Source organism: candidate division KSB1 bacterium, assembly GCA_034506395.1.
Classification (GTDB): Bacteria; Zhuqueibacterota; Zhuqueibacteria; order Thermofontimicrobiales; family Thermofontimicrobiaceae; genus Thermofontimicrobium.
Map to the genome: position 1 here is coordinate 115,343 of JAPDPQ010000010.1, position 53,378 is coordinate 168,720.

General features: G+C 45.0%; 43 protein-coding genes (1 of these 43 cut by a window edge). 13 read left to right on the top strand and 30 right to left on the bottom strand.

The window, feature by feature from the left end; translation table 11 throughout:
* The 4 genes in view from ONB37_08670 to aroF are tightly spaced (at most 21 nt apart) and all read left to right on the top strand, a layout consistent with a single transcriptional unit that may run on beyond the window.
* Positions 1 to 304 carry the 3' portion of a phosphoribosylanthranilate isomerase gene (locus ONB37_08670; protein ID MDZ7400219.1) on the top strand. Its footprint begins 341 nt before the window's first position, so 304 of the gene's 645 nt are visible here — the last part of the coding sequence; its start codon lies beyond the left edge, outside the window; the stop codon is at positions 302 to 304.
* Positions 305 to 325: 21 nt separating this feature from the next.
* Complete coding sequence (gene trpB, locus ONB37_08675; GenBank protein ID MDZ7400220.1) at positions 326 to 1,573, top strand: tryptophan synthase subunit beta; 1,248 nt, start codon at positions 326 to 328, stop codon at positions 1,571 to 1,573.
* The gene (trpA, locus tag ONB37_08680; protein ID MDZ7400221.1) at positions 1,563 to 2,348 is read left to right on the top strand and encodes a tryptophan synthase subunit alpha; all 786 of its coding nucleotides are present in this window, start codon (positions 1,563 to 1,565) and stop codon (positions 2,346 to 2,348) included. The genes trpB and trpA overlap by 11 nt, the downstream gene beginning before the upstream one ends.
* Positions 2,342 to 3,346 (top strand): 3-deoxy-7-phosphoheptulonate synthase, encoded by a 1,005-nt coding sequence (aroF, locus tag ONB37_08685; GenBank protein MDZ7400222.1) that lies wholly within the window; start codon positions 2,342 to 2,344, stop codon positions 3,344 to 3,346. The genes trpA and aroF overlap by 7 nt, the downstream gene beginning before the upstream one ends.
* Positions 3,347 to 3,622: 276 nt before the next feature.
* On the opposite strand, the gene ONB37_08690 is transcribed toward aroF, so the two are convergent.
* The 4 genes from ONB37_08690 to ONB37_08705 form a co-directional block, all read right to left on the bottom strand.
* Positions 3,623 to 4,069 carry a protein kinase gene (locus tag ONB37_08690; protein MDZ7400223.1) on the bottom strand — a complete coding sequence of 149 codons (447 nt, stop codon included), beginning with the start codon at positions 4,067 to 4,069 and terminating at the stop codon, positions 3,623 to 3,625.
* A gap of 189 nt (positions 4,070 to 4,258) precedes the next feature.
* Positions 4,259 to 4,597, bottom strand: coding sequence for an STAS domain-containing protein (locus tag ONB37_08695; protein ID MDZ7400224.1), 339 nt, complete (start codon positions 4,595 to 4,597; stop codon positions 4,259 to 4,261).
* 416 nt (positions 4,598 to 5,013) lie between these two features.
* Complete coding sequence (locus tag ONB37_08700; protein ID MDZ7400225.1) at positions 5,014 to 5,439, bottom strand: serine/threonine-protein phosphatase; 426 nt, start codon at positions 5,437 to 5,439, stop codon at positions 5,014 to 5,016.
* A 176-nt stretch (positions 5,440 to 5,615) separates the two neighbouring features.
* Positions 5,616 to 6,182, bottom strand: a complete 567-nt coding sequence (locus tag ONB37_08705) for a DUF502 domain-containing protein (protein MDZ7400226.1) — start codon at positions 6,180 to 6,182, stop codon at positions 5,616 to 5,618.
* A gap of 470 nt (positions 6,183 to 6,652) precedes the next feature.
* On the opposite strand from ONB37_08705, the gene ONB37_08710 reads away from it, so the two are divergent.
* The 3 genes from ONB37_08710 (at position 6,653) to ONB37_08720 (ending at position 11,839) form a co-directional block, all read left to right on the top strand.
* Positions 6,653 to 8,443, top strand: coding sequence for an ATP-binding protein (locus tag ONB37_08710; protein ID MDZ7400227.1), 1,791 nt, complete (start codon positions 6,653 to 6,655; stop codon positions 8,441 to 8,443).
* 210 nt (positions 8,444 to 8,653) lie between these two features.
* Entirely contained in the window at positions 8,654 to 10,150 is a 1,497-nt protein-coding gene (locus ONB37_08715; protein MDZ7400228.1) for an arylsulfatase, read from the top strand.
* 99 nt (positions 10,151 to 10,249) lie between these two features.
* Positions 10,250 to 11,839, top strand: coding sequence for a sulfatase (locus ONB37_08720; GenBank protein MDZ7400229.1), 1,590 nt, complete (start codon positions 10,250 to 10,252; stop codon positions 11,837 to 11,839).
* A 293-nt stretch (positions 11,840 to 12,132) separates the two neighbouring features.
* On the opposite strand, the gene ONB37_08725 is transcribed toward ONB37_08720, so the two are convergent.
* The 11 genes from ONB37_08725 to ONB37_08775 form a co-directional block, all read right to left on the bottom strand.
* Positions 12,133 to 13,485, bottom strand: a complete 1,353-nt coding sequence (locus ONB37_08725) for an alkaline phosphatase (protein MDZ7400230.1) — start codon at positions 13,483 to 13,485, stop codon at positions 12,133 to 12,135.
* Positions 13,486 to 13,501: 16 nt separating this feature from the next.
* On the bottom strand, positions 13,502 to 13,900 hold the full coding sequence (locus ONB37_08730) for a hypothetical protein (GenBank protein ID MDZ7400231.1): 399 nt from the start codon (positions 13,898 to 13,900) through the stop codon (positions 13,502 to 13,504).
* A gap of 160 nt (positions 13,901 to 14,060) precedes the next feature.
* Positions 14,061 to 14,252, bottom strand: coding sequence for a hypothetical protein (locus ONB37_08735; protein MDZ7400232.1), 192 nt, complete (start codon positions 14,250 to 14,252; stop codon positions 14,061 to 14,063).
* A gap of 191 nt (positions 14,253 to 14,443) precedes the next feature.
* Positions 14,444 to 15,967, bottom strand: a complete 1,524-nt coding sequence (locus tag ONB37_08740) for a T9SS type A sorting domain-containing protein (protein ID MDZ7400233.1) — start codon at positions 15,965 to 15,967, stop codon at positions 14,444 to 14,446.
* 735 nt (positions 15,968 to 16,702) lie between these two features.
* The gene (locus ONB37_08745; protein ID MDZ7400234.1) at positions 16,703 to 17,968 is read right to left on the bottom strand and encodes a ScyD/ScyE family protein; all 1,266 of its coding nucleotides are present in this window, start codon (positions 17,966 to 17,968) and stop codon (positions 16,703 to 16,705) included.
* A 322-nt stretch (positions 17,969 to 18,290) separates the two neighbouring features.
* A complete protein-coding gene (locus ONB37_08750) occupies positions 18,291 to 19,115 on the bottom strand; it encodes an AraC family transcriptional regulator (protein ID MDZ7400235.1) in 825 nt (274 codons plus the stop codon).
* A 150-nt stretch (positions 19,116 to 19,265) separates the two neighbouring features.
* On the bottom strand, positions 19,266 to 19,790 hold the full coding sequence (locus ONB37_08755; protein ID MDZ7400236.1) for a flavodoxin domain-containing protein: 525 nt from the start codon (positions 19,788 to 19,790) through the stop codon (positions 19,266 to 19,268).
* 201 nt (positions 19,791 to 19,991) lie between these two features.
* Positions 19,992 to 20,912, bottom strand: coding sequence for a metallophosphoesterase (locus ONB37_08760; GenBank protein ID MDZ7400237.1), 921 nt, complete (start codon positions 20,910 to 20,912; stop codon positions 19,992 to 19,994).
* Between the two features lie 39 nt (positions 20,913 to 20,951).
* Positions 20,952 to 21,851 (bottom strand): N-acetylneuraminate synthase family protein, encoded by a 900-nt coding sequence (locus ONB37_08765; protein ID MDZ7400238.1) that lies wholly within the window; start codon positions 21,849 to 21,851, stop codon positions 20,952 to 20,954.
* 108 nt (positions 21,852 to 21,959) lie between these two features.
* The gene (locus tag ONB37_08770; GenBank protein ID MDZ7400239.1) at positions 21,960 to 22,481 is read right to left on the bottom strand and encodes an HAD-IIIA family hydrolase; all 522 of its coding nucleotides are present in this window, start codon (positions 22,479 to 22,481) and stop codon (positions 21,960 to 21,962) included.
* Complete coding sequence (locus tag ONB37_08775; GenBank protein MDZ7400240.1) at positions 22,475 to 23,278, bottom strand: SDR family oxidoreductase; 804 nt, start codon at positions 23,276 to 23,278, stop codon at positions 22,475 to 22,477. The genes ONB37_08770 and ONB37_08775 overlap by 7 nt, the downstream gene beginning before the upstream one ends.
* 819 nt (positions 23,279 to 24,097) lie before the next feature.
* On the opposite strand from ONB37_08775, the gene ONB37_08780 reads away from it, so the two are divergent.
* The gene (locus ONB37_08780) at positions 24,098 to 25,186 is read left to right on the top strand and encodes a flippase-like domain-containing protein (protein MDZ7400241.1); all 1,089 of its coding nucleotides are present in this window, start codon (positions 24,098 to 24,100) and stop codon (positions 25,184 to 25,186) included.
* A 333-nt stretch (positions 25,187 to 25,519) separates the two neighbouring features.
* On the opposite strand, the gene ONB37_08785 is transcribed toward ONB37_08780, so the two are convergent.
* The 12 genes from ONB37_08785 to ONB37_08840 form a co-directional block, all read right to left on the bottom strand.
* The gene (locus ONB37_08785; GenBank protein ID MDZ7400242.1) at positions 25,520 to 26,338 is read right to left on the bottom strand and encodes an acylneuraminate cytidylyltransferase family protein; all 819 of its coding nucleotides are present in this window, start codon (positions 26,336 to 26,338) and stop codon (positions 25,520 to 25,522) included.
* Positions 26,335 to 27,378, bottom strand: coding sequence for a Gfo/Idh/MocA family oxidoreductase (locus ONB37_08790; GenBank protein ID MDZ7400243.1), 1,044 nt, complete (start codon positions 27,376 to 27,378; stop codon positions 26,335 to 26,337). Before ONB37_08790 ends, ONB37_08785 begins: the two co-directional genes overlap by 4 nt.
* 527 nt (positions 27,379 to 27,905) lie before the next feature.
* Positions 27,906 to 28,859 carry a hypothetical protein gene (locus tag ONB37_08795; protein ID MDZ7400244.1) on the bottom strand — a complete coding sequence of 318 codons (954 nt, stop codon included), beginning with the start codon at positions 28,857 to 28,859 and terminating at the stop codon, positions 27,906 to 27,908.
* Between the two features lie 224 nt (positions 28,860 to 29,083).
* A complete protein-coding gene (locus ONB37_08800) occupies positions 29,084 to 31,156 on the bottom strand; it encodes a TonB-dependent receptor (protein ID MDZ7400245.1) in 2,073 nt (690 codons plus the stop codon).
* A gap of 210 nt (positions 31,157 to 31,366) precedes the next feature.
* A complete protein-coding gene (locus ONB37_08805) occupies positions 31,367 to 31,633 on the bottom strand; it encodes an iron-only hydrogenase system regulator (protein MDZ7400246.1) in 267 nt (88 codons plus the stop codon).
* Between the two features lie 121 nt (positions 31,634 to 31,754).
* Positions 31,755 to 32,876: a response regulator gene (locus ONB37_08810; protein MDZ7400247.1), complete on the bottom strand. Its 1,122-nt coding sequence runs from the start codon at positions 32,874 to 32,876 to the stop codon at positions 31,755 to 31,757.
* A gap of 157 nt (positions 32,877 to 33,033) precedes the next feature.
* The gene (locus tag ONB37_08815; GenBank protein ID MDZ7400248.1) at positions 33,034 to 33,435 is read right to left on the bottom strand and encodes a response regulator; all 402 of its coding nucleotides are present in this window, start codon (positions 33,433 to 33,435) and stop codon (positions 33,034 to 33,036) included.
* Between the two features lie 308 nt (positions 33,436 to 33,743).
* Positions 33,744 to 35,792, bottom strand: coding sequence for an ATP-binding protein (locus ONB37_08820; GenBank protein ID MDZ7400249.1), 2,049 nt, complete (start codon positions 35,790 to 35,792; stop codon positions 33,744 to 33,746).
* Between the two features lie 294 nt (positions 35,793 to 36,086).
* Positions 36,087 to 37,805 carry an NADH-dependent [FeFe] hydrogenase, group A6 gene (locus ONB37_08825; GenBank protein ID MDZ7400250.1) on the bottom strand — a complete coding sequence of 573 codons (1,719 nt, stop codon included), beginning with the start codon at positions 37,803 to 37,805 and terminating at the stop codon, positions 36,087 to 36,089.
* A gap of 376 nt (positions 37,806 to 38,181) precedes the next feature.
* The gene (locus ONB37_08830; GenBank protein MDZ7400251.1) at positions 38,182 to 40,179 is read right to left on the bottom strand and encodes an NADH-quinone oxidoreductase subunit NuoF; all 1,998 of its coding nucleotides are present in this window, start codon (positions 40,177 to 40,179) and stop codon (positions 38,182 to 38,184) included.
* Positions 40,163 to 40,645, bottom strand: a complete 483-nt coding sequence (nuoE, locus tag ONB37_08835; protein MDZ7400252.1) for an NADH-quinone oxidoreductase subunit NuoE — start codon at positions 40,643 to 40,645, stop codon at positions 40,163 to 40,165. Before nuoE ends, ONB37_08830 begins: the two co-directional genes overlap by 17 nt.
* Positions 40,629 to 41,288, bottom strand: coding sequence for a redox-sensing transcriptional repressor Rex (locus ONB37_08840; protein MDZ7400253.1), 660 nt, complete (start codon positions 41,286 to 41,288; stop codon positions 40,629 to 40,631). The genes nuoE and ONB37_08840 overlap by 17 nt, the downstream gene beginning before the upstream one ends.
* Before the next feature lie 424 nt (positions 41,289 to 41,712).
* Here ONB37_08840 and ONB37_08845 point away from each other — a divergent pair, with 424 nt between their 5' ends.
* Positions 41,713 to 42,225, top strand: a complete 513-nt coding sequence (locus tag ONB37_08845; protein ID MDZ7400254.1) for a phosphatase PAP2 family protein — start codon at positions 41,713 to 41,715, stop codon at positions 42,223 to 42,225.
* A 152-nt stretch (positions 42,226 to 42,377) separates the two neighbouring features.
* Here ONB37_08845 and ONB37_08850 read toward each other — a convergent pair whose 3' ends face one another.
* Together ONB37_08850 and ONB37_08855 are read right to left on the bottom strand one after the other, a co-directional pair.
* Positions 42,378 to 43,208: a phosphate ABC transporter substrate-binding protein gene (locus ONB37_08850; protein MDZ7400255.1), complete on the bottom strand. Its 831-nt coding sequence runs from the start codon at positions 43,206 to 43,208 to the stop codon at positions 42,378 to 42,380.
* Between the two features lie 211 nt (positions 43,209 to 43,419).
* Entirely contained in the window at positions 43,420 to 45,081 is a 1,662-nt protein-coding gene (locus tag ONB37_08855) for a M28 family peptidase (GenBank protein MDZ7400256.1), read from the bottom strand.
* A 662-nt stretch (positions 45,082 to 45,743) separates the two neighbouring features.
* Between ONB37_08855 and ONB37_08860 the strand changes: the two genes are divergently transcribed.
* The 4 genes from ONB37_08860 to ONB37_08875 all read left to right on the top strand — a co-directional run bounded on the left by ONB37_08860 (position 45,744) and on the right by ONB37_08875 (position 52,801).
* Positions 45,744 to 48,509: a TonB-dependent receptor gene (locus tag ONB37_08860; protein MDZ7400257.1), complete on the top strand. Its 2,766-nt coding sequence runs from the start codon at positions 45,744 to 45,746 to the stop codon at positions 48,507 to 48,509.
* Positions 48,510 to 48,662: 153 nt separating this feature from the next.
* Positions 48,663 to 50,258, top strand: a complete 1,596-nt coding sequence (locus tag ONB37_08865) for a T9SS type A sorting domain-containing protein (GenBank protein ID MDZ7400258.1) — start codon at positions 48,663 to 48,665, stop codon at positions 50,256 to 50,258.
* Positions 50,259 to 50,588: 330 nt separating this feature from the next.
* Positions 50,589 to 51,755 (top strand): hypothetical protein, encoded by a 1,167-nt coding sequence (locus ONB37_08870; protein ID MDZ7400259.1) that lies wholly within the window; start codon positions 50,589 to 50,591, stop codon positions 51,753 to 51,755.
* Between the two features lie 155 nt (positions 51,756 to 51,910).
* Positions 51,911 to 52,801: a phosphate ABC transporter substrate-binding protein gene (locus ONB37_08875; GenBank protein MDZ7400260.1), complete on the top strand. Its 891-nt coding sequence runs from the start codon at positions 51,911 to 51,913 to the stop codon at positions 52,799 to 52,801.
* Positions 52,802 to 52,922: 121 nt separating this feature from the next.
* Here the strand turns inward: ONB37_08875 and ONB37_08880 are convergent, their stop codons facing one another.
* Entirely contained in the window at positions 52,923 to 53,333 is a 411-nt protein-coding gene (locus ONB37_08880) for a DUF6516 family protein (protein ID MDZ7400261.1), read from the bottom strand.
* Positions 53,334 to 53,378 lie beyond the last annotated feature (45 nt).

Genomic DNA, 53,378 nt, shown 5'->3' on the forward strand with positions numbered 1-53,378 from the left:
CGAGGGCCAGTTCATGCACAATTTGGATCTTTCCGCATGGAAAATCTTATTGGACACGCATGTTCAAGGGATCCATGGTGGCAGCGGCAGGACATTCAATTGGGAAGCTTTGATCCAATTAAATCTGAGCAATATTATCATTGCTGGTGGGCTTGGGCCAGAGAACATCGAAGCGCTATTGGCCAAGGTTCAACCTTTTGGCGTGGATCTGTCCTCGAGTTTGGAGGCTTTCCCTGGGAAGAAAGATCCGATGAAATTGCAGCTCTTTTTTTATCGGTTAAAAAGAAACGATCTTTTGCGTTGATATATGGAGGATGCAAATAAAATGGACCTATTTAAATTTGAACACGGCCGAGAAGGCTATTACGGTGAATTCGGTGGTGCGTTCATACCCGAGATTTTGCGCTCCCCCATCATGGAATTGCGCCAGGCGTTGCAAGCTGCCAAAGATGATCCAACCTTTTGGTCTGAATTTGTGGCGCTGATGAAAACGTATTCTGGTCGGCCAACACCCATTACTTACCTGGAAAATCTGACAAAGTATCTGGGTGGGGGAAGGATCTATGTGAAACGGGAGGACCTTAATCACACGGGTGCGCATAAGGTGAATAATGTGATGGGGCAGGGATTAATTGCCAAGCGTCTTGGAAAAACCAGAATAATTGCTGAGACTGGCGCCGGACAACACGGTGTTGCAACAGCAACCATGGCTGCACGGTTCGGTTTTGAATGCGTGATTTATATGGGAGAAGAAGATGTCCGTCGTCAACGCCCGAATGTTTTCTGGATGGAACAACTTGGCGCTCAAGTGGTCCCGGTGCGGGATGGCTCGAAAACCCTGAAAGATGCAATCAACGAGGCGATGCGGGACTGGGTCACCAATTTCGATACGACCCATTATGTGCTTGGCACCGTTTGTGGACCTCATCCATTTCCAGAGATGGTGGCCTGGTTCCAATCGATCATTGGTCGCGAAGCGAGAGAGCAAATGATCCAAATAGCTGGGGAGCTGCCGTGTCGCGTATATGCCTGTGTCGGTGGCGGGTCGAACGCCATCGGCATTTTTCAGGGATTTTTGGACGACCCTGTTGAACTGGTTGCTGTGGAAGCTGGAGGAAAGGGATTACAGAGTTCCAAACATGCAGCTCGCCTGGCAAGCAACCATGGCTCAGTTGGGGTAGCACAAGGCTATAAGACCTATTTTCTGCAGAATGAAGATGGTCAGATGCTCGATACCTACTCCGTGGCAGCAGGGTTGGACTACATCGGTGTCAGTCCCATCTTCAGCTATTTGGCTCAGATCGGCCGAGTTCGCTTTGAGGCTGCAACGGATGAGGAAGTTGTCGCCGCCTTCCAACTAGTCATGAAAAAAGAGGGATTGATTCCAGCGTTAGAGAGCGCCCATGCCTTTGCATTAGCTTTGAAAGAAGTACCGAAAATGAAGCCAGAAGAAACGATTTTAATCAACCAATCAGGGCGTGGGGACAAAGATATTTTCACTGTGGCAGAGGCGTTGTCTGATAAAAATTGGAAAGAATTTATTAAGCAGAGAGCAAAGAATTATGAGAGTTGATGAATATCTTCGGGAGCGGCTAAAACGCAAAAGAATTTGCCTAATGACACATATCATTGTTGGTTATCCATCATTCGAGGCGAACTTGAAAGCGTTGGAAATCATGGCCGAGAACGATGTGGACGTTGTGGAGATTCAAATGCCGTTTTCTGAACCGATCGCAGACGGCCCGATCTTTGTTCGTGCCAATCAGATGTCACTTCAGCGTGGGACAACGGTAGATCAATATTTCCGATTTATGGAGAAAGCAACCGCCCGGTTCGACTTCCCTCTGCTGATGATGGGATACTATAACCCTGTTTTCAAAATGGGAGAGGCAAATTTTTTAGATCGCCTTCAATCATCAGGTGGGAGAGGGTTTATCATCCCAGATTTGCCAATTGAGGAGGGTCGCAATCTATTTGATAGAGCAAAGCAAAAGGGCCTGGCAGCGATCCCCCTCATGACGCCCAGCTCCACTGAGCAGCGGCTCAAGGAGCTCGGCAAAGCTGGAAGTGGATTTGTCTATGTAGTGGCGCGGAAAGGTGTGACAGGGGAACACACCAAATTTGAAGATGATTTTGCTGATTATGTTCAGAAATGTCGCCGCGCAACAGAGCTGCCATTAGCAGTCGGATTTGGAATTTCACAGAAGCAAGACCTGGATTTTCTCGTCAATCACGTCGAAATGGCCATTATTGGAACTCGCATCTTAGAAATATGGGAAAATAATGGTGAAGAAGGCCTTCAAGCTTTTCTTCAAGAAATAAAACAATACTTGGAGCGCTTATGTTAATCGTCATGCATGTCAATTCGACACAAGAGCAAATTGAAAAAGTCAAACAAAAAATATTAGATTTGAATTTGCAGCCCCATGTCATCCCGGGTCAGTCCCGTTGTGCAATTGGCATTACTGGGAACAAAGGACCCATTTCACCCGAGCATTTCAAGGGTCTGCCTGGCGTGGTACAATGTATTTCTGTGACTAAGCCCTACAAACTCGTCAGTCGTGAGATTCGGCAGGAAAATACAGTGATTGACCTGAAGGATGTCCAGATCGGCGGCGACAAAATCGCCATTATTGCAGGCCCTTGTTCGGTAGAGACCGAAGATCAAATTTTCACCATCGCCCATCAGCTTGCAAAGATGGGGATCAAAATCTTTCGAGGGGGAGCTTTCAAACCTCGAACTTCCCCATACTCATTCCAAGGATTGGGGAAAAAAGGATTGGAGCTTCTTGCGCAAGTGAGGCGAGAAACGGGAATGAAGATCATATCAGAATCTGTCGATGCTGAGACATTGGATCTGGTCACAGAATATGCAGACATTATCCAAATTGGCGCAAGAAATATGTATAATTACAGCTTGCTTAAACGGGTAGGGAAAATAGCCAAACCCGTCCTATTGAAACGGGGATTTTCAGCCACATTGGAAGAATTTTTAATGGCAGCAGAATACATTCTCGATGAAGGGAATTTTCAAGTCATTTTGTGTGAACGCGGCATAAGGACCTTCTCCGATTATTCACGCAATACGCTGGATATGAACCTGATTCCTGCGATCAAGCAATTAAGCCACCTGCCAATTATTATAGACCCCAGCCATGCCAGCGGCGATCGCAATTTCGTCCTGCCGTTAGCCCGTGGAGCAATCGCCGTGGGTGCCGATGGTATCATGATTGAAGTCCATCATGATCCAGAGAATGCACTGAGCGATGGTGCTCAATCGCTCTATCCAATGCAAGTGAAAATACTAATGGAGCAGATTCAAGAAATCGCTAAAATAATTCGATGAAAATGTGCTATGCTGTTGAATGGTCAAAAAAATGGTTGAAATCATTATTGCCCCAGTTCTGGGGCTATTTTTTATTACTTGACCTGTCGTGTAGTAAAAAAATAACCTGACACATGCCACACTTAATTTCATCAATCTTAGTGTTAGAGCTTTTTCGTTGTTACAGATTCATTTTAAAGCATTATCATGTGAAACCAGCTTTCATAAATCAAATAGGCTTGGAAAAGCTTATGCTCCGCGCTCCAAGCTGTATTCTCCCTGCACCATGCCCTCGTTTCACACCTTTCCACACCGTTCCCGCACAAAATCCTTCAGACTCGTCAGCGGCATGGGATATTGCTTGAGCGTCTCGGTCATGTCAAACGTCTGATCCGTCGTGTCATAATTAATCCCAGCCTTAGCCAGCTCCCTCCCAATTTGCGTGGCAAAATCGATGACGCTGTTAACCGACAACTGCTTGCTGATAACTTTCTTAGCAAGCCTCATTCCTCCATAATATGCCATGGCAATAAACAACCACCCCTCATTGATTTTGTAAATGGTGCGAATATTGGGATGATCCAGCGCTAAAGCACTCTGTGCTTCTTGAATGAAGCGATCTTTTGCCTCGCGACCGCGAGTCAATTTTGGGAGGAGAAATTTGAGAGCGACAATTCGTTTAAGTTCCAGCTCCTCGGCTTTGTAAACGACGCCCATCCTGCCTTCACCAAATTTCTCAACTATTCGATAATGAAATACGATCTGACCGATTGTGACATATTTCGCTCCCTAAAACGAAACAAGGCATAACCATCTTGCTGGCCATGCCTTGAAAGAATCTCTCCCCTCAAATTCCATGTGCTTCTGCTGTAAGGCCATTTTGATTTAAGGAGGCCACTGATTCCATCGCTTGGAGCGATGGAATCAGTATCGTTATTTGAACGTTGCCACTGCCCGATCCACGGTTTCGTAGGTATCGAAAACCGTAATCAATTTGGTGATCATCAACAGGCTATTGATTTTCTCAGTTGCACCAGCTATTTTCAATTGCCCTTCGGCGTTAGTCACGGATGTAAGGCAGGAGATCAACATGCCCAGGCCCGAGCTATTGAGCCATTTGACGTCGGAAACGTCGATAACGATTTTCTTGATCCCATCGCCTAACAAGCTTTTCACCTTTTCATGCACCTCTTTGGTCTCGTCGCCGCCCATCAATTTCCCGCTGACCTGAAGAACAGCCACATCGCCTTGGATCTTTTCTTTAACTGCCATTTTTCCTCCCAGAGTTTTTTCTTGATTTAATTAGAAAAAATATTGCTTTTTAATATATGAAACTAATCCTTCAATGTCAAATAGAAATTTTGCAATGCAAGATATTCTCCCACAGAACTGTAATTCCACAGAAATGGCTTTCTTGCTTTTTTAATTCTTTGGGATGCTATTTCTGAGGTCAAAAAAGATTTTGCCATTTGATCAAACTTTAAACCAACTAAATACTAATTCCCGAATTACCTAATTACCCAACCTGGACAAGCCAGAACCAAAAAGATGCTTGACCGCTAATTACGCGAATTAAACCAATTTGGCTAATTGTTAATTTGCGCAATTTGAAAAATTAGCGGAATTCGCGGTCAAAATATTTTTGCCCAGTGTACAACAATTTTACCATTTGGGAACTCATTACCCAGTTACCCAGTTGCCTTTATGGCAATCACCAACACATCATCGGTCTGCTTCGCCTTGCCCATAAAAGCAGCCAATGAGGATTTTACATTTTGAATCACCGCATCGGCCGATTTTGACGCTACTTCTTCGACAGCCTGAATCAACCTGCTTTCTTCAAATAACTCCTGATTTTCATTGATCGCCTCGGTCACACCATCGGTGTAAATTAAAAAGAGATCGTTGCGCTGCAAGGGAATCTCTTTCACGTCATAATCACATTGTTTGATCAGATTCAAGGCGCGGCCCTTCAATTCGACCAACTGGCAGGATCGGCTCGGGCTATTATAATGCACGATGGGATTATGTCTTGCATCGGAGATCCGTAGCAGTTTTTTATTGACATCAAGATTTTTTGATTTGAATGTAAGTCTTGAAACACGATAGCGTATTGCATTTAATCATGATTATTGTCATGATCCCATTTGTGCTAAACCCTGAGGCAATAAAGCATTCGGTTTTGCGTTCTAGCCAGTTTTTAACACCCGACGACATCTATCAGAATCAATCGGTGATGAATGGCAATCGAATCATTACAAGCGCACCACCTGAGACAAAAGTCCCATTTTTAGGACTCCTTTTTCTTTTCAGTAATTGATTTTGGTGAGACAATCCCACCGGAAACGACTAACTTCAAAGCGGTTTCAATTGAAATATTAACCCTAATGATTTCCTTTTCTGGTACTGCGACAATGAACCCAGTGGTAGGGACCGGTACGCTGGGAACATAGACATTGACTAAAGTCTCTGAACCTTCAAGATTTTTTCGTTCGACAGTGCTCGTAATAAATCCATAGGAATAAATCCCCTTGCGCGGATATTCGATCATAACAACTGCTTTAAACGATGTCCGATTCGGCACAGTCACAGCTTGCATCAGTTCTTTGGATGCATTGTAGATTTTATTGACGATTGGGATGCTTGAGATTATTTTTTCGGTATACTGGAGAATTTTTTTCCCCAACAAATTGCTCGCTAACAGTCCCATGAATAAGATGAGAAGAATCGTAACCAAAATACCAATACCAGGAATATGAATGCCGAATAAACGCTCAGGTAACGTCCCTACCAATCCGTCAATCGCCTTCAAGAGAAATTTTAAAGCGAGGAAAGTTGCAATTATCGGGACGGTCACAAAAAGTCCCGAAATAAATTTGCTCCGCAGATATCTGAGTATGGACCTAATTTTTGATCACCTCCTTCATGCATCACAAGATCTTGCATCATGAGCGTGCTTAGATCTTTCAATAGCAGCGCTCCTGTGAATCCTCTGAATTTTTATTAAATCACCAAAAAAGTTGCTGCCATGGTTATTCTATGGAGCTTCAAGACTGTACTTCTAAGGAAGCATTCTAACTTACCAGTCTCGCGTTACTAAAATTTTTATTTAACTGAAAAATTACATCAAAAGCAATCAAAATGAATTAAGATTAGCCTGTGTTCAAAATTTTATTTTTTGATTTGTTTGGAACTCATCTCTTACACTATTGTTGGTGGCATTTTGATCATTTTTTAGGGTAGAATACTGAAAAATTTTTGGAGAAAGGGTCCATCGATCGAACAAAAAATTATTTTTGCTGTTTAAATAAAAAAATGGGAGAGAATATGTTCAAGAAATATCAATGGAATCTGCTGCTGATTGTCCTTTCTGTCTCTATGGTCGGATTAATTTTATTTGACCTCGTTTTTTATCATAGTATCAAGCGCTATTTATTCGATCTGATTTTTAATGAGATGCGGATAAAAACAGAATTGGCGCTCAGCATGTTTGATGAGCATCGAATTGGCAATCTGAACGAATGCGAAACGGCTTGCTTTGAAATTTGTTATCGCATCAGAAGGATTGTCAATGCGCGAGTGACGATTATCGATTCCAACGGAAGGGTGATCGCTGATTCTGATGTCGCCAAGGATCAAGTTAGGCAGATGGATAATCATTTGAGCCGTCCAGAAATTCAACAAGCCAAGGAGACTGGTATTGGTCAGAGTTATCGGATGAGTGACACGGTTCATCGGAAGATTTTCTATACCGCTTTCCCGATCAAATTCCAAGGGAAACTCTCAGGTTTTTTGCGATTGGCTTATTATGATCAACGGTTTGAGGAGTCCCTTTCCAATATCGTTACGCTCATCGTTGCAGCCAATATCGTTGGTTTGATAATTTTGGTGCTGCTGTCGTATTTTTTTAGCCGGGTCGCTGCAGCACCAATTACTTCGATTTTGAAGGTTGCCCAGAAAATTGCTAATGGTGACCTAGAGAGATCGTTCCCTATTGGCAGGGTAGATGAAATAGGTACATTATCTCTGATCTTCAATGATCTTACCGATAAATTGAAAAACCAGATCCGACAAATTTCGCACGAGCGATCGAAATTGGAAGATATACTATCCAACCTTGATGCTGGGATCATTGTTCTGGATCACCAAAAACACATTATCCATGCCAATCCTCGAATTTTTCAAATGATGAAATTTGATTATGCGAGTATTGACCATAAAAATTTGCTTGAGATCATCCGAGATGAGCCACTGATCGTCGCAGTGGACCAGGCGATGAAAGAAAAAACGAAAATTGCTGGAGAGTTTGAACGTCTGGTCGATCAACAGAAGGTATTTTTTAGCTATATTGTGACTCCATTTTGGCTGGCTGAACTTGGGGATAATGGCGCGTTGGTTCAGTTGTACGATATCACAGCGGTCAAGAAATTGGAGGCAATTCGGCGAGATTTTGTAGCAAACGCCTCTCATGAGTTCAAAACGCCGCTAACTTCGATCGTGGGTTATACTGAAACTTTGCTGGAGGGGGCAGTAGAGAATCGAAGCGATCGCATCAGATTCTTAAGACGAATCAGGGAACAAGCCCAGAGATTAGAGTTTCTTGTCAGCGATTTGCTTAAACTCTCAGAGCTCGAACGCGAGCAACCTCTGGAACTGAAACCCACGGATTTGAGTGCTATTATCAAGGATATTGTGGACGATTTTAAAACATCAGCACAACAAAAAAATATCGAATTAACATTTGATGTCCCGCCGCAGGTGCGAGTGCTGGCTAATGAAGATGGCATCCGTTCCGTGCTGAACAACTTGGTTGACAATGCCATTAAATATACGCTTCCTGAAGGCAAAATACAGGTCCGGGTTTCTAATACGGGTACAAATAAAATCAAAGTAGCAGTGATCGACAATGGTATTGGCATTGATCCCAAATATCACGATCGCATCTTTCAGCGGTTCTATCGGATTGATAAAGCCAGATCCCAAGCGCTGGGTGGTTCAGGCCTGGGATTGGCGATTGTGAAACATATCGTGGAGCGACATGGTAGCAAAATCTACATTGAGAGCGCTCTGGGGAAAGGCAGCACATTCTGGTTTGAATTAAAAAAAGTTGAATCGTAAGACATGAAAACATATTGGATAGAGGATCAAAATCTATTGGCGCTTATAATTGAGAGATCTCATCACCTATTCAGCTTGCATCAAATTTTGCAGCCATGAGAGTCGAACAGCAGGCAAAGTTCTACTTTGTGCCGAAACGATCCCGGTCCCTGTGGCAGCGGCAAAAATTCAAAAAATGTTATGGATAACTCCAACGAGGAGATTGGCAGAATGAAACGTCGACAATTTATTAAAACCACCAGCCTGGCGATCGCTGGTGCTTCTTTCCCAGCCAGCAGTGCCTTTTTCCGATATGCGAGGCGCAAAAAGCCGAACATCATTTTCATCCTGGCGGACGATCTGGGCTATGGCGAGCTGGGTTGTTATGGTCAACAAAAGATACGAACGCCCAATATTGATCGGATGGCAGCAGAGGGCATGAGGTTTACGCAGCACTATTCTGGTAGCCCAGTGTGCGCGCCATCGCGGTGTGCTCTGATGACTGGGAAGCATACCGGCCACGCCTATATCCGCGGCAATGATGAAATGACCGAGCGTGGCGATGTGTGGCACGATCCAAACATCGAAGGACAACGCCCGCTCCTGCCTGGAACAGAGACCATCGGCAGAATGATGCAGCGAGCCGGTTATGTCACAGCGGCAATTGGCAAATGGGGTTTAGGTGGCCCAAACGATTCCGGCCATCCCAATCAGCAGGGATTTGACTTCTGGTACGGGTATCTTTGCCAGCGTCTGGCACACAACTATTATCCCGCGCATCTTTGGCGCAATAGTCAAAAGGAGATTCTAGAGGGCAACAGTTACTTTTTCCCGCATCAGCCTTTGCCCGCGGATCGCGATCCAAGAGATCCCGAATCTTATAAAATTTATGTTGGCCGACAGTATTCGATGGACTTGTTAGCCCGAGAAGCACTGTCGTTCATCCAGGCTAATCGGGATAAACCGTTCTTTCTGTATCTGCCATTCACAATCCCGCATCTGGCTCTCCAGGTGCCGGAGGACGCGCTGGCCGAGTACGAGGGCAAATTTCCTGAAACGCCCTATCTTGGTGGTAGTGAAAACGGTTATCTCCCAAATCGTACGCCCCATGCTACCTATGCTGCCATGATCACGCGATTGGACCGGGAGGTGGGAAGAATTTTGGACTTGCTGAAGGTGTTGCAACTTGATGAAAACACGTTGATTTTCTTTTCCAGCGACAATGGTGCTGCCTGGCCGCATGGCGGCGCTGATCCCGTCTTTTTTAATAGCAATGGTGGACTAAAAAATTACAAGGGATCGGTGTACGAAGGCGGCATCCGTGTCCCGTTGATCGCCAGGTGGAAAGGCAAAATTAAGCCCGGCACAATTTCTAATCACATTTCGGCCTTTTGGGATTTTTATCCCACATTAGCTGAAATTATTGGAGCAAAAGTGCCAGCCGATATCGATGGCATCTCGCTGCTGCCGACCTTGCTGGGCAAACCCCAAAGAAAGCATGATTTTCTCTACTGGGAATTTCAAGGACAACAGGCCATTCGCATCGATCGTTGGAAAGCTGTTCGGCTGGGGCCTGATCAGCCGGTTGAATTATATGATTTAGAAAGCGATCCGGGCGAGAAGAATAATGTGGCCAATCAGTTTCCTGACAAAGTCGAGGAAATGATTAACCTGCTAAAATCGGCCCGCACCGAATCGGAACTGTTTCCATTATCAAAGAGCCAATAAAATCCTTCACGGCTGACCAATCGGTTGGGGAATTTGGTCGGGCAACAAGCATTCAATCCTCTCGAATTCCGAGAGGAATTCAATCAAAGAATAGCATTCATGTCCCAAACAAAAACATCTCGACGGGAATTTTTGAAGCGCACCGGCCTGGGGGCTTCGGCGCTCATGATACCTTCGGTATTGTTAAAATGTGGCAGAGCCCACCGTCCCAATATACTATTTATCATGACGGATGATCACGCCTACCAGGCCATCAGTTGCTATGGCAGCAAGATCAATCAAACGCCCAACATCGATCGATTAGCCGACGAGGGGATGCGTTTTGCCAATAGTTTTGTCACCAATTCCATCTGTGCGCCAAGTCGGGCCGTAATGCTCACTGGAAAATACAGCCATATCAATGGGCAGATCGACAATAGGGTGACGTTCGATGGCAGTCAGGTGACTTTTCCGAAATTGCTGCAACAGGCCGGCTATCAAACCGCGGTCATCGGCAAATGGCACTTGAAAAGCGATCCCACCGGCTTTGATTACTGGAGTGTGCTGACAGATCAGGGACAGTATTATAATCCCGATTTCATTGAAATGGGAATTAATAAAAATTATACTGGTTATGCCACAGATCTGATTACCGATTTCAGTCTCGATTGGTTGGATCATCGTGACAAAGGCCGTCCCTTTTGTCTGCTGTTGCATCATAAAGCGCCGCATCGCAACTGGCAGCCAGATGAAAAACATCTGATGATGTACGAGGACATCGAAATTCCCCTTCCTGAAACTTTTTTTGATGATTACAAAACTCGCAGCGCTGCTGCCCACCAACAGGAGATGACCATCGCCCAGCATACGAATCTAGCGTATGATTTGAAAGTGCCGGCAGAGGGCGATTCCACCAGTTTGAAGGACCTGGAACTGGCGTTTTTCAACGATTTAAAACGAATGACCCCGGAGCAACGACAGGCCTGGGATGCGGCCTATAATCCTAGAAATGATGCGTTCAGAAAGGCCAGCTTACAAGGCAGGGAACTAACGAAATGGAAATATCAACGATACATCAAGGACTATCTGCGCTGCATTGCTTCGGTGGATGATAATATTGGTCGGGTGCTGGATTATTTGGCAGATAAGGGATTGGCGGACGATACGCTGGTGGTTTACACCTCGGACCAGGGCTTTTATCTAGGTGAGCATGGCTGGTTCGATAAGCGTTTCATGTACGAGGAGTCGCTGCGCATGCCATTGATCATGAGATATCCGCAGGCAATCCGCCCCGGAACTGTCAACCACGATCTGGTGCTGAATCTGGATTTTGCACCGACATTTGTAGATTTTGCTGGTATGAAAATCCCTCACGACATGCAGGGGCAATCGCTGCGGATGCTTTTGAGTGGTCGCACCCCGCAAGGCTGGCGAGATGCCATTTATTATCATTATTATGAATATCCGGGCTGGCACATGGTAAAACGCCATTATGGCATCCGCACCAAACGCTATAAACTGATCCATTTCTATTATGACATCGATGCCTGGGAGTTTTATGATCTGGAGCAGGATCCCCATGAATTGAACAATCTTTATCAGCATGCCGATTATCAGGAAATCATTCAGCAGCTAAAGGCAAAACTGACAGATCTGCAACGGCAATATGGGGATTCGGATGAGCTGGCCTGGAGCTATATTAAAAAGTGAGCGCACCGATTATCCCATTTCCTGCATGCGAATGATCGATCGATGGAGTATTACCAGGGACGCTCACTTTTGAGATCAGATGAATTCAAAACCGAATCTCGTAGCTGAAAATCTCAGCAAATATTTCAATCGCAATATCGGACAACCCTGATGCTTAGGCTTGAAGCGGCGATTGGAAAGAGAACCACCTGATCATTGCTGTTTTCAACATTTTCGATTTTTAAAATTTTCAGCTTGAGTCGCATGGTAAGCCAACAGTTATCGCTGGCGAATTTGTAGTGGCTCGCTTTCCATTAATCAGCCACTGCAGGGCCGAACAGCAAAAGCAGCACGGCCCCCAATTCTGTATTATCCAGATATCTTCCTCTCACTGGATCGATCTGATCGGCATAGCGATCGAACAGCTCGCTGCCAGCACCTTTGGCAAAGAATGCAACCAGCGAATTGGTGTGCTCGCCACTGTTCCATTGCATCCCAGGCACCACGCCCTGGCCTCGGTTTTCAATCGGATGCCAAACAGGTCTGCCATCAGCTTGAACGCCCGAATTGGGACCTGTGAGATAGCCAGTTTCGTGATCAGCCGTAACGATTACCAACGTCTCATCCCAATTGCTATGTTGCTCCACCCAACTGACCACCGCAACGACCGCCCAATTGAAGCCGATCTCCTCCTCGATCATTCGGCCCGATTGATTATTGTGCGCTGCCCAATCCACGGCGCCGCCTTCGATCATCAGGAAAAAGCCATCGGGATCATCATCGAGAATATTGAGGGCGGCTTTGGTCATCTCCTCCAGGGTAGGAACGGTTTGAATGAACGGCACGGCATAGGGCGGGGCCTGCCTATCGCCATTGCGCTCTTGTTGTAAGGTGGTCGCCACTTTGGCGATGCCGATGACCCGTTTGGGAGTCGGCCCAGAGGCAAGCCGCTGAAATGCCTCTCGATCCTGAATCAAAAACCATGGGTCGGCAATCCCATCACCATCGGCGTCGCCGCCTGCCTGGCCCTGGGTCAGCGCCTTCCAGACATCCCGGCCGCCGACATATTTGAAATCCCCGCTGGATATTGGCTCGCCATTCTCATTGAAAAACGGGTGTCCTGCACCCATGATCACGTCCACACGACTGTCCAATATCATCTCCCTGGCGATCTCCTCATAGTTTCTCCGATTTACATTATGAGCGACAAACCCAGCAGGCGTTGCGTGAGAAAATGGCACGGAAGTGATCACGCCAGTGGCCTTGCCCAGCGCTTCAGCCATTTCGACAATATTTTTCAGTCGGACTTTATTGACATCTACCCCAATGGCGCCGTTATATGTTTTAGCACCCGTGGCCATAGCTGTGGCGGCAGCCCCCGAATCGGTCGGCTTTTGTCGGACGTATTCAAAATCGCTCCATGCCAGGGTGGGATCATAGCCGATGCCAGTGGCGGGGTAGGTGCTCATGGCATAGCGGACTGGGAATTGTTCATAAATTTGCACCCCAGTTCTGCCGTGCTCAAATAAACTGGCCGCTGCAATATGATTAAAGCCGCAGCCGTCGCTGATCATCAGGATGATATTTTTAGGCGTGCTGGCAAATGAAAATGAGGTCAGATATAAAATAATAGCAAGTAATAAAAGCCTCATCTTTGAATGCTTCATATTCTTCTTCTCCAAATTATTTCTCAATTGCCAATCTCCCGGTGAGCAAAGCAAGCAATAGGGTTATGGGTGCAAAAATTAGCTTTTCGACCGCCACCCCAGACGCAAGATTGCCGATAAAATTCAAAACGAAATAAGCAAAAATGATCCAGATGGCGATGTTGATCAGCCTGTTCAATCGGCTCCAATGGCTATATCTCAATTTTGCGATGACAATGAATAAAAAAATTAGTGTCATCAGCAATGAAATGGCCTCCAGGATATAAAGCCTGGTCAACGAGCCACCAATGTTTCCGCCCCAAACGAAATTGGGCGGTACAATTTTAACGAGGACGAATAGATGCAGAACAATCAGCAAGCTCAAAAAAATGATGAGCAACTGACCTGCCAGATTTTTGCTAATCCATTTTTTCATTTCTGAGATCTACTCAATTAGTAAATCGCCTAAGCAGAAAATTTGTCATCGATACTGCTAAGCACTTTAGCAAGGTTAAAAAGAATACTTCAGATCTTTTTCAAATCTAATGGATCTTATTCAGCTTTTGCTTGAGCAATCAGATGCTATTTTTGATGATTCATGCCAGATACCTTTTCATCTGGTACTTTTGTGCCAATTCAATCCGTTCGGTTTCGGGCAGCGAGGCCATATACTTTTTCCAACCAGGACACCAATTGGTATGCCAGCGCCAGATTCGCCCCAGAAAAGATTTCGGATTGTTATCGTATTTCGCCCTGAAAGCACAGGTAGCGCAATTGATTATGCCCATTGGAAGACTCCTTATTTTTTTAAGAAGTAATGTTTAGTTATGAACTCGTGATTTTGTGATCCTTCGGTTTTTTGAACCAATATTTGTTTTTTCAATCGATCCTATGCTCGCAATCATAACATGCATGATTTCTAAAACATGTCATTTTTTTGGTGTCCATCGACGGGCGAATCATAAGAACTTTGTTCATTTTATCTTAATAAAACCATTTTTCTGATTTCCTCATAGGAACCAGCGCTCAATTTATAGAAATATATTCCACTTGGTATATTGTTAGCATCAAATTCAACACTGTAGCTTCCTGCCAGCTTTGATTCATTTACCAGTGATATTATTTCTTGTCCCAGCGGATTGTAAACTTTAAGAGTAACAAAACTCGGTCTTGCCAGAGAATAACGAATGATGGTTTTCGAATTAAATGGATTTGGATAATTTTGTTCTAAAGAGTAAGTTAATGGCTTATGGACGGCATTCAAAACGCCTGTCGCCACTTCGCTGGTTACGGTTTTGATAATGAATGGGATATTGGGTAGAGAATCGTACATTGCAACGAACGTGCTTATCTCCGTTTCATTTATTTCTCTCAAGTGATCGACCAATTCCGGTTTGATCGATTGATGACAGATTGCTGCTATGATTCGATAACTGGCGTTTGGTTCAATAACAATTTTATAAGTGATGATATCACTGCCCGTACCTTCTGAGTTATCGCTTTTATTAAAATCCGGGTCGTTGATCGCTTCTCCATAAATACCTGTGGAGTCATAACTCGCAGAGGAAGATGTAAATCCGACCGGAGGAATGCGATTGTCCTTCACGAATTCAGCCGCTCTCAGCAATGTGTGAGTAACCTGGTGTTCGACATCCGCAAATACCGCTTCATAAACCTGCACTTGATCGTCAGAAGTGATGATTTGATAGTGAGGCTCATAGCCTTTATCATAATCATTAATTCGACCGCTACCATCCCATTCTCCGGATTCGAACACGATTCCACTGCCCACCTTCTCGACTTGTAAATGCACCCACATCCTCCTTAACGGAATACCAGTCGGAAGCTTATGCCCGGCTAGATTTTTAATTGTTACTTTTGCCTCTAGAAAATCATCGATTATTGTGGTTGTAAGACTTAGATCAATAGATTTTTCTTGCAACATAAATTCAGTGCGAGCTTTCGTTGAATCAAAATGTTCTGGTTCTGCGGTGGCGCCAATTGCAGAAATATTGTCCTTGAAAATTTGTTGCATATAAGCATTGCCACCGACAAAGGTGTGGAGCCAGAATGGCGAACGATAGGGAAAGCTCCCCATTCCTGAAATTTTGATCGGGTCGTAGAGCTTTGGCATGTGGCAATCCTGACATTGGATATTTTGACTCGGATAACTGCTATTCTTCCATTCCAAATAGGGCGTTTGTTCGGGAAAATATCCCACGACCTTACCCTGGTAGTCCACCGTTGCTGTGAAAAGTGTATGGCAGGTAGCGCATAGCTCGGATTGGTTGACATGGGGACCATAGGCAGCCCTGTATCCGATAATCGCTGGCATCAAAGTAGTGTCCGAATTTGTATAAGGTCCGTACAAAATTTTATCTGATTTGATGATAAAATGTCCTGAATATGACGAAGCAGAACCCAAATTTTCAGGCGTAATTTGATGGCACAAAGTACAGCTTACGCCATCATTAGCCAGTGGATCATGGTTTAACTCTGCCAATGAGTAGCCAGTTTTCCCATCATAGATCGCTTGCGTGAAGCCCAGCGGCGCATGACATCGAAGGCACGTGGATTCGATGGTCTGCACGAATTGAGGGAGATTATGAATTTCTTCTAAAACCATCGCTTTCCAGATCGGATCCTTACTGGCATTCCCCATCATCGTGGAGCGCCAATAAGTTATAGGGGATATATCATTACCTTGCCAGGTCATGGCGTTACCATTGCTTTTATGGCAAAGAATACAATTACCTGAGCCACTGAACAAGGTCGATTTTCCTGTTGGTAAAGGAATTTGAGAATACAGGGATGAAATAAAAGATAAAATATATATGATAAAAAAATAATGTATTAGTTTCATTTTTTCCCCATTTCAAATTGAGACTTCATGATCTAAGACTTCTTATCAATTAAAAAATTTAACAGGATTTCTTTTTTAAAATATATCACGATTTTTTTCTTTTTCCAAAGCTTTTATTTCATTACCAGCAACAGCATTTAATATTTTCTTAAAATTGAAAAGGGCAACTGAGCATAGTTGCCCTCTTTTTTAATAGACTTTTGCAAAATTAATTCCTACGGTCATTCCGAACCGATCCGCTAACTGGTGGAGGAGAGAGGAATCTGAATTTCTCCTTGAATCAATAGATTAACAAGATTCCTCTCCGCCAACTGGATCTGAATGACATGATTTTCTATTTTGCAGAAATCCAGATGAATATTTATGTTTTTGATCTTATTTTTGAATTAACATCTTCTTTGTCACGGCAAAATTTCCAGCTTTTAATTGATAGAAGTAGATGCCACTCGCCAACCCGTTTGCATCAAACTCCACCGAATGGACTCCGCTACTTTGTTCTTCGCTCATAAGGTTGGCGACTTCTTTGCCAAGCATATCGAAAACCTTAAGCGATACGAAGCTGCTCGACGGAATCGTGTAACGAATGACTGTCGTTGGATTAAATGGATTCGGATAATTCTGTGATAGCTCGAATCCAGTTGGTAACGAGTGCTCGTTTGTGGGAACGTCTGTTGTAGTGATAGGGATATCGGTTACTTTTAGAATATTATCGTCCGCAAACGTGGTGATAAATAGTTCTCCTGAAGAATTAAATACCATTCCGGTGGGCCGATTCAATCCATAGAGCAGCGTATCGATTACGCCATTATGAACTTTTAAGAGGGCACCCAGATTGTTTAGCCATGGCGGGCCAAAATGCGCATGTTGTAATACGACAAGCTGACTATCACGGGGATCGATTGCCACATCAACAATTGCCGTAAAGCCACTTTGATATGATATTATATTGCCTGAAAGATCAACCTGGTAAAGGCGTGCCGCACCAATGGGGATCGGCAGTCCGGTTAAAGTACCCACAATAAATTTATCGCCTGTAAAAACGATGCCAGTGGGAACCGCTTCCGATTGTCCAATGGGACTAAAGTTCGTAAAATTTCTAAGTACACCTGTAATACGATCACGGACAAAAACTTTATTAGCAGCTGCATCCACGATGTACCAATCATCACCTGGACCCAGTTCTATTCGATATGGATTTGAACCAGCGCCAAGGCTACCGATACGGATTCTAGACTGAATCGCTGCTCTGGTCAATGGAGGATCGCCAGGTTTAAAACCTCTGGGATCGACGATCAAAACAGTATTGGACAGAGAATCGTCGCCTGAGCCTTGTAAAATCAGCAATTTCCCATCAATATCAAAGAAAACATCCTCAGCACCGATCGGCTCAAAGCCGGGAGTTCCTGAAGGCAAACCGGTCAAAAAAGGATAAACCTGCCCGTTTGGCGTTACAATGGATATCCGACTGTCATTTTTGCCAGTCCCTTGTTCGGCTACCCATAAGTTTCCTGAAGCATCCAAGGTGATTCCTATCGGATTAACAAGTCCCGTAGCAAATACTTCAACCTTAGGTGTTTGTCCATAAACGGACGATAGCTGAAGTATTGCTAAAATTAAAATGATAGAAATGTGTGTCTTCATATTGCCTCTTTCGTATTTAAAATAGTTAGACTTATTACTTGAACACAGCCATTAAAATTTGCCAATTTTATTAAATTATTTTTATAATTGCTTGAATAAACCTGCTATTGTTTTTAATAAACTGGTTATTTTAGATAGAAAAGAAGCTCAAGCAGCGGGTGAGTAGCTAAGAAGCTATTTAGTGCCTGTCCGGAAATTATCAATTTTTTATTAAAGCAGTCATTCCGAACGAAGTGAGGAATCTGACTTTTCATGAAAATATTGGACTTGCAGATTTCTCCCTGCAGTCGAAATGACACTAAAAAATCAATTCGGACCGACTCTATTTAGCAACACTTCTCAACTTATTGCAGGCGTCACAATAAGACGAGCAGAAGCAGAACTGGAACGTTTCTTTATTTTGGGCAATCTCAGAGGGTTTTATCCCATTCATCTCGACAAATGTTCTGGTGAAATGGGCTGAATCGGCAAAGCCAGCCTCATAAGCAGCTTCGGTAAGGGACTTGCCACCAATGAATGCAATCGTCGCTGTCATAATCCTTTGGTAACGGATGTATTGTCTCAAAGGCAAGCCCAATTGTTCCTTAAAAAGATGCAAAAATCGATCTTCAGAAAGATACACGCTTTGGGCAAGGTTATGGGCAGAGATTGGCGTTGAAAGATTTCGCTGAATCCAGTTGATCACCGATTGAATGCGTTCGTCAATTGGTCCTCGATATCCTTTTACGCCAGTGAGATCATCAATCATTTCTTCAACGATACGAAACGCTCGAGGACAGGTGTATTGGTGATCATAGCACTGCTGAAATTTATGTTTGTAAATTGTGAAGTCTAAATGGTCGAGATATTGAACGGTTGATCCTCTTAAGATATATTTCTGCAAATTCTTCCCACGAGTTCTTTCAGGAACAATAGATAAAGAAACCAGCAGACTCTGCAAATTTTTCAACTGATGGGGAATATGCGTATCGATAAGCACAGCTTTTGTTTCTCGCCAGTCGGCATTATCAATTTTAATAGAAAAGTTTTGATCCAGAGATAGTATGATTTGAATGGCGCCGTGGCGGTGCAATTTATTTTCAATGAGTGGTCCAATGATGAGCATTCTGCCAAGGCAGAAGAAATAAAGTGAGGTTTGAGATTTCATTTTAAAAATCCTATGCTATGACTGCCATCTTGTGACTTTTAAACCAGATTCAACTGTCAAAATTTTGAGCCAAAATAAATATGGGCTTGGTTCCCCTGTTTTGAGAAACAAAGCTGTATTGCTGAATATTTAGGCGACTTGCTAGACGTGCTATTTATCCATAACCCTTGCTTTCAGTTCCTCGGCAATTGCCGCTGCCCAGTTCGAGATCGCCTCCCAATCCCGAAAATCCCCAATCGGCGCTTTCACTTTTTTGATCATCCATTTGTCGAGCCAGCTCAATTTGTCGATATCCGTAGCGCCATGAAAAATGGCGATATCTTTGGGATGAATGCGGTCAGCTATCGGCTGCAGTGATGTGGGGAAGCGCCAGCCCTTCATCAATTCTTCGATATTGCCCTTGTCGGTAGGTCCACTGGAAAATAGCCATACCAGCTTGTTTGCCAAAACTTTTTCATTCGACTTTAAAAATTTCGCCGCTGCTTTGCGCCAGCGGCCGATGTAAACCGCACTGCCCAGGATCACTGCCCTGTAGGCATCGAGATTTTTGACACGATCCGCAGGCAAAACATCCGTGGCAAAGCCCGCCCGACCAAGCACCTGGCCGATTTTTTCGGCAATGCCTGCCGTCGCCCCATATTTGGTGGCGTAGGCTACTAATACTTTATCATTCATTTTACCTCCACAACCGTAATTGTTTACCCATCCTGATCGATTACGATCACGGGCAATTTAGCAGATCATCCCATCAATATCAAGCTTTATTTTGGGCTATTTTGATTGCAGGGTGAGACCAATGCCTAACAAAAAAAATATCTCGCAGCAAAAGGATGTTGGTTTGGCATGCAAATGTCGACGCAGGATCATTAGCTTAATTTATGCCATAATAGGCATTAGCTCGGGAATGAACAGATGTTCTTTTTGCGGCAATCCTGCAATTGCCTGGGTTTCGGTTAAGATTTCATTCGGCCTAACGGTCACAAAATTGATCCTGAGCTGGCCATTGCCGTTCTTTTCAATGGCGCCGCCCGAATTCAAAAACCTCACTCCCTTGTAAAAATATTCATGCGAATCATGCTCATGACCATGGAGCACCAGGTCGACATGATACTTAGCCAGCAGCCTGGCCACTTGATTCCGATTCTTGAGCTTGTTACCATACGTTTCCAGATTTCGCAATAGCGTGTTCTTGAACAAGGAACACCGATAGGATACTTTGCGGAAATGATGGTGGACGATCGCTATTTTGGTCTTGTTCTGAAATTCTCCTTTCTGGAAGATCTGCCGTAGATGGTCCAATTGATTTTTATCGACCATCCCCTTGGAAGCAAATAGGTTTTTCCATTTCGAATAGGGATGGATCGAATTGAGGCCGATAAAAACCACATCGCCGACTTTTTTGGCGAACGGATAGGGTTCATGGGAGGCAGGGAAATAGGTATTTTCAAAGGTCTCAAAGAAATAATTCTTGAACTCGATCAGCCGTTTGTGATAATCCACGGCTTCACATTGCTGGGGAAAGGTTAACACGTCCTCGGCAAAATAGACCCCGCCGAAAATATCGTGATTGCCGATCACCAGCGTGGCCCTGGAGGAGTCCAGCAACTGGAACTCCTCCAATACATTGCGAAAGGCGATAAAGTCCTCATGCCTTGCCAGGTGGACGATGTCGCCTGAAAACACGAAGTGATCGGTGTTCTGCTGCAAAGCGTAATCGATCAGCCTTCGAGTTTTCTCGAGATTTTTCGGTCGAGATTTCTGGCAGATGTGCAAATCAGATAAGTGTGCAATTCTCATCGAATTTTTTGCTCCATGTTTGTCCATACACTGTGAGCGTTAGATGTACTCATATTCAGAGCGAATGCACCGCAATTTTTTCATCACTTGCAGTTCGCTTTCGTAGACCCGCTTCACGCCATCTCCCAATGCCTTCTCAATATCCCGAATATTTCGCACCAGGCGATGCATCCCCATGATTTCCACCGAAGCCGCCTGATCCGTTCCCCACATCGCTCGATCCAGCGTAATATGCCGTTCCACGAACGTCGCTCCCAGGGTGACTGCCGCCCAAGTGGTTGCCAGCCCCACTTCATGTCCCGAATAGCCGATGGGGACGCTGGGGTAGCGCTGCTTGAGCGTGGTGATCATGCGCAGATTCAGCTCTTCGTTTTTGCAGGGATAGGCCGAAGTCGAATGGGCCAGCAGCAGATTATTCATCCCAATGGTGCGGATCGCCGTCTCGATCTCTTTCATGGTGGACATGCCAGTCGAAAGCATGACTGGTTTGCCCGTGGCTCGCATCCGTTTCAAAAGTTCGAGATCGGTGAGGCTGGCTGAGGACGCTTTGTGCAGGGGCGGATTGAATTGTTCGATGAAATCGACGGATTCGATATCCCAGCACGAGGCGAACCAGTCGATGCCCCGTTCGTTACAATAGCGGGCGATCTCGGCGTACTCATCGGCGTCGAACTCCATCCGATGCCGATATTCGATATAGGTCATGCGGCCCCAGGGAGTGTCTCGCTCGATGTACCATTGATCCTCGGGCACGCATTTTTCTGGTGTGCGCTTTTGGAATTTCACCGCATCGCAGCCAGCAAATATCGTCCCATCGATCATCTTTTTGGCAATTTCCAGTGAACCGTTGTGGTTGATCCCGATCTCTGCAATGATATATACGGGTTCCCCGTCACCCACCAGACGATCACCGATTTTCACTTTTTTGGAATTGCGCATAAATTCTCCTCATGAGTTGCTTTTTTTCTTTAACATCGTTCCTAAAGCTTCAAGCTTTAGAAACGATTGATTCACCTTGCGAAAGTTCAATACCTCCGAATGGGTTAGTTAGTCTGAATTCTTCGCTTCGATGATGAACTCCGCAAACTCCCGAAAGGCGCCATGACCTCCTTTGGCTTCACAAACGTAATCGGCCACTCTTTCTGCAAATACCATCGCATCCGCAGGACAGGCAGATAGGCCCACCCGCTTCATCACGTCCACGTCATTGGTATCATCGCCAATGTAGGCGATTTCATCCGCTGTCAAATTTTTTCGATCCATGATCTCTTTCAAAACCGCGAATTTGTCTATGGCCCCAGGATGGTATTCGATGATCGACAGCTTTTCCGCCCGCTTCTTCACCGATGCCGAAAATTCACCTGTCACAATCCCGACTTCGACCCCGGCCAGGCTGCGTAATCGAGCTACGCCCATGCCATCTCGCATGTTGAATCGCTTCAGCTCTTCGCCTCGATCCGAGTAATAGACCCCGCCATCGGTGAGCACGCCATCGCTATCGGTGAGCAATAACTTGATCCGCTTGGCCTTTTGTTTGAGCTGATCAAGCGTTGTGTCTTTGGCTACCATGCGGTCCACCCTCCATCCACGACCAGATTGGCGCCCGTCATATACTCCGAGGCATCGCTGGCCAGAAACACGATGGCGCCTTTGTAATCCGTCGGCTTTGCCATGCGCCCCAACGGTGTTTTCTTCGAGTAGTTCGATACAAAGTAATCGTCTTGGCCATTTTCCACCCCACCTGGCGACAGCACATTGACCCTGACACCTGAATTGCCCCAGTAAGCGGCCAAAAATTTGGTGAAGGCAATCACCGCCCCTTTGGTCGTCGGGTATGCGGGGGATTTGAAAAACAATTGCTCGCCCTTCGGATTGCGGTAGATGGATTGATCGGGCGCTACGATCCCATAAGTGGAGGCTAAATTGATAATGCTACCTTTGCCTTGCTTCGCCATCTGGCTGCCAATGATTTGTGAGCAGAGAAAAACGCCCGTCACATTCACCTCCAGCGATTTCTGCCACATATCGAGCGGATAGTTTTCAAATTTGGATTTTTCCGCTGCCAGAGCTGGCGTTTCAAACTTATCGTTGATAGCCGCATTATTCACCAGCACATCCACATGACCGAATTCGGCCATCGCTTGATTCAGCAGCGAATGAATCGAACCTGAATGGGTGACATCCAGAAAAATGCCGAGCGAGCGGGTGGGCAATTGTTCGGCAAATAAGTTGCATTGATCCTCATTGAGGTCCGCAACGATGACATGTGCGCCTGCCTCGGCCAGTGCCTGGCAATGATGCTTACCCAATAATCCCATGGCGCCCGTTACTACAGCGACTTTATTGTCCAATCGAAATAGATCCATTTTTCATTCCTAAATTTCATTTTAAAATTACTACTACTTAGAGTCTGTCCGATACAATGATTTTCTGTCATTTCGACCGAAGGGAGAAATCTCTAAGTCCGATATTTTCGTGAAAATTCAGATTCCTCACTTCGTTCGGAATGACTTCTTTTGAGAAAGATTGATAATTTTCGGACCGACTGTATTTAGTCAGATTAATAAAATAGCTAATTTTGAATCCAATACATCCCCATCTCTCCAATTCAAAGCGGAGATGTCAAAATTTAATCTGACGAAGTAGAATTACAATCAATGCAAAATTTAGCTTGAGCAGATTAACGTTCTGTTACAAACACGTTAAAATTGAGAGTCGATTTGATGACGATCTGATTAACTCAACACTTCTCACCAAGCGTAAGCGAATTGTAATAGCGATGTAATGGAATTGTAAATTGGGCACGATACTTTCGATGAAAAATTGACTTCTACAAAATATCCAATGGCGAGTCATCGCCAGGAGCCACCAGTTAGGAATCGGCCTCAACTCAAGAGAAAATGTCATTCTGATCCGCCAACTAGCGGGGAAGAATCTCTTGATTTAACGAAGGTAGGTGCTCTTATTAAAGGGATTCTTCGTCTCCGTCCGCCAGTAGGCGGGTTGATCCTTAGAATGACAGCGCCTCCCCTGAGTATTCGCTTAAGTTGACGCCTATGGCCAGTTGCCGGAGACGAGGCGATCTTATCAGAATTTGTAAGATTCCTCGCTTCGCTCGGAATGACTGATCGCTGATTTTGCAGAAGCCCTTTGATTAAAAAACGAAAAACCAAATTGGAATAAATATGGCGACACCACTTATAAATTCAGCAACCTATGCTTATCGTATCTCCACATTGCTCAAGAAGTTGATCCCAATTGTTTTTATCGGATTGATGCTCAATGTCTTTTTTAGTTTTGTCTGGCATGATGCCGATTTGCTGGCTGTGACGGTCAATTTTTCGACCCCATATTTTGTCGTGGCAGTGTTGCTGGTCATCCTGCCCTGGTTCGCCAATGCGATGCGTTTGTATATTTGGACTCGATTTTTTGGATTGAAATTGTCGTTTACGGAGACCTTCAGCATTGTGGTCATGGGTGAATTTGGCGCTGCGATCACCCCGTCGGCCGTGGGAAGTGGGCCTGTAAAGATCGGTTTGCTGATTCATAAGAAGCTATCCACTGGTGCTGCCCTGTCCATTGCAACTCTGACGACATTGGAGGACCTGGCATTTTTTGTCCCTGCGATTCCACTGGCTCTAACGCTAGCTGCCGCCTGGGACATGCCATTCATGCGCATTTTCTATGATAATCTTCAGGCGAATTTGAGCGGAGTTGGGATTGGAGTGGTCAGTTTAATTACGATCATTCTTTTGCTGCATAAATTTTGGCCTAAAAATAACAAGGGGAAGGAGGATTCTACCAGCGGATCGCCTTCATTTTGGGAGCGTCGGATCGCTCATGGGAAAAAGATTTTGAACGAATTCATCATTGCCCTTGCGATGATACAGCAGCGGGGGAAGGCACGATTTTTTGCTACGACGCTGTTGAGCGGCATCCAATGGATCTGCCGCTACTCGATTATCACGGCTATAGCTGCCAGCCTGGGCATCCACGCTCATCCGATTTTGTTTTTTGTACTCCAATGGATTATTTTTACGATCACTGTCTTCATTCCTACGCCAGGGGCAATGGGCGGCGCCGAGGCATCGTTCTATCTGATCTTTAGCCCGTTCTTGCCGTCGCAGTCGTTGGGATTGATCACGGCGGGATGGCGATTGTTAAGTTTTTACCTATTTTTAGCGTGCGGGGCTGCTATCTATGGAGCATTACGGTTGGTCCAGGCGGCAAAAAGGAAAAGCATTGCAGCGGCAGAGCTGGTTTTAGCAGAATGATTGGAGAGATGTCCCACCTTATATTTGAAAATGCTCGGATCGACAAAATAACCTATTCAGATGCTGATCACATGCCTCTTCAATGGAATGGGCAAGACGCCAGAAAGTCCCCCGCTGGTTGGCGAAGATACCAAGGGATGTTGATTCCCAATTTTAAAAATAATTGGAAGAAAACCATCTCGGATTGATGCCAAAAGCCAAAAGGCGGAGAGAGAAGACTCTATTGATTCATCAGAATTAAGTGCAAAGGGATTCTTCTTCTCCGCCAACGAACGGATTTATTAGGAATCACATAAAAGATAAAATAATTATTTTGCGATTATTATTGACCCCTCAAATCTTTTGCAATACACTATCATGTAATTGCAACGGCAGCACAAATTGATAATTTATTTCCTCCAAGCTATACCATAAATCCATCGGGTGATAGATCTTCGTCTCAATGAATTCCAGCAGAAATTCTGCATATTGCCACTGCTGCAAATTATCCAGATCGATGGCATACTTTGGGTTAACGATAAAAGGAACGATATGGTCGCCTGTCATGCTATGCTTGTGCATGATCGTTTCGTACCGAATGACCTCGATATGGCCCGTCTGCCAGAACGTGGCAGGTAATTTCTGACGAGGCATATTGTACGGCTCATCAAATTCGGCATTGAGCAATGGTACCAACCGATCCTTCTCGACCCGCCACATTTTATAAGGATTCTGCCCCGAGGGCGTTACACCTCGCACTGAATCGGCCTGTGGATTTTGCAATAACAATTCGATCGCTTCATCCACACTGCCTTTGGGCCGAAACGGCGAAGTGGGGCGAAGCTGCAAGATAATATCAGCTTGATAATCCTCGTTCTCTTCCAACCATTGGATCGCATGTTCGAATACGGGCAAATCCGTGACGTGGTCTTCGGCCAATTCAGCAGGTCGGATGAATGGCACTTCAGCGCCCCACCGCTCGGCAGTCCGAGCAATTTCTTCGTCGTCTGTGGAAACGATCACCCGATCGATGAATTTCGAGTTCAGTCCCGCTGCTATGCTATAGGCGATCAATGGATGGCCGCCGAGCAATTTAATGTTCTTCCGAGGAATGGATTTCGATCCGCCTCGGGCGGGGATAATCGCCAAAATGCGTTGCTGTCGATGTGTCATATTTTTCCTCCAAAATGAATGCCATAATATTGCATGGCTAAACTGAGCTCTCGCTTCTCCGTTGCGGATTTCTTGATGGCCAGCGCCATTTCCAGAGCGGCCATGCCATCTTTTAAATTGCAAACTGGCTGTTGCTGATTTTGAATGCATTCGATAAAATGTTTGAGTTCAGCTTTGAACATGTCATTTCGTTCGAAGCCTGACGGCGGCTCGATCCGATAAGATTGGTGACCATCCCCAGCAAAGAGCGTGGCGGCCGATTCCCGATTATCCCAACAGATCTTACCTCGATGCCCGATAATGGTCAGGGTGTGCTGCGGCGGCCGTTCGTTATAATCAAGATAGATCGAGCCAATGGTGCCCGTAGCGAAACGGACGATGATCGCCGCTGTATCTTCCGTGTCGATCTCGAGATCGGATATTTTATCTATCATCGCCGATAAACTAATAATTTCCCCGATCAGCCAGCGCAAATAGTCAAAGGGATGGCACAGGGTGAGCACCACGCCCCCGCCAAGGTCGGCCCGGGCGCTATAGCTCTGGCGATAATCCTCCCAGGGATGCCACAGCGGGAGATATTCGCCCCAATGGACATGCGCCGACAGAATTTTGCCAATAGCTCCTTGCTTCAGCAGCGTTTTGATTTCCTGCAAAACAGGATGAAAGCGAAACTGAAATGCGGTCTGGAAGATGATCCCTTTTTGCTTCACCAATTTTAGCAGGTCGTTCAATCCGTCCATGGTGTGGGCAATTGGCTTTTCCATCAGAATGTGACAACCAGCTTCGGCAGCGGCCATGGCTTGCTGGAGGTGCAGCGAGGTGGGACTGGCGATGATTACGGCATCGGGACACTTGGCCAATGCGGCTTTGAGGTCGGTTTCGATTTTGAACGGGGGCAAATCTTTCTCATCGGGGCGCCTGTTTTCTCGCCGCAGCACACGAATATTTTCGATGCCAAGCGCTGCGAGATTGCGCAGATGCCGCTTGCCCACCGAACCCAATCCGATCACCAGAAATGATAGATTTTTTCCATTCTTCATTTTGAATAATTCGATCCAATTCTATTCATCGGTCGTATATAAGCCGAGAAATATATTTTAAAAAAATGAGCCACCCATGCACTCCGTACTCTCTACCAATGACTTTTAAAAAGGAAAAAATATGTCATTCCGAGCGAATAGGCTGAGTGAAAACGGCTTAATTCGCAGTCATTCCGAACGGAGCGTAGCGGAGTGAGGAATCTATGAAGACCGATAGCATTGTGAATCCGCCAGATTCCTCGCTTCGCTCGGAATGACATTCAGATTAAGACATTCAATGTTACACAGTCTGAAAGCGAGGAATCTGGTTCATCATTTTATTCCATGAGCAATAAAAATTTTTTACTCCTCTGCCAACTGAGTCGGTTCGGAATGACATTAAGTTTTAATCATACAAGCCTCTGCTATTTTGCAGGGGTCTGATTCCAATAAATTTTTTCATCAAAATGCCAACAATGAGAATCGAAAAGCCAAATGCCAGAAGCGAAGAGCCAATCGTCAGAAGCGAAAAGCCGAATGCCAATCCCCTACAAATATTCCTCACAGATCTTGGCAATATTCTCAGCCGACTTGCCGCCATTCTGCAATGGCGTGATCTTTTTCAAATAATCCTCATCGAGATCGGAATAGATCTTTTTCCCCAGCGCTAAGGCCACCATCACTACCGTGGAATATCTGGTGACCAGCGTGTCGCAATTGGCGATCATGTGATTGGTGTTGCCCTCGGCAAAGATCAAGCTACCAGGCGCCCAGCGCTCAATCTCCCGAATGGCTCGCTCTTTCTGCTCATTTGGGTGCAATTTGAATATCAATTGACGGCCATCAGCTAACCGAACGGCTCGTTGAATGAACGCCTTGCGGTTTTCGTACTTGAAGGTCTCCCGCAAATGGGAAGTAGCCGCCAAAACATAATGCTGATACGGAAAATTGTTGTTCAAATAAGCCTGGCAGTTGTCGAAATTGGGAATACCTGTTACTGCAATCTTCTCTGGCTTGACGCCCTTTTTGATGAAAATTTCTTTATAGCCTTCGGATGCTACACAGAATTTTACATAAGCATCCGATAGCCCTGTCATCGAGGTATTGGCCAGATAGCGGGGCAGACCCAGGCTTTTCACCAGATAATATTTGAAATTTTCAGGATCGGTCATGCCCTCCTGAATCAAAATGATTTTCTTATTTTCGATGTTTTTTGGAATGATGAGGTCAGAGCAGGTGATCACCAGGTCATAATCGTGCTTAACGCCGCCGCAGTCGAACTGCACTCCTTTTTCTTTTAGAAATTTTTCGGTGCTGGTTTTGGGCTGCCCACCCAATGGCGAAAAATCGAGATAGCCTCGTTGAGCCAACAAATTCAAAAAGCCATCCGTGTAGTAAGGGGTGAAATAGCAATTATGTTCCTGCAAGTGCTGCGAAAGCTGGTACATCATGGTCGTTTGGTTCAGCGTGCCGCAGATCAGCAAAATTTTTTTTCGATTCATAGCCTTGATTGATTTAGCATGCTATAATGATTAAGGCCTTGCCTGCATAGGGTTTAATAGTGAGATGGTTTCTGGCTCTTTAGTGATCAGTTTAATTACTTAAGATTACATTTAGATGAACCATTTGTTACATACCGATTAATTTTTGATCTGACACGAATCGAATTGAATCATAAAAATATCTCGAAAAGAGAAATGCTCTGCGGTTATTCGCTTCATCAAAATTAAAAGGACGATGTGATACCAACGGCCACATTCCTGCCAGGTGCATCCCACCAGGTAACGGTCGATAAATGATCCCGGTAGGCTTCATTTAAAAGGTTTCTAATATTCATCGAAAACGATAGATTTGATTTGATATTCAGGAATCGATGAACCGCGAAACCAGCGCTAAAATGGACCAAGTGGTGTCCATCAGTCGGAGTTTCATTTTGTGCCACACGCTGTTGCTTGCTCACTGATTCTGCTAAAAGTTCAACCCAATAATGACCTCGTTGAGGCTCGTACCTAAGTCCCATCTTGTTCTCCATTGGGGGCATTTTAGGCAAAGGTTCGGATCGATTGAGATCATCTCCCCGAACATAAGCGGAACTAATAGAGAGGCTGAAACTGGGGAAAATTTTAATCTTCATTATTAGCTCACCGCCATACAACAGAGCTTTGCCTACGTTATCGTAGATGAAAGTATCTGCCGCTATCGTGACTGGCTTCATAACGATGTAGTTGTCAATCTGATTCCGAAACAAGCTGAACTCGCCCAAAAAGCGCGAATATTGCCATTTGATCCCAGCATCGATATTCAAACTGGTCTCTGAACGAAGCTCAGGATTGCCGGAAAGATAACCAACTTGACCGACTCCTTTGAAAAAGCGCTCCTGGAGAGCTGGAGCTCGGAACGCCCGACCAATGTTTGTATAAAGACGAGTATATTCTGATAATCGAAATAGCAAACCCACATTCCCGCTGAAATCGTAATCTGCTTTATCGCGATCTATTTCAGTCAAAGTCCTCGGAGTGCCATCGGCGTGACTAAACATTCGATCGAACCTTGCGCCAGCCAATATGGTGATTGGATCTAACGGTGTGTATTCGTTCTCAAAAAATATTCCAATGCCATATCGGTAGGACTTGGGACTTGGCGGCGTAAAATCGATAGGAGGATCTTTGACCAAAAGTCCTTGTTGATTATAAATGGCGATGTCAGCACTCCGATGAGTATTATCCCTCTCTCCGAAACCGTCAATCCCAAATGTGAGCATTTGTCGATTGAACAAGGTTAGATTTGCCTGGAGATTTGCTCCCATATTGTCGGCAAGGCGATTGGCTCTTAAAGACTGATCGATGAAGAAAGAGGCTTTTGGCTTCTGCACAATGAGCGCCTCGAAATTTCTTTGTCCAGTCTGAAAATAGACGTTCGCTTTGACATTTGTCCAGATCCGATTAGGCGCACGATATTCATAGTCGAGCGCGAGCAAATCTCGATCGTATCGGGAAAATTTCGCCTGTTGGGCAAAAGGATCAATCGGAATACCAACATCCCGCAAGCGATTCGATTGTCCCATCACGCGAAGGATATGTGATGGAGATATTGAAAAGTTGATCTTGGCATCCACCGTAAACCCGTTCAATCCAGTATTGATCAATCGGCCCATGGGCGTCTGCACGTCTTCAGCTTTCCGATGGTTGATGCCAAAAATATAACCCAATTTATTTAAATTTCCAGAAAGAATGAGTTGTTGAGAAAATTGCTGATTAACGCTGCTGTATTGCACCCGAGCTCCTGCCTTTATTGAATGCCGTTCGATTGATTTTGCCGGTTGTTTGGTGATGAAGTTCACGACCCCAGCGATGGCATCCGAGCCATAAAGCACGGAGGCTGGCCCTCGGATCACTTCAACTCGCTCGATTTGAGCCACATCGAGCAAAGGGGCATGCTGTCCATACGAGCGGAACACGTCCACCCGCATGCCATCGATCAAAGTTAAAAGTTGCGACTCCCGCAATCCTCGTAATACAATTTTTTGACTCCAGGTCCCACTGCTCTCATAAGTTAGGCCTGGCAAAAAGTCCAACAAATCTCCGATATTATCCACGCCGCGCTGCCAAACTTGAGCGTCTCGAACCGTTCCTACTGGCATATTTGTCTCGAAAACATTTTTTTCATAGCGATGAGCAGTAACCGTTATCCATGGCGCATAAAAGCTGATGCTATCTGTTTGCGATTGCTGTGCTTGAGCATCAGTGATAACGCGGGCAAAAATGCATAGTGAATAAAAAAGAAAAGCTATTTTTTTCATTGGAAAGACTCCGAATTTTTGCTTGGTATAATTTTTAATTGAGCAGAAAAAATTTTCATTGCGATGATTTTTCAAAATGCAAAAGGGAAGGCAATCTGACATGCCCTCGAAGACATCATAATTTTTTTCTGCCGATTAGTTGATCGGAAGCCAAGGTTCTCGATTTTGCAATGGCGGATTCGTCGCTGCGGTTTTGCCAAACAAATGACTTCATATGAGTTTGGCAAATTCTGCTCGAACTGTAATGCCTGGCAACTGGCCGATTTTTCCGGTCATCGCACCGATTTCATCACCACTGCCATCAACAATTAGGGAGATAATTGAAAGATTTCGCTCTCTATAAGGTAGGCCCATCCTGCCAATGATAATAGAGGAATAATCATGAAGGATTTGATTGAGTTTTTGGTAGGCGGCATCTCGGTCGTAAACGATGATGCCCACAAAACCTATTTTTCGTTCTTTGTTTTGATTGTTCATTTTTGCCTCCTTAATGTCGGGGAAGCCCCCTCCATTTTAGATGAGATGTTTTTGTTTGATAAAGTATGAATACAGTCAGAAATAACAGACATCCATTAAACAAATTGAACGATAAATTGCTTTAGTCAGCTCGAAGCGTCACTGAAAAAGTACTTCCCACATCAGGTTTGCTTTTCACCGAAATATCGCCATGATAAAGCTGGGTGATCTTTTTGACAATGGCCAATCCTAAACCGCTACCCAGGATATTTTTGGTCTTTTCATTTTTGATCCGAACGAACTCATTGAACAGCCGCAAGGTTTCTTCTTCTGTCATCCCAATTCCAGTGTCTTTCACGGCGATCTGCACAGCTCCGTTATCTTGATGGAGAACGATATCTACTTTGCCGCCAGGTTTGTTATATTTTATCCCATTGGAGAGCAGATTATTGAGAATGATTTCAATCTCACCCGCGTCAGCGGTCATCATAATGGGCGAATCTGCATGGAGTGTCAGCGATACATTGCGCTGATTGGCTTCTGGCTGAAGCGTTTCAATCGCTTTTTGAGCCAACTCGCGGATGTCAATCTGCTTTAATTCCCGCTGTTTCTGGCCCGATTCCAACCGAGTCAGATCGAGGAGGTCATGGATCAGCTTTCGCATTCCCTCGATTCGAACCATGCAGCGCTCAATCATGCTCTGATAAGCGTTCAAATCATTTCCTAAGGTTTTCTTATTGAGGATATCAAGGTAACCATCGATTGAATTGAGCGGAGATTTTAATTCATGAGCCAGCACAGAAATAAATTGAAATCGAACTTGATGCTTCTCCTGAGCCAGCTTGCGTAATTGTCGGGCGATGATCAAGCTCTGGGCAGCCTTATTGACCGTCTTTTTCAATTCGGCCGGTGTGAACGGCTTGGCTATGAAATCGAATGCACCCCGCTTCACTGCGGTCACTGCTGTCTCGATCGAGGCGTAGGCAGTGATCATGATGATCATCATTTCATTGGCCAACGAACTCACCTTTTCCAGAACCTCCAGTCCGCTCATCCCAGGCAGCTTATAGTCGAGCAACAAAATATCTGGCTGATTGGCCTCGATTTTCTCCACTGCTTGTTCGCCAGTTTCGGCCAGTTCGACTTCAAAAGCTATGGCCTCGTCCACATCGGGCAAATTGAGCCGATGTCGGGAGAGCGCCCGCTGAATGCTCAGTCGCATGCCCAGCTCGTCATCAACAACTAATGTTCTGAGAATTGGCATGGGGTTCCTCTTTTTCTCTTGTTTGCAATTTTAGCCCATCTGGTTCTCTGAGGCTTCATTGAAGAATTGCTTCATTCCAAAAGCGTCTCTTTTCTATGCAAAAGAAATTAAAATAGCATCGCCCTTTTCAATGATAAGCATCGCTACGCATTACAAGCTATTCTTTTAGGAGCTTTTTGATCTCACGCAACAATTGCTCAAACCGAATTGGTTTGGCAAGAAACGCATCGGCTTTGATCCAAGCTCGCTCCTCCTCAGTGGCTGCATCAAACTCCAGCCCAGTCTCGCTGGTAACGGCAGTTACAATGATGATCGGGAGATCCGAATCCTGCTTTTTGATGTGGTACGCCAGTGAAAAACCATCATCAAAATGCTCCATCATCAAATCTACGATGGCCAAATCAGGATGCAAAGTAGCTAATAGCTCTTCGGCTTGCTTTTTCCCCTCAGCAGTAACAACATTGTAGCCAGCATCCTCAAGATTTATTCTCATCTGCATGAGAAAGTCGACATCATCGTCGACCACTAATATCGTTTTTTTTGTCCCTTGTGTTGTCATTTGCATTTCCTTATGAGAAATATGTTGACGAAATCTCTGTGCCTGCAAATTCATTTTTATTTCAAATTCAAAATTGGCATTAACAATTTGAACTTCGAATCTGTTCGATTATGTCAAATCAATTTAGCCCTGCTGAGCAAATAAAATCGCAGAGCGCTTCATACTTTGTTCGTTTTCAAATTCTATTTCGGGTTGCAGGAAAAACCATAAAAGATTTGTGTTGTCGCCAATATGATTTATCCTCCTAGCTCAGTCACATAGCTGCCAAGTGCTAATGAATGCGAAATGGCCCCGAAGGAGAAAATATCTCAGCTATGATCTGCCGCTTCTGCCAATGTCCCATTCGGTTTTCGGCCCGACCGAGGCAGAGTGATTGTAAAGCAGGTGCCAGTCGGCCCTGCGGCTGGATCCGCATTAGAAACTACATCGATCTTACCATAATGCATTTTGACGATCCCGTAAGTAATCGCCAGTCCCAGGCCAGTTCCCTTGCCAGATTTTTTGGTAGTAAAGAACGGCTCGAAGATTTTTGGGAGAATGCTCTCCGGAATGCCGATCCCGGTATCTTTCACGCTGATCCGAACTTGTTCCGCATCTCCCTCGGTTTGCACAATCAGTTGCCCTCCATTAGGCATAGCATTGACGCTGTTGCTGAAAAGATTGGTCAGCACCTGAATGATCTGATCTCGGTCCAGATCTACCATGGGATCGGTCAAATGGTGTTCCGCAATTACCGTGATGTTATCTGGAAATAAGATCGCCTTAATCGCATCGTCGATCAAGCTTCGCAGATCGACCTTTGTCAAATTGACCTTTGTTTGCCTGGCAAAATTCAAGAGACCTGCCACGATCTTCTTGGCCCGATCTGCATGCTGAGCGATCATCTCCAGATCTGTTCGGATTTCGGATTGGGCATCAAGTTCATCCAATAACAAATGGGCATACATAAGCACGACGCCGAGCGGGTTATTGATCTCATGCGCGATCCCAGCGGCAAGTTGACCCATGCTGGCCAATTTTTCCGATTGAATGAGCGCTTCCCGAGTGCTGGCCAATTGTTCATTGGAGATCGCCAGCTCATTGATCGTCTTATGCAATTGTTCGATGGAGTAGGGGAGACACATCTCGATTTCAGCTAACCCATTGCAGATGGCGATAGCATGCTCGCGACAGGTATCGTATCCGCACGCGCCGCAATTGAGTTCGTCTTCAGGTTTTGTTTTCCCCATTTGAGCCAAAACTTTCTGGATTTCAGTTTCGACCGGGGTTTTAGTGCGTTGATCATTGGGAATGAACGAACGAGACAGGTCGATGTGCTTGAATTTCTCCATGTAATAGACCCACTCCTCGAAATTCCGCTCCCGTATGATTTTTCGAGTGTAATTGCTCACCAGTGCCCGGCGGCGAAACAACGGTGCAGCCGTCGTCATGCCGGAACCCATGATGCAACCATCGCAGCAGAGGACATCTAATAATTTGGCATTGGTCTTTGTAGAACTGAATTCCATAATCGCATCGATGAAATTGGTGCGTCCGCTGGCGGAAATCACTTCGTTACTCACCAGGTCCTCATGGATATTCGCCGTCTCCAACAGTCCGCGGCCGATAGGAAATAAGGATCCCTTATGCGAACGCGGTGGATCAAAATCACTGGCGATGATGGTCTTGTGAGCACCATTGTTGCTCAAATAGGTATCGAACAAGTGATGCAACTCTTCAAAGGTCAAAACTTCATCGATTTCATCTGAGATCTCATCGCTGTAAGATTCCAATTTCTTGGCTAAGCATGGTCCAACAAACACGACTTTCAATTGATCTCCATGCATCTTGCGCAGCACTCGGGCGGTGGCTACCATAGGCGAAACGACCGGCGCCAACGCATCGATCAATTCGGGATGGTAGCGTTTCACATAACCAAATACTGCTGGACAGGGGGTGGTGATAAAAGCACGATCTTTTGCCTCTGCCAGGAGCTCCCTGGTTTTCCGAGCAACCAGATCCGCCCCAAATGCCACTTCATTGACGTATGTGAACCCCAGGGCGCGGATCATGCCCACCAATTGTTTATGATCCAGATCTCCAAACTCTGCTGCAAAGCTGGGAGCAATAATAGCTGCTACTTGCTCTCCAGATTTCAGCAGTTCGATCACCGCAGCGATGGAGCTAACCACGGATTTGGCCTTCTGGCTGCAAACGCGAACACAATTACCACAGCCAATACATCGCTCAGCGATGACTTCAGCCTGTCCATTGGCGATTCGGATCGCTTTCGCAGGACATTCTCGAACGCACGTGTAGCACATTCGACACCGGTCCTTGATGGTGGTGATCAGAGGTTGTCGATATTTGTCTCCCAACCTGCTACTCCTTTTTCAAAATAAATTCATTGTATGAGATCTTGGCGAACGATCCGCTCCGCTTTTTGTTTTGATATCCGATATTTCGCACTTCTAAAATGATTTCGACGCCACCGCTATTGATCTAACTTATTTGACGTTTTGATGAAGATTAGGCGCTCCCCATGATCAATGCATCAGGTCCTGAATACAGACGCCTTTGGCAATTAATTTTACAGGCTCTAAGCTGCGAGTACTCTCAGCTCAAGAGCTGATTTCTTGCTGAATGGGACCCTAACAATGCTGAATCTCATCTTAAAGCATTACCTCACGTTTCTGGTATCGTGTGTGGAGCAAATGATGGCTTTTCTCGCTGAGCGGAGTCCCCAGGAAATCCTGATAAAGTTTTTTAATGTACCGATTATTGTGAGCCGCTACGACTGCCGCATCGCGGTCGATATCATAAAGCAATTTCATCCGCGCCTTGATCGCATCGAAATTCGCAGCCAAAGGCTGTCCGCCGCCTGCAATGCAACCTCCAGGGCAGGTCATAACCTCGATGAAATGGAGCTGTTTTTTTCCTGTTCGCACCTGTTCGATCAATTCTCTAGCATTTTTCAATCCGCTCACCGAAGCCACATTTAACTCGAGATCTCCGATTTGAATTCGGGCTTGTTTGATCCCGTCTAAGCCGCGGAGGTCCATGATCCGCGGGGCGGCCATTTCTTTGCCGGTCAATAGAAAATGGGCGGTGCGGATTGCCGCCTCCATGACGCCGCCGGACACGCCGAACAACTTTCCTGCTGAGCTTCGCTCACCAAATGGCGAATCAGCGGGCTCGGGCGACATGTTTTTCAGATCCAATCCCCTCATTCGGATGATGCGCGCAAGCTCACGGGTGGTCAAAACAGCGTCAATATCTGGAACGCCGTGCTGAGTTAGTTCTGGTCGTTCAGCCTCAAATTTTTTAGCAGTACATGGCATAATCGATACGCTGAATATTCGTTTGGGATCTATCCCCTCACGCTCAGCGAAATAGCTCTTCACAATTGCCCCTAACATTTGCTGCGGGCTTTTGCAGGTGGATAGGTTTTCGATCATATCAGGATAAAATTGTTCCACAAATTTGATCCAGCCAGGAGAACAACTGGTCAGCATTGGCAATTTGCCCCCAGTCTGGATGCGCTGCACCAATTCGCTGGCCTCTTCCATCACGGTGAGATCGGCCGAAAAGGCAGTATCAAATACGCGATCGAACCCCAATTGCCGCAACGCCGCAGTCATGATGCCCACTACATCATTGCCAGGCTTTAAACCAAATTCCTCCCCGAGAGTGACTGAAATGCTTGGGGCGTGCTGGACGACAACAAACTTATCGGGATCATCTAATGCCGCAATGACCTCTTTGATGTCACTTTTTTCCCGCAATGCGCCAGTCGGGCAGACCATGATGCATTGTCCACAATTGATGCAACTGGAGATATTTAAACCAGAATCAAAGGCCGGTGCGATATGGGCCCGACTACCGCGATTCACAAAATCTATGGCGCTAACACCCTGGATCTCCTCACAGACGCGGACACATTTTCCACAAAGAATGCATTTCGATGGATCGCGAATGATGGACGGACTGGAGGTATCCACATGATATTCGTTTTTCTCACCAGCATAGCGGCGCTGTCGAACACCCAATTCTTCTGCCAGATTCTGGAGCTCGCACGACATGTTGCGCACGCAATAAAGACAATCGTCAGGATGGTTCGAGAGCAATAGTTCAACAATAGTTTTTCTGGCCCGAATCGCACGGGGGGAATGCGTCTTGATCTTCATCCCCGGTTGCACAGGATATGCACAACTGGGTATCAATCCAGAATATCCTTCGACTTCGACGACACACATGCGACAGGCTCCACTGGGAAAAAGTCCACTCAGATGGCATAATGTCGGGACCTTAATTCCAGTACGATTCAGCACCTCCAAAATTGTCTCATTTGGCCGTGCTTCTATTTTGCGATTGTTAATTTCGATTTGCATCGGTTTCTTCCCTCTATTCCGTCAAAATCTGATGATCTTTATCTGTCTAAGGTATGCGATTCGCCCCCGCAAATTGGTCAAGTCATGTTTGCAATTTTATCTTTCAAAAGAAGATGAATCGCTGTTAAATCTCTATTTCATGGCTGACCGAATCCGAATAGGAATCAACTTTTCTTGGAAATATGACCTCCCAAAGGCATCCCATTACACTCCGCGCAACACCTATTCATCACTGAGACACCTTCTTCATTCGCTATCACATCATTGCCTTTGGGAGGTTTTTTCCTTTCTCTCCGAAGCGTGTTGTTTGTATCCACATAAAAACCGCTGTCCGATCCGCCAAAAGAACAAGTGCAAAGGGTTCATTTTGGTCACGTCATTCCACAATAACCGCGCCGAACTTACATTTATCCACACAGGTGCCACAACCAATACATTTGTCCTGAATAATAAAATGTGGCGTTTTGGGATTGCCAACGATGGCCTCAGCAGGACAGTTTTTGGCGCAGAGCGTGCAGCCAGTACATTTACTCGTGTCGATTTTGTAGAACAGCAGTTCAGCGCAAACGCCGGCTGGGCATTTTCGTTCGTAAATGTGGGCCTCGTATTCCGATTTGAACCAGCGGAGCGTGCTTAGCACTGGATTGGGAGCCGATTTGCCCAAACCACAGAGGCTTGTGTCCTTAATCACCTCAGCCAAACGATTCAAATACATAACTCCCTTGAAACGCTCCAGCGCTGCAATCCCAGTTTCGCTACCCCGGCCACGGGTAATGCGCTGCAAAATTTCCAGCATTCGTCTGGTGCCCTCGCGACAGGGGATGCATTTGCCGCAACTTTCCCGTTGAATGAAATCCATGAAAAACTTGGCCACATCAACCATACATGTGGTTTCATCCATGACGACCAGACCACCAGAGCCCATCATCGCTCCAACCCCTTGGAGGGTCTCATAATCGATTTCGATATCGAGATGCTGTTCTGGGATACATCCTCCAGATGGGCCACCGATTTGAACGGCTTTATAAGATTTGCCATTGGGAATGCCGCCTCCAATGCGAAAGATAATATCGCGCAGCTTTGTCCCCATTGCAACTTCAACCAGGCCAGTATTAACGATTTTGCCAGATAAGGCAAAGACCTTTGTCCCTTTGCTCGCGGCTGTCCCTAAAGAACTAAACCACTCAGGACCTTTTAGCACAATTTCAGGTACATTGGCCAGGGTCTCCACATTATTGATCACAGTGGGCTGACCGAATAGTCCATGTTGAGTAGGATAGGGGGGACGAGGTCGTGGCATGCCCCTCTTGCCTTCAATGCTGTGAATGAGTGCGGTTTCCTCACCACAGACGAACGCCCCCGCTCCTTGTTTGATGATCACATCCAACGAAAAACCACTGTCCAAAATGTTGAAACCCAATAATCCATAATCTTTGGCCTGGGAAATGGCGGACTTGAGACGCCGAATCGCCAAAGGATATTCGGCGCGGATGTAAATGTAGGCTTTGTTCGCGCCGATACCATAAGCCGCGATGGAGAGCCCCTCTAATACGCGAAATGGGTCGCCTTCAATCACCGCCCGATCCATGAATGCACCCGGGTCCCCTTCATCGGCATTGCAGATGAAATATTTTTGATCGCCAGGTGTCGTTAATGCCAATTTCCATTTCCGACCAGTTAAAAAACCGCCGCCACCTCGACCGCGTAGGCCGCTTCGTTCGATCAAATCACAAAGCTCGGCTGGCGTCAACCGATGAATCGCCTTAGCAAGGGCCTGGTATCCACCGTTTGCGATATATTCTTCGATGCTGGTCGGATCAATAATGCCGCAATTGGCCAACACCCATCGGGTTTGTGGGGCAAAAAAAGGATGCTCAGTGATAAAAGGGACGTGCTGCCATGGCTGGGCAGCACCATCGGGGTATTGACAAATGACGTGATCCATCAAGACATCCCCAGCCAGCGCACAATCGAGAAGCTGATCAACTTTATTCTCGGTTATCTTCTGATACGAAATTCTGGTCCGATTGGGAAGCTGGATGTCCACGATCGGCTCGCCCACGCATAAGCCAACACAGCCGACTTCATAAACATCGGCAATCACATTTTTATCTTGCAAATACTGCTTAATCCTTTGCAAGGTATATCCAGCGCCAGCTCCCAGACCACAGGTTCCAGTGCCTACGAAGATGGCTGGACGTTCGAGCCGGGTACGACGATGATTCTGTAACTGCTCCAATCGTCGATGATGACAGGTTTGGTCATCATGGCAAAGCGGCCCCCGATTGATGCAGTCGATCAGATCTGGGCAGGGATGATCGAGACTATGCCAGCATCGATCACAACATTTGATGAAATTATTGACGTGAACCATTTCCTGCTCCTTTTCTGCGATAGGATTTGATGATGTTTCTGGCCTTATCAGGTGTGAGACTTGCATAGAACTCCCCGTTGATGGCGATGACGGGCGCCAATCCACAGGCTCCAATGCAAGCAACTACTTCGAGACTAAATAGCCCATCGCGGGTGGTATTGCCTGGTTCCAATTTGAGTTCTTGCTTTAACGCCTCTAACACCTTGGCTGAGCCCTTAACATGACAGGCGGTCCCTCGGCAAACTTGAATATGATATTGCCCCCGAGGTGAGAAACGGAATTGATTGTAAAAGGTCGCCACACCATATATCTTGCTGACGGGCAAACCAAGATGCCGGCCAATGGCGGCGATCGCTTCTTTTGAAAGATAACCCTGGCTCTCCTGCACCTCCTGCAAAATTGGAATCAGGGCATCTCGCTTCGCATTGGGGTATTTTTCCAAAATCGATTCAACTGATGGATTCATGTATGCCGACCTCTTTTCCTTTCAATGATTGTCTAGCAAAAAAAGCTACTTTTTCCACTGCCATAATCATATCTCGATTTTCGACATAAACATCTTCGGGCAATTTCAATTGTACTGGAGCGTAATTTAATAGTCCTTTGATCCCAGCCATCACCATCCGCTCGGCGATCTCCTGGGCCTCGTCCGGAGGCACAGCCAATATCCCAACAATGATATTGTTTTGTTTGATCACCTTCTCAAGCTCATCGATATGATAACAGCGACAACCATGGATCACACGGTTAATTTTGCTTGGATCGGTATCGAATGCCGCCATAATTTGTAGCTTTGGTCTACGACCTTGAAAATAATCTAACACCGCTCGGCCTAATTGCCCCAATCCCACTAACGCCACATTTTGCATCTCGGGAGCGTCGATGATCTCGCTGATGCTGCTCATCAATTGATTAATTTCATACCCATATACTGGCGATCCATAATATCCAGTGGGCGTAAGGTCTTTGCGCAATTGAGCGGCCGTCACTCCAGCCATAGCCGCTAACTCATGAGAATAAATATGGCTAACCCCTCGGGCCTGGAGCCCCAATAACAGCCTGCGATAAAGAATTAGTCGCTCGATCGATTTTTCTGAAATCTGTTCCATTGTTGTTTAATTGGACTGTTACATTTTTCACATTGTGAATTTTTTCACAGCTATAATATAACATTTCTTTTCAAAAAGTCAAGAAAAATTTTTGAAATTTTCAAAAAATTTTTGATGAATATATGAGACTGCAGGCAAATCCATTTTGCTGCCTACTGAAAGCAAATGGATAACAAACTGAGCTTTATTCTATTAGCTCGTGAAAAAATATCTCGATAAAGAGGAGCATCAATTAATTTTCAACCCAAACAATATATCGATAGCACCCGGAATTATAAAATCCATTTTGTTCACAACTTCATTTTGGTATAAAATTAGCCCAGTAAAATTTACATGAAAATTTCATCTGAATTTAATGATGCTGTCATCATTCTGTAATATTGAATAACGAAATTGAGTGTGGAAAAAAATAAAAGGTGAAAATATGAATACGATACTTGCCTGGGACATCAATATCTTTCTGCGTATATTTGGCTGGAACGGCCGAGCCTTTCTGGATCGGCTGATGAAGTTCGTCACCCGTACAGGCGATGGCTATTTGTATCCTTTTTTAGGGGGGATGATTTTGCTGCTGGATTGGCAAATCGGTTTGAAGGTGGTGCTCACTGGTCTGCTAGCGTTTGCCATCGAACTGCCGCTGTATAAACTGATCAAATCGAAGACCACCCGCCTGCGGCCTTTTGAGGCCTTGCCTGGAATCAAAAATCTTATTCATGCACCCGATCGATACAGTTTCCCATCGGGACATACGACAGCGGCATTCATCATCGCGATAGTGATCGGTGGTGGATTTCCTGTTCTTCTGATCCCGATGCTCATTTGGGCATCCCTGGTCGGCCTATCTCGGATATATTTGGGGGTGCACTTTCCGACCGATGTGCTGGTGGGAATGATCTGGGGAATCATTTCAGCTACTTTGGCCAGTCAACTTACTTAGCAGGGCTAATTTGGTTTAAACAAGGCTGAAATTCTATTGCTACGAACAATCATTTGACCAATTTCGATTGTCATATCAACTTTATTTATCCCGATAATCCCATTCTTCCTGTCAAATAATTTAAATCGTCACGAAACCAATGCGATTTCGATCTAGTTGCTTTGGACTTCCCAGATCGGAATATAGCCCACTTGGCGAACGATCGCTTGTCCATCTTTCAGCACCCAATCGATAAACCTTTTCACCTCTCCTTGTGGCGTGTCAATAGTGTAGAGGTATAAATATCGAGCAATAGGATAGCGATCGAAGCGTACATTTTCCGGCGTTGGGGCGACATTGTCAATATGGCAATGCTTGAGATTTTGACCATAAGCAATACCGCCATAGCCAATGGCATTTACTTTTTCGGAGATGATCTTGACCATAGCCGTCGTAGTTGGAGTTATTTGGGCGCCAGAGACATAAGGCTGGCCTTCTAGTACATGCTCCATAAAATAGAGATATGTGCCCGAGTTGGGCGAGCGCACGACGACATGGATGGGTTCGCGATTACCCCCAACCTCACTCCACTGGCTAATAGCTCCTGTGAAAATCGCTTTCACCTGGTCAAGGGCTAAATTCTGAACAGGATTTTCTGGGTGGAGATAAATGCTGAGAGCGTCCTTCGCTACCAAGAATGCCATGCCAATTTTGCCGTATTTCTGCGCCAAAAGTTGAGCTTCGTGGGACTGAATGGGGCGGGAGGATGCGCAGATATCGCAGTCTCCTTTGATTAAGCTTTTAAAACCCAAGGCTGAGCCTCCTCCTGCCACATAAATCGAAGTATTCGGATGTTGCTTCATATAGGCTTCGGCCCAGCGAGTGGTGAGCGGCAACATGGTATCCGATCCTTTAAGGCGAATTATATTCACCTGTGGTTGGTGGACGCCTGCGCAACCAGCGATCAGAAAAATTATTCGGAAAAAATTCAGCAGAATTCTCATCTTTGGTTCATGTTCAATTTGGCTGATGATTTAGCAATTTTAGTTTGAATTTGTGTATATGATAAAGCAAAGCACCCTTGCGAATACCGAAGAGCAGACTGGAGGAGGCATGTCATTTCAGCGTTAAGACCGCACAAAATTCTCAAATACCCAGCTTCACCTCACTTTTCCGAGGAATCTAGGCTTTCGGAACGGGATATTAGGCCGATAGTTACCTCTTTTCTGCCAAGGAACGCAATCGTGCCATAAGGTACGGCGAGCCTGGTTTCCAGTCAGGATAAAAGGCACCATCAGCGATAGGATGACAAAAAGCGAATAGAAGCTGGCAATGCTGCCGTGCTGCTTCAAAATTCAGGGGTTGATTCAGATCATCGAACGGCGAATGGTAAAAATGCTGCATCCAATGGTTGATCCACAGCAAACCCTCCTCTCGGCTGCGATTGTGATATGAGAATCCCTCGGAGATCAAAATCGAAGGGATTCCTGCCTTAGCAAACACCACCTGATCTGAACGATTGAACGCCTCCAGAGCTATACAGTCCGATGGAAATTGGGAGACTTCGAGATCGAAATTGGCGGCAACCTGCGCTAAATGTTCCTCCAACGTTGAAAATTCAGCCCCGATGCCGATGACATCCTGAAATTCATCGAAAAATGCCAGCCCATCGACATTGATGTTGGCAATGGTTTTATGCAAAGGGACGACAGGATGGTCAATATAATAAGTAGAACCGAGCAATCCTTTTTCCTCACCTGACAAAAAGAGAAAAATAACCGATTGCAAAGGTTTGATCGGCAACGAGGCAAAGACCCTCGCCAATTCCAGCACAGCGGCCACGCCCCCAGCATTATCAATAACGCCATTATAAATCGAATCTCCCTTGACTGCAGGTCCGATCCCTAAATGATCGTAGTGGGCTGAAATGATCACAAATTTTTGAAAAGGTGGTTGATTGATCCCTGGTAGCCACCCGATCACATTAGCCGAAAAAAAATCTCGCTCCTGAAATTCTCCTTTGAACGAAACTTTGCCAGTCAGAGGAAAACTGCGAATAGAGCCACTGCGATCCATCTGAAAAATGTCATCCAAAGAAATGGTATGATCTGAGAACAGCCGTTGGGCAGCATTAGAGTTCATGAGCACGGCCAAGTTTCCCGCTGGTGAATAGGCCAGGGTGACGTCTTCAAAGGCAAAGTCTTTGACGGCCCGCGTCCAATCGAAATAGCGGTCGCCAGGTCGAGGGATCAGAATTGTTCCCAGAGCCCCGCGAGATATGGCAAAGCGCTGTTTCGCCTCGGGACAGGAATAAACGGTCGGAGCTAGCCCGCTAAAATAAGAGGGATCATCCGAAGGCGGCTCGCCAAAGAGACAAACGACCACTTTGCCTTCCACGTCAACGGATTGATAATCGTTATAATCAAATTCGGGAGCGATGATGCCGTATCCGACGAACACCAATGGTACAAGCTGGGGGAGATAGGTCTGGGCGCCCGATCTATAAAGCAAAAAGTCTCGTTCGAGGACAAAAGCTTGCTCCTGTTCTTGGGAAAAATAGAGGAATTTGGACTGAGGCCTGGGAAAGCTGCCATGCATGGGAATGGATTGAAAGTAGCTGCCATGGTCGCCCATCGGCCGAATACCAATTCGTTGCAGATACCGGGCGATGTACCGAGCGGCTTTTTGCTCGCCAATCTTGCCCGTTCCTCGGCCCTGCAGAGAATCATGCCCTAGCACTTCAATATGCTGGCGGATTGAATCGGCGGAGATTTTGGCAAGGGCTTCTTGGATAAATGATTGTTGGGCGAGAGCAGCATGCTGGCTTCCAAGGCCCATGAAAATACAGGCGATGATGCTCCACCACAATTGTTTCATCACAATTACCTATTCTCTTATTCCCAATTGGCTGATTTGCTGGTGGGCTTATTTAATAATACCGGATTATTCATTGAAAGTCAAGTGAAAATTTTACCTGAAATATAACTTGGTTGTTGTTCAAATAACTAATAAAAATGCGAATTATTCTATCTATCGGTCTTGTGGAGCAAATGAGTTTAGAATAATTCATTGTTAGTGCATTCTAAGCTTGCTACCGTGCGCTTCAGATTTATAAGCGATTAACAATATCGAAGCGTCAACTTTTCACCCAGAAGGGCGCTTAGAATTTTCATTGAAATATAACCTTCTTGTAATTTAATTGTAACATGATTTGATCATATTTTATGCAATTGAGATGTTAAAAGCACACTAAAATATGAATTGAAGCCAGATGAGGTATCGATGGCATATCTTTACATCGACGATGGTTATCCCGAATCTGCTGATTATGAAAATAACTATATTTATTTTAATGGGAATGATCCTGAGTGCGTTCAAAAAATGATAATTTTAGTTCGGGCATTAGGATCATTACCAGCAAAAAAAAGAAAATCGTTAATTGAACTTTATTTGTCAATAGAGAATAGAGGTTCTTCAATAAGGGAATTTTGTTAGTGAATCAAAAATACTGAGGGAAAAAATTGAAAGGGATAAGAGAGATGAAGAAAATCGTAACATCACTAATGGTTCTGGCAATTGTCTTACTTCTCACAGCCATATCTATCGCTCAACAAAAGGGCTTTATTAGCGGGAGGGTAACTGATCAATCTAATAATGAGCCCCTTATTGGCACCAATGTACTGGTTGTCGGTACGAATTTCGGAGCTGCAACTGACCTGGATGGAAATTACATTATAAAAAACTTGCCACCAGGGAAGTACAGCTTGAGGTTCACATATATATCTTATAAGACGGTCACTGTGGATGAAGTGACTGTAGAGTCTGGAAAAGAGACTAAAATTGATGTTTCAATGCCGCCCGCCACAGTTGAATTTAAAGAGCTGGTTGTCACAGCTGAAGCGCTGAAGACCAGCGAGGTTTCCGTGCTGAATATTCAGAAAAATGCGAGAAATATTATCGACGGCATAAGTGCTGAACTGATCACCAAAAACAATAGTTCGGACGGAACCGATGTTTTAAAACGAATGACGGGCGTGACTATGTCGGAAGGCCGGTATGCGTATATCAGAGGGGTTGGAGATCGATATAATAATACGCTACTCAATGGGTCTTCATTGCCGAGTACCGATCCAGAAAAGAAGAGCTTTTCCTACGATCTATTTCCAGCGAATCTAATTGAAAATTTGCTGACTTTGAAAACAGCAACGCCAGATAAACCTGCCGATTTTTCTGGTGGTTTGATCGAAATTAGCACAGTTGAATTTCCATCGAAACTGAACTTCAGTTTCAGTGCCTCATCAAGCTATAATTCGCTAACCAGTTTTAAGGAATTTTTGAGCTATAATGGCGGAAGTATGGATTGGTTAGGAATTGATGATGGCAACCGATCTTTACCAGGCATGATCAATTCAAAAAAAGTCAGCAGAGGCAATTATAGCTCTGATGAGCTAAAGACAATTGGTCTGGCTTTTAAGAATAATTGGCAAACATCGACCACCAGAGCCCCGATGAAAGGAAATTTCAAAATTAGCCTAGGGAATTCGCATGAATTTGGCCAGGCAAAGTTAGGTTATATCGCATCGATTAATTATTCCAACAATGATGAAGTTGTTGATCTTCAAAACAACTATTTCACATTCGATGGGCCTCGCTATCAATATACAGGTCGAAATTTTGCGAATGCGATCTTTTGGAGTGGTATGTTTAACTCCAGTTTGAAAATTTCCCAAAATCATAAAATGAGTCTGAAAAATATTTACAGTCAAAATACAGATAATGAAACAACCATATTTGAAGGTCCTTCATATTATTTTCCAGACTATCGAAAATCAACATCATTGAGATTCATTTCCCGCTCGCTGTTTTCATCGCAATTCATCGGAGAGCATTACTTTGCCATCCTCAGAGGGGTTAACTTCGATTGGAACGTTAATTATGGGAATTCTAAAAGAGATGAACCTGATGCCCGAAGATATGTTTATAGCAGAGATTTGTACGAGCCTGATGCACCGTATCGATTTCTGCTCGATGCATCGCTTGCTACCAGGTTCTTTGGCAAATTGGATGATAATAATCGGGGTGCTAGCGCCAATTTCTTAATTAAAATATTTGAGAATCCTTCGCTCCCAACATTGAAACTCGGCGTACATTACGACAAAAAAGACCGCCAATTCGATGCTCGAACGTTTGGATTCTGGAATGTGCCAGGTGGAAATTTTTTGAAAGAAGATCAGCTCATGACCGCTCCTGTTGAGCAGATTTTTGCCCCTGAAAATTTCGGGAACAGATTCATCGAAATAATGGAAATAACCAAGCCAGCCGATAGCTATGTCTCAGATCAAAATGTGTCTGCTGCGTACTTGATGACCAGTTTTGATCTGTTTGCCCGACTCAAAGTCATCACGGGTGTTCGTTATGAAAAATCGCAGCAGAAACTCAATTCATTCACAATTACCAATGAGCCAGTTTCGGTGAATTCTGTTTATAAAGATTTGCTGCCAAGTGTAAATCTCGCATACGCTCTAACTCATCAGATGAACGTCCGAGCTGCCTATTCTAAAACCTTAGCCAGGCCGGAATTCCGTGAATTAGCGCCATTCAGCTATTTCGACTTTTTAACCTATGAGCTGGTCGAAGGGAATCCAAATCTAAAAAGAAGTCTGATTTCCAATTATGATTTGAGATATGAATTCTATCCGACTAATTTGGAATTGGTGGCAATCAGCGGTTTCTATAAAAAGCTTTATAATCCAATTGAGCAGGTTTTGCTTGCAGCTTCTGCATTCCAACCGATTCGGTCCTATCAGAATGCCAAAGAGGCTACAACTTATGGTGTGGAGATTGAAGCAAAGAAGAAGCTAGGCTTTGTTGCCTCGATGCTACAAAATTTCAGTTTTGTTGGCAATATTAGTTTTATCCATTCAGAAATACATCTAAATGGTGGCAACGGATTTCAAGTTGCAAAACGGCCGCTTCAGGGTCAAGCGGATTATATCTCAAATTTCGGTCTGTATTACGAAGATCTGCAAGGGAAATTTTCTGGGTCATTAATTTACAACAAAGTTGGGCAAAAAATTTCTCGTGTGGGCTTTGCCAATTTGGGTGACATCATCGAATTGCCCCGAGATCAAGTCGATCTCACCTTCTCAGCTAAATTGATTGAGCATGTGACCTTTAAATTTTCAGCTAAAGACCTGCTGAATCAGGATCACAAATTTGTGCAGAGAACTTTGGAAGGCGATAAAATAGCCGAGCTTCGGAAGACGGGAAGGAGCTTTTCCGCAGGATTTACTTATCAATTTTAACAACATTGAATTTGGGTATCTCATCATGCCATTGTTTTGTCATTTTGAGTTCTTCGAAGAACAAATTTTCATCAAATCGGAAGGCCTTCGCTTGGTGAGTTATTCAAATTGAAACATTTTCAACGAAAATTAACTTAACTTTCAGGAGGTTCAATGAAGAGGTTATTACATTTATTGTTTGCATTACTCGTTGTGGTAAGCAGCCTTGGCGCGCAGGAAGTAATTTTGCAAGGTGACATCACAACTGATCGGACGTTAAACGCTGACTCAACCTATCTGTTAAGAGGCTTTGTTAGAGTAAAAGCAGGCGCTACCCTGACAATCCCGGCTGGGACGATCATCTACGGCGAATTCAATACGCAGGGCTCGCTGATTGTTCAACCTGGTGGAAAAATTATGGCCAAAGGGACTGCCTATCGCCCCATTATTTTTACCAGTCAATATGCAAAGCCTGGTTCTGGTCAGCTCCCGCAGCGAGGCGATTGGGGCGGCATCATCATTTTAGGGAAGGCGCCGATCAATGTGCCAGGAGGAACTGCTGCGATTGAAGGACCGGGCGATACTTACGGTGGCAATGATCCAGATGACAACAGTGGTGTGCTGAGCTATGTTCGGATCGATTATGCAGGGATCGCTTTTTCACCGAATAATGAGATTAACAGTTTAACATTAGGTGGTGTGGGACGCGGTACGCAGATAGATCACATTCAGGTCAGTTATGCCAATGACGATTCGTACGAATGGTTTGGCGGGACGGTGAATTGCAAATATTTGATTGCCTACCGTGGCCTGGATGATGATTTTGATACGGATTTTGGCTATCAGGGCAAGTTGCAATTCTTGCTTGGGATACGTGATCCAGAGGTTGCGGATGTGTCTGGTTCGAACGGTTTTGAGTCGGATAACGATGGTTCTGGATCGACCAATACGCCGCGAACTTCGCCGACGTGGTGGAATGTGACGTTGATTGGTCCGAAGGCGACGGCCAGCACCGTGGTGAATTCCAATTACAAACGTGGGATGCATTTGCGGCGATCGTCGCAGAATAAGATTCATAATGCACTGGTAATGGGTTGGCCGACGGGAATATTGATTGATGGTGCGACGACGGTTGCCGATGCTCAAGCTGGGGCAACGTATGTGAAGAATAGCATTCTTTCGGGTATGGGGACGAATTTTCAGTCGACCGATGCGACATTTCAGGGGACAATGGAGAGTTGGTTTACCAGCAATGGTGGCAGGGTGTTTGCCAACAACAGCGATGTTCAGTTGGTAGATCCTTTCAATCTGAATAATCCCAATGTCATGCCAACTTCTGGGTCGCCAGTGTTCACAGGTGGGGCCACGCCTCCCAATGATGGTTTCTTTGATACTTCTGCCACTTACATCGGCGCCTTTGGAAATGTTGATTGGACTGCTGGTTGGACCAGCTTTAATTTCCGAGTTCCTACATCTGTACGGTCGAAATTGGCTGAAAATATTCCTAATGAATTCTCGTTGATGCAAAATTATCCGAATCCGTTTAATCCGACCACTACGATCCAATTCAGTTTGCCCAAAGAGGCTGTGGTGAAACTATCGGTTTATAACATCATGGGTCAGCAAGTGGCCACTTTAGTCAATGGCAAGCGATCTGCTGGTGTGCATTATGTTCAATGGGATGCTCCTGGTCTTCCGAGCGGAATGTATTTCTATCGCCTGGAGGCTGGGCCTACAGTACTGACAAAGAAGATGATGCTGATCAGGTAATAATAATTCACAAAAAGATTTGACCTCTCTATTCTCTTATTCCCTCAGAGAGCCAGAGATATGGAGTTTTTGTCTCTGGCTCTTTTCTTAAAGATAGAGATTACAAGCAAAAAATCATCAAGATTTCATCAAATTGTAATACTTTTGTAACGTGAATGTAACATAATGTGGTTAATCTGATCGTCAATTTTTTATCACACTCACTAACAATAACTCAATAGCCATATCAACCATGAAGGAGGTGGTGCAGGTTCAAAAAAGTGATTTTTTCTTGAGGGAATAAATTCATCTGTTATTAGAGGGAGAAATCAAAATTTACTTTGAGGGAATATGAGAATAAGAGGATTATTACTGTTCTGTCTAGCATTTCTGCCTTTTGTTTTAAAGGCTCAAATCGAGTCCAAAATCGATGGGCTGGTCTATTCTGATTATTATTATCAATTCAAAAACAGCATTAATGCTGAAAAGGACCGCAATGCTTTTCAATTTCGGCGTATTTATTTCACGTTTGAGAATAACATTACGCAGAACATCAAAGTGCGCTTTCGGTTGGAATCGGAGCATGCTAGTTATGGCTCAGCAACAAAAATTAACCCTTTCGTGAAGCATGCATATTTGGAATGGACGAATCTGATACCACAGCATCGAATTTATTTCGGCTTAGCAGAGACCAATGCTTTCAAAAATTCGGAAGAATATTGGGGCTATCGCTCGATTGAGAAAACCATTATGGACTTGCAAAAAATCAGCTCGTCGGCTGATATGGGCATTTCGCTAAAAGGCGATCTCTTAGGAGGAAAGGTCCACCACTGGCTAACCGTTTTCAATGGTACAGGGTGTGGATCTTCGGAAATTGATCGCTTCAAAAAAATCGGCTATGCTTTCTGGCTCACCCCAATAAAAGGCTTGATTTTGGAAGGTTATTATGATTTTGAAAGCCAGGATCCGACGGGCAAGCAAACGGCTGCCAATTTGAGCTCGGCGAAAGACTATGCCGCTGGCAAAGGTTACAATACCGTGAAAGGTTTTGTCGGGTACGATCATCCAAGATTCACCCTCGGCGCCGAAGCCTTTTTCCGAACCAATGAGAAATCAGGTATTGAAAATGTCGCCACGGCTTATGATGACGTGAAGAAAGAATACAAGATCACGGCGTCAACACCTGTGGATGTGAAGCGCTTTGGTTATTCGGTTTTTGGCTCAGTGATTACGCCCATTCCGAAGCTGAAAGCCTTCGCTCGCTACGACTTCTTTGACAACAATAACGAAGATAACGTCAGCACCAAATTCGACAAAGCCACTGGCAAATTGACCAGCGGTACTGATGATGAGTTCACCATGATCTTTGCAGGTTTGGATTATATTCCTTCTGCTAATCTTCATATCATGCCCAATGTCATTATCAAAAGCTACGCCAAAGATGGGCTGGACAATGACATCACGGGCCGATTGACATTGTATTATAAATTTGATTCAGGGAAGATTATCGTTGAATAACTCAGACTAAAGAGTACTGCAAAATAGAAAATTAGTCATTCCGAGCGAAGCGAAGGAATCTTATAATTATTCAAAGATTGCTTCTCCGCCTTCGGCGGATCGCAATGACTAACGCTAACGACTTAATCAAAAATTAAATTGAAGGAGTATCAATCATGAAAAAGAATTTCACACTGTTAACCATAATTATTGGGCTTTTGTTCGGAGGAAATGTTCTGGCTCAGAATTTCATCCAGATCAAAGGCTCGGACACGATCGTCAATCTCTCCCAGAAATTGGCTGAGGCTTATATGGAGAAAAATCCGAATGTTTCTATCGCTGTGACAGGTGGCGGCTCGGGTGTTGGCATTGCCGCTTTGATCGCCAATCGAGTGCAAATTGCCAATTCTTCTCGGGAGATGAAAGAGAAAGAATATGCCCAGGCCAAAGAAAATGGGGTAATTCCGACCGAGATCGCCATTGCCATCGACGGTCTGTCAGTTACAGTTAATGCCAGCAATCCCATTAAATCGTTGACCAAAGATCAAGTCGGCGCTATTTTCCGTGGTGAGATCACCAATTGGAGCGAAGTGGGTGGACCCAATCTGGCTATTTCTCTATATGGTCGTCAGCCCAATTCGGGAACGTATGTGTTCTTCCAGGAATTTGTGCTGGGCAACAAGGACTATTCGCCCAAGATGAAGCAGATGAACGGCAATGCCCAGATCATCGAAGGGATCAAGACGGATAAGGGCGCAATCGGCTATGTTGGGATCGGCTATCTGCATGACGAGCATGGCAAGATGATCGAGGGCATTAAGGTGCTGGAAATCGCCCCAGATGCCAAATCAAAGCCTGTCTCTCCATTGATCGTCGAAAATGTGAAGTCTGGCCTTTATCCCATTGCCCGCCCGCTGTATCAATACACCAATGGCAAGCCCAAAGGTGCAGTGAAAGATTTGATCGCTTTCGAGCTGGGTCCCGAAGGCCAGAAGATCGTGGAAGAAATGGGTTTCTATCCAGTGTCTGGGAAATATATAGAGCAAAATAAGAAGGCGGGGTTTTAGGGTGTTTGCTTATTAGGTGATTAAAATAATTGAGGCGATTGAGGTAATTTAGCAACTGGGAAATTCAGGATTATAATTCTACCCATATCGTTGCTGAAAATGAGAAGACCCTTTGAGGCAGTCACAGCTTTGAAGGGTCTTTTTTTGATGGTAGAGTCTTTTCTATTTCTTTGAGAATATCAAGTAGATCGAGAACTTTTGAAATTCCTATTACTGTTTGGTCGGCGTTGTGCTTATGATGAGGAGCGTTGGGTAATTCTGGGTGATGCGGAGCATTATCCCAGCGACATTTGAGCTTCCCTTCCATGTCTTGCCAATGAAAACTATACTTTGATAGATTAAGTCCAGATTCTGTAACGATCACATATTCAAACAACTCAGCCAGACTTCCATCAACAAAGGTGACTTTAAGGCGAATTTTACCATCACTCGGGGCGATTTCTCTTCTGATTATTTTATAATCGGCAACCACGGAACTTAGTAGCAACCAATCTTCGATTGAGTCAAAGTGGGCTACAATTATTGGATTCATTTAGCGTCAGAAACCTCCAATAGTTCTAATTTTTGATCAACATTG

Bases quoted from the DNA above. Each gene is read 5' to 3' on its own strand.
- trpB (MDZ7400220.1), top strand. From the start codon at position 326: ATGGACCTATTTAAATTTGAACACGGCCGAGAAGGCTATTACGGTGAA.
- trpA (MDZ7400221.1), top strand. From the start codon at position 1,563: ATGAGAGTTGATGAATATCTTCGGGAGCGGCTAAAACGCAAAAGAATT.
- aroF (MDZ7400222.1), top strand. From the start codon at position 2,342: ATGTTAATCGTCATGCATGTCAATTCGACACAAGAGCAAATTGAAAAA.
- ONB37_08695 (MDZ7400224.1), bottom strand. From the start codon at position 4,597: ATGGCAGTTAAAGAAAAGATCCAAGGCGATGTGGCTGTTCTTCAGGTC.
- ONB37_08710 (MDZ7400227.1), top strand. From the start codon at position 6,653: ATGTTCAAGAAATATCAATGGAATCTGCTGCTGATTGTCCTTTCTGTC.
- ONB37_08715 (MDZ7400228.1), top strand. From the start codon at position 8,654: ATGAAACGTCGACAATTTATTAAAACCACCAGCCTGGCGATCGCTGGT.
- ONB37_08720 (MDZ7400229.1), top strand. From the start codon at position 10,250: ATGTCCCAAACAAAAACATCTCGACGGGAATTTTTGAAGCGCACCGGC.
- ONB37_08725 (MDZ7400230.1), bottom strand. From the start codon at position 13,485: ATGAAGCATTCAAAGATGAGGCTTTTATTACTTGCTATTATTTTATAT.
- ONB37_08730 (MDZ7400231.1), bottom strand. From the start codon at position 13,900: ATGAAAAAATGGATTAGCAAAAATCTGGCAGGTCAGTTGCTCATCATT.
- ONB37_08735 (MDZ7400232.1), bottom strand. From the start codon at position 14,252: ATGGGCATAATCAATTGCGCTACCTGTGCTTTCAGGGCGAAATACGAT.
- ONB37_08745 (MDZ7400234.1), bottom strand. From the start codon at position 17,968: ATGAAGACACACATTTCTATCATTTTAATTTTAGCAATACTTCAGCTA.
- ONB37_08750 (MDZ7400235.1), bottom strand. From the start codon at position 19,115: ATGAAATCTCAAACCTCACTTTATTTCTTCTGCCTTGGCAGAATGCTC.
- ONB37_08755 (MDZ7400236.1), bottom strand. From the start codon at position 19,790: ATGAATGATAAAGTATTAGTAGCCTACGCCACCAAATATGGGGCGACG.
- ONB37_08760 (MDZ7400237.1), bottom strand. From the start codon at position 20,912: ATGAGAATTGCACACTTATCTGATTTGCACATCTGCCAGAAATCTCGA.
- ONB37_08765 (MDZ7400238.1), bottom strand. From the start codon at position 21,851: ATGCGCAATTCCAAAAAAGTGAAAATCGGTGATCGTCTGGTGGGTGAC.
- ONB37_08770 (MDZ7400239.1), bottom strand. From the start codon at position 22,481: ATGGTAGCCAAAGACACAACGCTTGATCAGCTCAAACAAAAGGCCAAG.
- ONB37_08775 (MDZ7400240.1), bottom strand. From the start codon at position 23,278: ATGGATCTATTTCGATTGGACAATAAAGTCGCTGTAGTAACGGGCGCC.
- ONB37_08780 (MDZ7400241.1), top strand. From the start codon at position 24,098: ATGGCGACACCACTTATAAATTCAGCAACCTATGCTTATCGTATCTCC.
- ONB37_08785 (MDZ7400242.1), bottom strand. From the start codon at position 26,338: ATGACACATCGACAGCAACGCATTTTGGCGATTATCCCCGCCCGAGGC.
- ONB37_08790 (MDZ7400243.1), bottom strand. From the start codon at position 27,378: ATGAAGAATGGAAAAAATCTATCATTTCTGGTGATCGGATTGGGTTCG.
- ONB37_08795 (MDZ7400244.1), bottom strand. From the start codon at position 28,859: ATGAATCGAAAAAAAATTTTGCTGATCTGCGGCACGCTGAACCAAACG.
- ONB37_08800 (MDZ7400245.1), bottom strand. From the start codon at position 31,156: ATGAAAAAAATAGCTTTTCTTTTTTATTCACTATGCATTTTTGCCCGC.
- ONB37_08805 (MDZ7400246.1), bottom strand. From the start codon at position 31,633: ATGAACAATCAAAACAAAGAACGAAAAATAGGTTTTGTGGGCATCATC.
- ONB37_08810 (MDZ7400247.1), bottom strand. From the start codon at position 32,876: ATGCCAATTCTCAGAACATTAGTTGTTGATGACGAGCTGGGCATGCGA.
- ONB37_08815 (MDZ7400248.1), bottom strand. From the start codon at position 33,435: ATGACAACACAAGGGACAAAAAAAACGATATTAGTGGTCGACGATGAT.
- ONB37_08825 (MDZ7400250.1), bottom strand. From the start codon at position 37,805: ATGCAAATCGAAATTAACAATCGCAAAATAGAAGCACGGCCAAATGAG.
- ONB37_08830 (MDZ7400251.1), bottom strand. From the start codon at position 40,179: ATGGTTCACGTCAATAATTTCATCAAATGTTGTGATCGATGCTGGCAT.
- nuoE (MDZ7400252.1), bottom strand. From the start codon at position 40,645: ATGAATCCATCAGTTGAATCGATTTTGGAAAAATACCCCAATGCGAAG.
- ONB37_08840 (MDZ7400253.1), bottom strand. From the start codon at position 41,288: ATGGAACAGATTTCAGAAAAATCGATCGAGCGACTAATTCTTTATCGC.
- ONB37_08845 (MDZ7400254.1), top strand. From the start codon at position 41,713: ATGAATACGATACTTGCCTGGGACATCAATATCTTTCTGCGTATATTT.
- ONB37_08850 (MDZ7400255.1), bottom strand. From the start codon at position 43,208: ATGAGAATTCTGCTGAATTTTTTCCGAATAATTTTTCTGATCGCTGGT.
- ONB37_08855 (MDZ7400256.1), bottom strand. From the start codon at position 45,081: ATGAAACAATTGTGGTGGAGCATCATCGCCTGTATTTTCATGGGCCTT.
- ONB37_08860 (MDZ7400257.1), top strand. From the start codon at position 45,744: ATGAAGAAAATCGTAACATCACTAATGGTTCTGGCAATTGTCTTACTT.
- ONB37_08865 (MDZ7400258.1), top strand. From the start codon at position 48,663: ATGAAGAGGTTATTACATTTATTGTTTGCATTACTCGTTGTGGTAAGC.
- ONB37_08870 (MDZ7400259.1), top strand. From the start codon at position 50,589: ATGAGAATAAGAGGATTATTACTGTTCTGTCTAGCATTTCTGCCTTTT.
- ONB37_08875 (MDZ7400260.1), top strand. From the start codon at position 51,911: ATGAAAAAGAATTTCACACTGTTAACCATAATTATTGGGCTTTTGTTC.
- ONB37_08880 (MDZ7400261.1), bottom strand. From the start codon at position 53,333: ATGAATCCAATAATTGTAGCCCACTTTGACTCAATCGAAGATTGGTTG.